We start from the raw sequence: 57,671 nt of genomic DNA on the forward strand, positions 1-57,671 counted from the left end.
ATTAAGCGTTTTTTTGTTCCACTTTCCTAAGAAAGAAGAACTATGTAAAAACAAGTTAATGTGAGTATTCACACAAATTGCATGATAACTAATTGTTAAAGAAGATATCGAGTAACTAAGTTAGTCGATATAGATGAGAGTCGCATTCGCTCTTCATCTGAGCAGGTTAAGTCTAACTTAATCTGCATTGCTCGTTGCTGTTGCCCCGAAGCAGGATGCGTATCATACGCTTCCGAGTTTTAATGTCAACATTTTATTTTGATTTTTTTAAAAGTTTTTGCAAACTCTTAAACACTTCATTACTTAAATCAAAAGTAAACGTTAAGTTAACTATTTAGCATTAAATGAAAGTAGATAACTTATTAAAACAGCCCGTTGATGATTCGTTTTGCCTGAACCCCTTGGAACTGGAGCGCATTGTAGAGATTTTATTTCTACCGTCAACTATTATTTATCAAAAAGTTCAATTATTTGTTTAAGTGCTCAACAATGATACAAAGCTTATTGATATTGCCGTTTAAACAAACAATACCTCTGCTCTTCATCAAATAATAAAACCTATACAAGAGCAGCTATTTATCTTCTTCAACCATTTTTTACTTCATTTATTAAGTTACCAATAGTTTTATGCTATTTTGCCTATAGCTTTTACTAAATTTTATTTAAGGTATTTTATGTCTACTGCTAATTTAAGAACATACAATGGGATATCCCCTACTCTAGGCCATACTAATTATATTGACTCTAGCTCAGTACTTGTTGGCGATATAACCTTAGGCGCTGATGTAAGTATTTGGCCATTAGTGGCTGCGCGTGGCGATGTAAACCGAATTACTATAGGCGCCAGAACTAATGTTCAAGATGGTAGCGTTCTGCATGTAACTCGTAAAAGCGAACATAACCCAAATGGAAATCCGCTCATAATTGGTGAAGATGTAACTATTGGCCATAAATGTATGTTGCATGGTTGTACTTTAGGCAATCGTATTTTAGTAGGTATGGGAGCTATCATTATGGATGGTGCTGTTGTGCAAGATGATGTATTTATTGGTGCCGGTAGTTTAGTGCCTCCGAATAAAACCTTAGTTAGTGGTTACCTATATATGGGGAACCCGATAAAGCAGGCAAGAAAATTAAAAGAAAGTGAAGCTGATTTTCTAAAAAAATCAGCTGAAAATTACGTCGAGTTGAAAAATGACTACTTAAATCAAAATAATTAGAGTTTGCTCAATGATTTGATGACTCACTATACTTATAAACAGCGTTTAATGAGTCATCATATTTTAATATGAATATCACTTCCCTCTAGTTCATTTTTCTCTAACCAGAGCTCAGCAACTTCTTCTAAGTCGTACTTTGTACAATCATCAATAGCTTTTAATTTTTCAAGTTCTGCAGAATGAAAATATATTGTCACTTTTTGCCCTGATGCCTGACCCGTAAAACACCATGCACACTCTTCTACACTAAAAGAGAAGTCATCATTAAATAATATTGCTTGGTTCAAAATTTACTCCTATGAAAAAGATGATTTTAATTTCACAATAACAGAATCAACATTTGGCTTTATCCCTCTCCAAATGTAAAAACTTTCCGCAGCTTGGCCTACAAGCATTCCTAATCCATCAATAACTTGCTTAGCCTTTAATTCTGTTGCTTTTTGCAAAAAAGGGGTAAGTTCCTTGCCATAAGTCATATCGTAGCAAACACTATTTTCAGTAATAAGTTTTTCAGCTATCGGCAACCCTGCCCCAGTTAAACCAGCAGACGTCGCATTAATAATGACATCAAACTCTTGTTCATTTGCTTCTTCAAAGGAGCAAGCAGAAAGAGGTTGATTTGTATATTGTTCAACAATCGCTTGAGCTTTAGAAACTGTTCTATTAGCAATAGTTAAACTTTTTGGAATTTGATTCAATAAGGGTAACACTACCCCTTTTGAAGCGCCGCCAGCACCGAGTAATAATATTCGACTATTTTTAAGACACACATTATGAGCTAGTAAGTCATTCACTAAACCAATACCGTCAGTAGTATCTCCATAAATCTTACCGTTTTTAAAGGTTAACGTATTAACCGCACCAGAGAATTTTGCATGCTCAGTTAACTCATCACACATCGCCATTGCTTGTTCTTTGAATGGTGCTGTCACATTAGCGCCCTTACCACCAAGAGCAATGAACTCAGTTACAGCTTGATGAAAACCATCTTGTTCAGCAAATTGAGTTTCATAATTCAGTACTTGGTTAGTTGCTTGTGCGAATGATTGATGAATGAAAGGTGAACGAGATTGTTTAATGGGATTACCAAAAACACGATATTGATCCATAATGTTAGCCCTATAAAAATAATATTCGTAGCCTAACCGAATTGTTATTTTAAGAACACAAAAAAGCAGTAATAAATTACTGCTTTTAAATTATATTCTATTACTAATATGATTAAAATTTATAACCAAGCATCACTGAATATACCATTGGGTTAATATCAACTGCTGCACTACCACTTCCTGATAATCCTGCATCTAATGGATCAGACAAATCAAACTTAGCATCTGTTTCAATATCGATATAGCGCGCTGAAATATTCAGCGACCAATTTTCATCAAGTTCGTAATCCATACCCACTTGAACTGACAAGCCAAAAGAGTTATCTAGTTCGAGTTCACTAAACCCTGCAGCTCTCGGTGTTGATGTGAATTTCTCATCAAAGAAAATAGTATAATTAATACCTGCACCAATATAAGGTTTAAAAGCAGTTCCTGTATCAAAATAATATAATGCACTTAACGTTGGTGGTAAATGAGTAACCTCAGCAAGAGTAGCACCATTAAGATCAATACCATAAACTGAACTTGTAACACCATCAGGATCTTGTAACTTAACATCATGAGTAAATGGTGTAGCCGCAAGTAGCTCAATTGCCCAGTTACTGTCAAAAAAGTAAACTAGGTTCAAACCAAGTTGAGTATTATCATCAACAGTAAGAGATAGTGGTGTAAGTGCGCCATCTAATGCTACACCAGCTGAACCAGAATCTGGAGAAACCATAGTTGCACCACCACGAACGATTATATCGCCAGCTTGGTTAGCTAAAGATGGTAAAGAAAGTGATAATAATGCGATTGCTAATATAGAATGTTTCATGTTTTTATGTCCTTAAATTAATTAGGGACATAATAATCCTACCGCCAACAAAAACCTTGATCTCAGACAATGTTTTTTAGTGAAAAAACAAAAGTGATTTTAAAGTTGATTTCGATCAAGTATTTACTCTAATTATGGCCATTATCTAGGCTAAAAGTTGCTCTTTTTCATTCATTATTAATACCGTTGCTTTTATTAACCTTATTAAATATGGCTTCATTATCAACTCAGGTTATAATACTTGAATATAGTGATATAAAACCTCTTACGTTATTACCCATCAATATGTTTAGTAAACTTAAAAGAATAATTTCCATGGTCACAAAATCAAACAATCATAATGTACAAGAAAATAGCTTATATCAACTTATTGGTGGAGAGTCGGGTACTCGTAATTTGGCTGAAGCATTCTATGATGAAATGGAAACTAATATTCATTTACAAGAATTATTAGCCATTCATAAACAACCGTTAGACAATATCAGACAGAAGTTTTTTGAATTCCTTTCTGGTTGGTTAGGTGGGCCTAGATTATTTGAACAAAAATATGGTCATCCACAGTTAAGAGCAAGACATATGCCTTTTCAGGTAACTAAAAAGCAACGTGATTTGTGGATGCTATGTATGAATAACGCAATGAAAAAAGTGATTGACGATAAAGAAATTGAGCAACACCTAAGACAAGCCTTTGATCAAATGGCGTCACATATGGTCAATTGCTAATAAAATTGTACAGTTCGTTTAATGTGATTATAGATGAAAGGCTACCCCTTTAAAAAATAGCCATAACCATTTAGTGCACTAAAAAAATTAAACACTCTCTCGAGTTCTAACAACTACGCTCTGAATGTTTCACCCGTTAACGCATCAATAATCGTTGACGGTTGTGTAAACCCTAACGTTTTACCTTTAATGATAAAATCTATTTTTGATGCTAATTCTGCATTTTTTTCTAACGCTTGCCACGTCATTGCGGGTTCACTTCCTGAAAGGTTTGCACTGGTTGAAATAATAGGTTTGTTCGTTTGCTTACATAATGCAACAACATCTGGTTGATCTGTCACTCTAACAGCGATGGTATTGAACTTTCCTGTTAGCCAAGTAGCTGTATTATTATTTTTAGGCACAACTTGTGTGATTCCATTAGGCCACCTAGATAAAACGGTATACCTTTTATCAGGAGGGATAAGATCATCATTAATATAAGGTAATAATTGCGAATAATTAGCCGCAAGTAAAATAAGGCCCTTCTCAACAGGTCTATTTTTCAACGCTAATAATTTTTCAACCGCCTGTTCATTGTCGGGATCACAACCCAAACCAAATACAGCTTCAGTTGGATAAGCAATAATACCTCCACTCAAAAACACATCTACAACAGATATTTCGTCCACAATACGCTCTTTCAATAAACTACTATGCTGCAATCTTAACAAAGTGAGCTATAGAACACCTAATAGCAATTTCAATAAATTGAGATTCGGTGTTCACATTATATTGATGAGTTGAGCATAATTAAAATTTGTATGGTGTTACAATAGAATTTGCAAAGAAAACTTCATTATTCCGTATTACGTGAAACAAGGTTATAATAAAAGGCTTCTTTATTAATCTTGTTCATTTAGCTAGAACATTATACTTTTTCAAAAGGCGCAAATTCATGACAGTGGGTATTATCATGGGGTCAAAATCAGATTGGCCAACAATGCAACATGCAGCAGAAATGCTTGATCTATTAGGTGTAAAATATGAAACCAAAGTGGTTTCAGCTCACCGTACTCCTCATTTGTTAGCTGAATACGCTGAAAGTGCTAAAGACAGAGGCATTAAAGTTATTATTGGTGGCGCTGGCGGCGCTGCTCACCTACCAGGCATGACGGCCGCATATACTTGCTTACCAGTGCTTGGAGTTCCAGTTCAATCTAAAGCGCTTAATGGGCAAGACTCATTATTATCTATTGTACAAATGCCTAAAGGTATAGCCGTAGGTACTTTAGCTATAGGTACCGCTGGTGCAGCCAACGCAGGTTTACTTGCAGCTCAAATAATTGGTACGTTTGATGAAAAAATTCAACAAAATATTGAAGAATTTAGAAAAAATCAAACACAAACTATTTTAAATAACCCAAACCCAGCAGAATAAGCATCCATAATGAAAAAAGTTCTTGTACTTGGTGCCGGCCAACTCGCTCGTATGATGGAGTTAGCAGGCACACCTTTAAATTTAGATGTGAAAGCATTTGATGTAAGAAGCCTTAAAGTCGTTCAACCTATTAGCCCCGAGCACATTTATGGAGATTTAGCACAAGGAATTACTAATGCTGAAGTTATCACCGCTGAATTTGAACATGTTGCACATGACACACTCGCTGAATGCGAGCGCTCAAATAAACTATTTCCAAGTAGCAATGCAATAAAAATAGGTGGTGATAGACGCTTAGAAAAAGCACTACTTGAGTCATGCAATGTTGCTAATGCAAAGCATTACTTTATTCAAACGAAAGAAGACTTTACTGCAGCTTTAGCATCATTAACGTTACCAGTTATTTTTAAAAGTGCTTTAGAAGGTTACGACGGTAAAGGTCAATGGCGCTTAAAATCAATAGAAGACGCAGATAATATCTGGCAAGACATGGAGAACTTTCTCAAGTCATCCACAACGTCTGTCAAACAAGGTATTGTTGCGGAACAAATGATCAGCTTTGACCGAGAAGTTTCTCTTATTGGAGTACGCAGCAGAAGTGGTGATGTTGCTGCTTACCCTTTAACGGAGAATCATCATACACAAGGTGTATTGAGTGTATCTGTTGCCGCGAAAGTTGATGAAACATTACAAAATCAAGCCGCGCAGGTTTTTAAAGCCATATCCGATGAACTAAATTATGTTGGTGTGCTAGCTATAGAATTTTTCCAAGTGGGTAATCAACTACTCGTGAATGAAATAGCGCCACGCGTTCATAACTCAGGACATTGGACTCAACAAGGTGCAGATACTTGTCAGTTTGAAAATCACTTAAGAGCAATTTGCGACTTACCATTAGGTAGCACAGCGTTAGTTCGACCAACGGCTATGGTTAACATCATTGGTGAAGATACTGTTTCTAACGAAGTATTATCGATTCCAAGCGTTACTATTCATTGGTATAACAAAGGTAAACGTGCTGGTCGTAAAATGGGTCATATTAACGTAAGTGGTGAGAATGAATTCGTGCTAGCGCAACGCTTAAGCGCGTTATCAAAGCTATTGTCGCCATCAGCATTCCCTGATCTAAATGACTTTTCGACTAGCTACCTTAATAAACATAGTTAAGCACTCATAATTAAACATCAGTATTATTAATGATGTTTAACTAAAAAAGACGCTAATTAGCGTCTTTTTTATGATGTTATCGTTTGCATTGCTGAGCACTTTTTACTAGCGCATTGATACTTGACGCCTGCAGCCATATTTCGTTTTAATAATAGAGGATATTCGCATTGCTGACATGTTCCTACTACTGGTTCAAAATTAACAATAAACTTGCATTTGGGATAAGCATCACACGAATAAAACTTTTTACCAAAGCGGCTCGTCTTTTCTTTAATTAAACCTTTTTTACAGCTAGGACAAGATATATCAGCTAATTCATTAGGTTCATCATGCTCGATATAATCACAATCAGGAAAGTTACTACAGCCGATAAACATGCCATATCGACCTTGTTTTACAGCTAAATTATGATTGCATTTAGGACATTCGCTACCTTGAAGAATTTTATCTTCAACACGTTCATTTTCAACAACGGGCCTAGTGTAAGCACAACTAGGATAATTAACACACCCCAAAAAAGGTCCACTTTTACCATGCTTAATAGAAAGTTCAGAGCCACATTCTGGGCACACTTGATATTCTTTCTCTAAAGCATGTTCGTGATGGGAGAATAAAGGATTATCTGACTTGGACATTGTCTGTTGATCTATAGCCGCTATTTACATAACAAGATAAGCTATTATGTCATAATTGTTGTTTAAACAATATGCCAACATTAACTGACTTAATAAATAAGCCAGTTAATAGTAATAGCATTTAATGTAAAGGGCCTTCCTGCTCTTCAAAAATCAGCTCTTCCATTTGTGAATAAGCATTTTCTTGACCAGGAACATTGAAAAGCACCATTAAAATAACCCATTTCAGATCATCGATAGAGAAATGATTAGTGTCGAGTTCCATAACTCTATCAATCACCATTTCACGTGTTGTAAAATCTAAAACATTTACTTGCTCTAAAAATAAAATAAAGCCTCGACTTTCTGTATCGAGAAATTGCATTTCATCTTCAGTATAAATACGAAAAGATTTATTACCGACACGTGTTAAGTAAGGATATGCATCAGAATCTTGTAAAGCGCTGAGTTTTTCTAACCAATTAAGCGCCTTGTATATCTCATCTTGATGAAAACCTGCTCGAGTCAATTCATCTGTCAATATGTCATGATCAACCATGACTTCGGCTTCACTATGTATATAATTTTCAAACAAATACATTAAAATATCGAACATAACTAGCCCCTTATTCCTTATGATTATTATTTATGTAATCTAAGGTAGCCTCCGGGTACTGCAGCTACCAGACCATTCAACTCTAATATTGTTAACCGAGTTAGCACTTCTTCAACAGGTAGCTTACTTCTTGAAACTACTTTGTCTACAGGCGTAATTTCAAATCCCACACTAGCCAACAATTCATCAACAAACAAGTCCTTATTTAAGCTTTTTCCATCTATTTCTTCATTTATATTTAATTGGGGTTTATGTTGTGGTTTCAATTGTAAATCAAAATTATTAATAAACGCTAACTCATCTATTATATCGGCCGATTCCTCTACAAGTTTAGCGCCTTGTTTAATTAACCAGTGACACCCTTTTGCTTGAGGGTTATTAATGCCACTAGGTATTGAAAAAATATCACGATTTTGCTCTAAAGCACAACGAGCGGTAATAAGTGAACCACTTTGTAAAGCTGCCTCTACAACTAGCACTCCCACACTTAAACCACTAATAATTCTATTTCGTTTGGGAAAGTGCCCAGGCTTAGGTAAAGTTCCTGGTAAAAATTCGCTAATGATAGCCCCATCTTTTTCAAGAATATTAGCAGCGAGATCTCGATGCCTTGAGGGGTAAATATTATCGAGCCCGGTAGCAACTACAGCAATAGTACTTGCACAATTTGTTAACGCGCCTTTATGCGCCGCAGCATCAATACCTAAAGCTAAGCCGCTAGTGATAACTATACCACTTTCAACCAATTGTCGTGCTATTTCAAAAGCCGTCTCTCGACCATTGATACTCGCAGAGCGACTACCAACAATAGCCAATTGAGTTTCGTTTAATAGTTTTGCATTACCTTGTACAAAAAGCACTAAAGGTGGATCGTAAATTTGTTTAAGCAACTGTGGATAGACAGGATCATCAAAGACTATTATTTCGCTGTGACAATTCTTGCTATTACGAATAATATCATCAATTTTGTGCCAATCAGGTTGATAAAACGAAGCGAGTTGCTTTGCTGTTAAACTATTGGCTGATGTGAAACTGGGATTTTTTTTTGCTGAAGATGAAAAAAGCGCAGTTAAACCATAAGATTCAACTAGCGCTAATTTTTTATGAATAGCTAATCGTGGTACCAGCTTTAAAGCTAACCAATAATGAATTTTGCTTTTTTGCATTTGTCTTCTCCCTAAGACACATACCTTTAATACAAAACTTTATAGTGCACCTTATTATGGCGCAGTAATGACATCATTCAAACGAGCTGGTTTTTCTGTTTTCAATATTAATGCCATACTTACTTGTTGATAAACTTTAAAAACCATCAACTCCCCTAAATACTCTTCAGGCATTTTATAGCTTGAACCATTAGGTGTTAACAAACGATCCCACAAAGGCGCTTCATCTGTATATTCAGGTCCTGATCTTGTTTTTACTACACTTGGACTTAAGCGCTTTATCGCCATAACGTCACCAATAGTGACGTTATGCTCAAAGCCACGATTAAGCATCACTACTTCTAACTTGCCAAACTCACGACCATTACTTGTCGCTTTAATAATAGATCCACGAAATGATTCATCAGCAGCTTTCATAGTAAAGACTGAAGGAAACATTTGCCCTTCATGTACCGGAACAACATAATCACCCGAGCGTATTTCACGTTTGGCAGTACTCACTTTAAGTGTTGCTGGCGTGTTATCTTCTATATTACCGCTATCAATTGCCTGGCCTGTAGCAACTAAGTCAACATAAAAGCCTAATAATTTATCAGTTTCAGGATCAATAATCTCTTCACCCTTATTATAAATAGCATATGTTTTTGATAAGGATAGATTTTTATTAACATATACATTAAAGCCATTAATACTTGATCGATAACCTTCATCACTGCCTATCACATAAGGAAATTGCGCTAGCTGCTCTGCACTAAATAAATGGTCATAGTTAATATATGGCGCTATTACTTTTAAAGGCAATAACTGGATAGCAGAGTCTTCTTTATTTATATGCCTGATTTTCGGCGACCATTTATAACTTGGTTTACTTTTATTTGTTTGAAGGAATAACTGCGGTTCACCATTTTCATCAAATATTAACGAGATTATGTCACCAGGATAAATTAAATGCGGATTTTTTATTTCAGGATTTAAACGCCAAAGTTTAGGCCAAAGCCATGGCTGATTGAGAAAAACAGATGAAATATCCCAAAGCGTATCACCCTTCTTTACGACATAAGTCGTTGGTGCATCATCATTAATCTTTAATTTTTCTGCGAGTGAAATAAAAGGACATGCAAACAACGTAAGTATTAACATTATTTTTTTTAGCATGTGACTCGTTCCTTTATTATGGTTTTTCATGCTTTTATAGAAATGCTGTATTATTAATTGCTATAATGTTAAACATAACACTCTAAAAGCATTATCGCTAATTCTTTTATCAAACATTTGTAAGCTTATGACTATTTTAACTGTATTACGTTTTCCAGATCCTCGTTTAAAAACAAAGGCTAAGCCTGTAAGTAAAATTACAGACGAAACTTTAACCATTATAGATAACATGTTAGAAACCATGTATGACGAAAAGGGAGTTGGCTTAGCAGCCACTCAAGTTGATATTCATCAACGTATCGTTGTAATGGATGTTTCTGAAAATGGTGACCAACCCATTGTATTAATAAACCCAGAAATCATCAGTAAAGGCGAAGAAACAATAGTAAATGAAGAGGGCTGCTTATCCGTCCCTGGCATTTATGCAAAAGTTAATCGCCATACAACTTGCACCGTGAAAGCTTTAAATCGCGATGGTGAAGAATTTACACTTGATGGTGAAGAATTATTAAGCATTTGTATTCAGCACGAACTTGATCATCTGAATGGTATTTTATTTGTCGATTATTTATCGCCACTCAAGCGTCAGCGTATCAAATCAAAGCTAGAAAAAGAAGAACGTTTAGATAAAGCCAACGCTTAACTTTTACCTTTAGGAAATACCTTTGTTAAAGCCATTAAATATCATCTTCGCTGGAACACCCGACTTTGCTGCGCAGCACTTAGCTGCTCTCATTAATAGTCCGCATAATGTTGTTGCCGTTTATTGCCCACCTGATAAACCGGCCGGTAGAGGTAAAAAATTAACTGCTTGTGCTACTAAGTTATTAGCTCTTGAAAATAACTTACCCATTGAGCAACCCGTTAATTTCAAAGAACTCAGTTCTCAACAACAATTAGCACAATATAATGCTGATGTTATGGTAGTGGTCGCATATGGCCTATTACTGCCTGAAATAATTCTAACAACACCACATTTAGGTTGTATTAATGTACACGGCTCATTACTACCTAAATGGCGAGGCGCTGCACCTATTCAACGTTCATTAGAGGCTGGCGATCCAAAAACGGGTGTTACCATTATGCAAATGGATAAAGGACTAGATACCGGTGATATGATCTTAACAGCTGAATGTACCATTGAAAATAATGATACCAGTGCGAGCCTTTATGAGAAATTAGCTCAACTTGGCCCAACTGCATTAATTGATACCTTAGCGTTAATGACTACAGGTACGCATAAAGCTATCACGCAAAATAATGCTCTAGCTACCTATGCACATAAATTAGATAAAAACGAAGCAGAAATAAACTGGAATTTAACAGCAGATGAATTAGATCGAAAGATTCGTGCTTATATTCCTTGGCCTGTAGCACAATTTACATTTACTGATAACTCTGAAAGTAACAAACAACATCGCATTCGAATTTGGCAAGCATCTGTTAAAGAAATGAAGGTAACACAACCAGCTGGTAGCATTATATCTGTAGATAAAGAAGGAATTGTTGTCGCCACAGCTAAAGGCGCCATTTGTTTAGAGGTTTTACAGTTACCAAATAAAAAAGCCTTGCCAATTAAAGATATATTAAACGGTCGAGCTGATTGGTTCACCGTAGGTGCTAAGATCAACGGTACTGATACTAACAGTGTTGTGCGCTAAATGACGACTACAGCCCCCAAACAACAGAATCAAAAGCCAGTTAACATTCGAGCATTGGCAGCTAAATGCTGTTATAGCGTTATTGATCAAGGACGTAGTTTAGGTGATGAACTCCCAAAACAGCAAGACAAAGCGTTAGCGAAAGATAAAGGCTTATTACAAGAAATTTGTTATGGCGTAATGCGCTACTTACCTGAGTTAGAAAATGATGTTCGTGGCTTAATGCAAAAACCCTTAACGGGAAAACAACGTGTATTTCATTTTCTATTATTAGTTGGTGTATATCAGATAAAATATATGCGTATTCCCGATCATGCGGCTGTAAGTGAAACTGTAGCAGCAACAGGTACGCTTAAAAATCGTCATATGAAAGCATTAGTAAATGCTGTTTTACGTAATTTTGTTCGTGCTACAGAAAAAAGCACAGCAACTGAATCTACAATACCTGATTCAACACTTCCTATTTCAATACAATACAACCACCCAAGCTGGTTTATTAAAAAAGTACAAAAAGCTTATCCTGATAAGTGGCAACAAATACTTACCTCAAACCAGCAAAAGCCGCCGATGTGGTTGAGAGCAAATCAGCGCTGTCACGATAGTGCAAGTTATCAAAAACTATTAGCCGAGGAAGAAATATCAATTAATTCTGTTGAGCCATTAAGCCAAGGTATCGAACTTACACACCCTATTGATGTGTTAAAGCTACCAGGCTTTGAACAAGGTTGGATATCAGTACAAGATGGCGCGGCTCAGCAAGCTGCACGTTTATTAGACTGTAAACCAGGTGATGTAGTACTCGACTCTTGTGCAGCACCCGGTGGGAAAACTTGCCATATATTAGAGCAATATCCTGAAATAGCGTCAATGACCGCAATTGACATAGAAGCTAGCCGTTTAGTCAGAGTACAAGAAAACCTTGCACGTTTAAACTTAGAAGCGACAGTTATTGCTGCCGATGCTGCCGATGCAAAAACATGGTGGCAAGGACAATATTTTGACCGTATTTTATTAGATGTACCTTGTTCGGCAACAGGTGTAATTCGTCGCCACCCTGATATAAAGTGGTTACGCAAGGCAAGTGACATTGACGCGTTAGTTATTTTACAGCAGCAAATTTTAAAAGAAACATGGTCTTTACTGAAACCTGGTGGTACTTTACTTTATGCTACTTGTAGTATTTTACCGCAAGAAAATAACGAACAGATAGAACACTTTATTAAAAATAATACTGATGCAAAATTAATTCCTATTGATTGTGAGCAAAATCAAGCTAAAGGAACTATCGGTTGGCAATTATTGCCTGGTGAAAATAATATGGATGGTTTTTATTACGCTAAACTATTAAAAGTAGAAGCTTAATAAAATTATTCTATATTTAAAACACACAAGCTAATTTGAGAAAAACAACAATAAATGAAAATAATAATAGTCGGTGCAGGCCAAGTAGGTGGAACTTTAGCGGAAAACCTTGTTGGCGAAAATAACGATATATCTGTTGTTGATGTTGACGGAGAAAAGCTTCGTGAGCTACAAGACAGAATGGATCTTAAAGTTGTCACTGGCCAAGGCTGTCATCCCGACGTATTAAGAAACGCAGGTGCTGAAGATGCTGACATGGTTATCGCTGTTACTTCAGACGATGCCACGAATATGATCACTTGCCAAATTTGTTCTTCTTTATTTAATACTCATAAAAAAATAGCCCGTATTCGCTCAAACCAAATATTAAAACATTCAAAGCAATTATTTCATAAGCTACACATTCCTATTGATCATGTTATTGCACCTGAAGAATTAGTTACCCGTGATATAGCTCGCTTAATTGATTATCCAGGTGCATTACAAGTATTAGAGTTTGCTAGTGGTCGTGTTAGCTTAGTAGCCGTAAAAGCCTATTATGGCGGTTTACTTGTTGGCCATGCACTATCAACATTAAGAGATCATATTCCCAATGTTGATACCCGTGTTGCTGCCATTTATCGAGATGGCAAGCCCATCCGCCCTTTAGGCACTACAGTTATTGAAGCCGATGATGAGGTTTTTTTCATTGCCGCAAGTATTCACATACGCGCCGTAATGAATGAGCTACAAAAGCTAGAGCCCGCCTATAAGCGAATCATGATTGTTGGTGGCGGTAATATAGGTGCTGGCTTAGCCAGTATTTTGGAAGATAATCATCAAGTTAAATTAATAGAGCGCTCTGCAATAAGGGCTGCAGAGCTAACTTCTGAACTTAATAACACCCTAGTATTTCAAGGCGACTCTTCAGATATAGAGTTATTAACAGAAGAAAATATAGACCAATTCGATGTATTTATTGCTGTAACTAATGATGATGAAGCTAATATCATGTCTTCATTACTTGCTAAAAAGCTTGGCGTTCGAAAAACAATGGTACTTATTCAGCGTGATGCCTATGTTGAGTTGGTCCATGGTGGCGCTATTGATATAGCTATTTCACCACAACAAGCTACAATTTCTGCGTTACTCACTCATGTAAGACGAGGTACTATTGATAATGTGTATAGCTTACGTGGTGGTGCAGCTGAAGCGATTGAAATTGTTGCTAAAGGAGATGAGAAGTCTTCAAAAGTAGTTGGCCGAGCAGTTCGTAATATCAAGTTACCACCGGGTACAACTATTGGTGCAATTGTTAGAGGTATAGAAGTGTTAATAGCTCACTCTAATACACTAATAGAAGAAGAAGACCATGTTATCCTCTTCCTCGTTAATAAACGTTACATTGGTGATGTGGAAAGGTTATTCCAAGTTAGTGCAACCTACTTCTAACCCAGCAATTTATTTAACTACTCTGAACTCAGTTGAATATATTTTTAATTGCTTCAAAGAATAGCAATATTATATATACCATACTCTAACGCCAATTAACGCTATTCCTCAACTGATGAATAGCGTTATGTGCGCCAAAATCCAGGAGTAAACAACACTAATAAAGTAAACACTTCTAAGCGGCCAAATAGCATTGCCATAATTAACACCCACTTGCTTGCATCCCCAATACCTGAGAAGTTAGCGGCAACCTCCCCTAATCCTGGACCAAGGTTATTAATGGCAGCAGCAACAGCTGTAAATGCGGTAATGTCATCCATACCGGTTGCTAATAGTAATAACATACAAATAACAAACACTGCGGCATAGGCAGAAAAGAAGCCCCAGACAGCTTCGACAACACGATCTGGCAATACCTTTTTACCCATTTTAATCTTAAAAATAGCCCTAGGATGTACTAACTTATTTAGCTCACGTAAACCTTGTAAATACAGTAGTAAGACCCTCACTACCTTCATACCGCCAGCAGTACTCGCTGCACAACCACCAATAAAACTCGAAAAAATCAGTAACAAAGGTAAAAGTGTTGGCCAATCGGCAAATGAAGTGGTTGAAAAGCCTGCTGTTGTGCTAATTGATACAGATTGAAACAAAGCCTGATCAAATGCTTTATCTGCATCTTGGTAAGTGCCAGAGGTCATTAATACTGTAAAACAAATAAGAGTTAGTACAACTTGTATAGCAAGAAACGCTTTAAATTCTGGATCTGCAAAATAATTTCTAAGGGATTTACTTTGAACTACAGCGTAATGTAGGGCGAAATTTACACTGGCAATAATTAAGAAGAAAACACAAACCAAATTAATCGTTGGGCTGTTAAAATATCCCATGCTGGCATCGTGAGTAGAAAACCCTCCAATGGCAACAGTGGAAAATGAATGACAAATAGCGTCAAATACTGACATACCCGCCAACCAATACGCTGCTGCACAAGCAACTGTTAATGATAAATAAATATACCATAAATGCTTTGCTGTATCGGCTATTCTTGGTGTCATCTTTGAATCTTTTACCGGCCCAGGAATCTCTGCTCGGTATAGCTGCATACCACCAATACCTAACATAGGTAATACTGCAACAGCTAATACAATAATCCCCATACCACCTAACCACTGTAACTGCTGGCGATACCACAACACGGCATGAGGTAAACCATCAATACGATTTAAAATGGTCGCCCCTGTCGTCGTTAAACCTGAGAATGATTCAAAAAATGCATCAGTCACTGACAATGATGGCTGATCTAATAAGATAAGAGGAATAGCGGAGAAGCTAGCAAGTACTAACCAAAATAACACCACAATCAAGAAACCTTCTCGAGATTTTAGATCGGTTTTTTCCCCTCTAAAAGGATACCAAGCTAAAAAACCGGTAAACAGGCAACATAAAAAGCCCATTAAAAAAGGTACACCGCCACCATCACGATAGATCATAGACACCATGGCAGGCGGAAGCATAGTGACACTGAGTAGTGCGACTAACAAACCTAAAATTCTAATAATATTTTTATATTGCACGTTTTGTTTTTTGCATCATTATTTTATTTAATGTTGGTATACAGCCCAACCTACAAGGTATCAGAAGAGTATAATTTTAATTGACCTGCCGACAGTGTTTGCAATTTATGTTCAACCAAAGCTAATTCAGCTTGTGGTAACAAGAGTTTAAACTGCACTGTTTGTAAATATTCTTGCTCAATAACCTGACCTTCTACTTGGCTAATTATATGCAATACATCATCAACTTGGCTATATTGACACGCTAAAGTTTTTGCCGCCATCGCTATTTTAGTTTTCGATTGTAAAAACACAAGCGCTTGGCGAACACTATCACCATAAGCTCGTTGTAAACCACCAGTACCTAGTTTAGTGCCACCAAAATATCGTACAACTACAGCACAAACTTGCCCAATACCACCACCTTGTAAAACCGCCAGCATAGGTTTACCAGCGGTGCCACTTGGTTCGCCATCATCAGAATAACCATAACCTAAGCTATCATCTGCTGCTTTGGTTAAAAAAGCATAGCAATGATGGCTAGCTTGAGGGTGTTCAAATTGCCTTTGCTTAACTTGCGCCTTAGCTTCTTCAATACTAGTACAAGGAGCCAAATAGCAAATAAAGCGACTACGATTAACAAATATTTCATGCTCAACATTGTTAACCGCTATTTGGTAAGGGCTTTTCATAGCTCTAACATCCAAGAAAATTTAGCAAAAGACTAATTTAAACCTAAATCACGGGTCATATTTTCATTATGCGATTGATGAACAATGATGTTATCTTCAATCCGAATTCCGCCAAAATCACGCATACTATCAACTTTTCCCCAGTTCACTTGATCACTATTTTTTGAATCTTTTAAGGTACCCAGTAAAGAATCAATAAAATACAGCCCTGGTTCTATTGTAAAAACCTGCCCAGCTTCAATAACTCTTGAAGTACGTAGAAATGGATGATTATCAGGAGAGTTAATATGAGTACCACGTTCATCAGCCATAAAGCCACCCACATCGTGTACTTGTAAGCCTAAATGATGCCCTAATCCATGAGGGAAGAAAGTACCTACAATACCTGACTCAACAGCGGTATCAGCACTTACTTTAATAAAATCGAACTCGACTAACACCTGGGCAATTTCTCTATAGGTGGCAATATGTAAATCCACATAACTAACACCAGGTTTTAAGCCTTCAACAGCACTAAGCATTAATTGATCCATACGCGCTATTAACTCAGCAAATTTATCTTGCTTGAAAGCATAAGTACGGGTTATATCGGCAGCGTAACCATGAAAGTTAGCGCCAGCATCAATGAGAAATGATTTATGTATTTGCGGTGCTACTTTATCTAACGCCATATAATGTAAAACTGAACAATTTTTATTTAGTGCAACAATGTTGCCATAAGGCGTTTCATTAGTCGTGTAACCTATTGCGCTAAGATAAGCTTGTTGAATTTCATACTCTGTAGCGCCACTAAAAAATGCTTTTTTAGCCGCATTATGTGCTGTTACAGCCAAGCTATTAGACTGACGCAAGCACACTAGTTCATATGATGTTTTATAAGCACGGTAATAATGAAAATAGTTTAATAAAGGCTCTGGATTAATCTCTTCAAATCCTAACGCTTTTGCCACTTCAATATGGCTACCAACATAAGCAAAATCTTTCTTATCATAAGGCAGTAACTTATCTACATCACTTGCTTTAGTCAGCACTTTAATATGAAAAAACTCTCCCCAATAACTTTCAGCTAACGGGACCACTTTATGCCAAAAGTCGACAGGCTGATAATAAATCAGCGTAGGCTTATCTTCGCCATTAACAATAAGCCAGCAATTAGGCACATCAATCAAAGGTAACCAATGTTTAAAATGAGGATTTACTCTAAATGGGTAAGCATTATCATCAAGAAAAGCTTTAATCTCTTGACCTGAATGAATCACCACACCTTCAATTTTTTCACATAACAACGCTTGTTTGGTACGTTGTTGTAAACAGTCAATATGTGCTGAATATTCTTCTTTTAACTTGTTGGTTAATGTACTCATAAACCCTCCCTTAAATTTTTCGGTATAATACCATACCCTTTTATTTTCAAGCTATAACACGACAATAGATCTTCTTTAAATTTGTGCAGCTTATTGTACATTTCGCTAGGTTTAACGCTCTTTTACTTTATTAACAACGAAAGGAGTTAGCCACCTATGGTCATGTTAATCACTTTTTCAAAAAGCTCACTGACTTGTCCTGGTTTATGCTGATATATTTCCTGATAGGCTAAAACACTTTTTACATAGTTACGCGTTTCTTTATAAGGTATGGTTTCAATCCAAATATCAGCAGGAATAGATTTGATGTTATTCACCCAAGTACTTACTCTGTATGGCCCTGCATTATAAGAAGCGGTTGCAAGCAACTGATTACCATTGTTTTTACCCAAAAGAATTTTTAAATATTTGGTGCCTAACTGAATATTGTTTTCAGCATTCAACAAATAACTATTATTGACCCTGCCTTTTTTAAGACTTTTTGCCGTATTAGGCATTAACTGCATTAACCCTTTAGCCCCCACTGGTGAATGAGCATCCTTCATAAAAGAGCTTTCTCTTCTTGCGATTGCAAAAGCCCACGAAGGCGCTATTTTTTCTTCTTTCGCATAAAAATTAATTTCTTTATCAAACGCTTTCGGAAAACGTAAATCAACATCATCTAGGTAGCCAGCATTAACTAAAGTAAAAATTGTTCTATCAAACCATTGGTTTTCATTCGCTATTTTTGCTGCGACTAACTTTTCTCTATTATTTAATTTTTTAAGTAAGTAATTCCATTCTGAACGTGCTTGATGATGACGCCCTAAGGAATGAAACTCAAAAGCGCGCTTAGCAGCAGGATAATTAATTAGCTGTTTCTTTTCTGCTAAAGAAAACTGAAGTGGTTTGTTTTGCAAGTTCACCGGTTTTTTTAAATAACTTGCGGCAAGAAATCCATAATAATGACGTTCATTAGCTAGCTCTTGCAATAAAAGAATGCCTGGTTCATTTGCATTTGTTGCAATTAATGCCCGTGCATACCAATATTTCCACTTCAAATCATTCTTATGTTTTTTAGGTAATTGCGCTAAATCTATAATCAGTTGATCCCAATCATTTTTCTTTAATGCCTGCGATAAGCGTCGCTGCAGAATACTATCACTCAGTACATTAACATCAAGTTTATCAAGCCAAGTTTGTGCTGCACGGTGGTTTTTAGATGATAAGGCTACTGCAAACCTTTCGGTTATTTGCTGCTGTTGATCTTGTGTAAAAGTAAATTTCACCCTTGCCTTATTATAACTACGAATTGCTACATCGGGTGAATGCCATATTAGTCGCTTAAGACCGTATGTTAGTATTTCTACTTCACGTGTTGATTTATTTGGAAAGTTCTTAAACTTACTTGCTATAGAAGGGTCACGTCTAACTTTATGCCATAAGCGTCCTAAATATTGCTGTTTTGGCGGTAGCAACTTAGTTAAATAAGGAATAAGTGTGTGCTTTCCACCATCAGCAGCCAAACCAATACGTTGCCAAATAATATCGTTGGTACGATACCCTGCTTTTTGCCAACGTTCAAATAAAGGATCACACGCCTTATCTTGTGACTTACCAACCACCCACAATTTAGTAACTTTAGGAAGTATCTCACTTTCTGGCACACCTGCCTGTAAACTGAAATCTAACTGATGGCATACTAATTTGGCATTTGAAGTCGGCTTATAATCTTTTAAATACAAAGCACCTTGTTTTTTATTCGCGAGATAAGTTAACCACTTTTTTCGCAAAGGCCAATCAAGAGGTGTACCCTGATACTCTTCTAAAAATGTTGAGATTTCTTGTGCATCTGACAAACTAATTTTATTCATTAAGCGACTTTGATCTAAATAAGGCTGTAATGAATAATAATGAAGTTGGTTATAGAGTAATTGATATTGAGCAGAATCACTTTTACTGACAAGCTTCTCTGCTTTAATAAAGTTTTTTTGCTGTATTTTATCTACTGTTATTTTAAATGGCTCACTCGCCTGTAGGCTAAAGCTATAACTAACTATAGCCAGTGTTAACAATATTTTCGACACTACACGGGTTAGCATTAACTTCTCTTTTCCCAAAACATATCAGATATCTGATGAAAGTATATACCTAAACGGCCTAGACATGCGAGTTGATATATATTTAGTTGGTTGAACTATATACGAGACAGCTCAAATAGAAATGAAGTAGAATAGTAACACTCGATAAATTTAACTACCCAATATCATTTATGCTAAACGAAACATTTAACAAAACAGATCATTCCCTTGATGCTATTGGTCTACGCTGTCCAGAGCCAGTAATGATGGTTCGATTAAAGATAAGAAAAATGGCAAGTAGTGAAACTCTATTAATCACTTGCGATGACCCCTCAACGACACGTGATATACCTAGCTTTTGTCGGTTTATGGAGCATGAGCTTATTGCCAAAAAAGTTGACGAAAAGCCTTACTTATTTGTAATTAAAAAGGGCTAACCTTTATTATTTCAAACAAGTAAGATTAACCCTATTATGACGCTTATTATTTAGCTATGCTGGTAATTCCACTTTTTGAAGCATAACAAACAGTTCGTCTTTTAGTTTTAAACGTACTTTCTTTTTCTTCTCTAAATAGTCATCACTAGTATTCTCTATCCCCTGCTCTATATGACGTATTTCTTGGTCAATTTCATGGTATTCATTAAACAAACGAGTAAAGTGGTTGTCGTTCATTTTTAAATAATGAATTTCCTCATTAAAATCTGGAAATTCGTGATGAAGGTCATGTTTTTCTAACGTCATAATTTTCTCCTACGTTGTTATATTTTAATAATGTACTCTAACTAACACACTACGCTTTTAATTATTTACGTCATTGATCTAACTCAAACTCTAATGATTTTATTTTGTATCACAGCCTTACTAGTAAAGTTGTAAACATATGTGTATTCGCCGAACCTTTTTATTAAAACTATCTCTAACCCAAACTACTACTATGAGGTGAAATATAATGACTTACTTACAAAAATTTCTAAAAGATAACAAACTATTTATACTCTTTGTTTTATTAATGTCCGTATTTAGAAGTGCCGTTGCTGATTGGTACACGGTACCAACAGGCTCAATGCAGCCAACGATTAAAGAGGGCGATAGAATTATTGTTAATAAAATGGCTTATGATTTAAGACTACCTTTTAGCCAACTATCTCTACTATCAACCGGAGAGCCTAAGCGTGGAGAAATAGTTGTGTTTGAATCTAAAACAGCTGATAAACGTTTAATAAAACGTATGGTTGGCTTACCTGGCGATAGAATTTCAATGAAAGAAGAAACGCTTTATATTAATGGTCAAGCTATGCCATATAAAATAACCAAAGAAAACCCTCAGCAACTTGTCGCTATAGAGCAGCTTGGTGCTATTAATCACTCTATTCGTATCGATAAAGAAAGGAGTAATCAACGTAGTACTTTTTCGCCATTAACCGTTCCTGATGGTTATTACTTTGTGTTAGGTGATAACCGTCGTAACAGCGCCGATTCACGAGTTTATGGTTTAGTCCCTCGTCATGAACTTAAAGGTAAAGCTAGTTCAATTGCATTTTCTGTTAACTATGATAATTACTATTTACCAAGAGCAAATCGATTTTTTAAAGACATCTATTCTATTTAACCTGAACTCGGTTTAAGCTGTTTTTAATCAATTGGAATACTTAGGAGTATTGCCTTTACTTTACTCTAGCTTGATAGTTTTTGATTTTAACTCAGAAAAATAGCGGCTAAAGGAATATTTATTAAACCAAGCGCTAGTTATTAAACACAAACTTCACGCACAAAAAAGGGCATATCACTATGCCCTTTTAGTTAATTAACCGAGTTTTCTAACGATACATTGCTACAGTAGTGAAATATCGGCAATAGCAAAGAAACTATTACGAATTTCATTAAGTAATGTTAAGCGGTTAGTTTTAATCGCTTCATCATCGCTCATCACCATTACATTATCAAAGAAAGTATCAATTGGCGCTTTTAATTGTGCTAATTCACTTAAAGCCGCTTGGTAGTTTTTATCCGCCATCAATGGTGCAACTTTTAGACTGATTGCTTGATAAACATCAGCTAAATCACGTTCGGCTTGCTCTGTTGCTAAATCAACATTAAAAGCTTGATAAAGCTCACCATCAAACTTAGCTAAAATATTTCCAACTCGTTTATTTGCAGCAGCTAAGGTCGCAGCTTCTGGTAAGTCACCAAAGAAAGTAACCGCTTTAATGCGTTTATCAAAATCCAATGGTGCACTAGGCTTTTTAGCCAACACTGCTTGAATAACATCAACACTGATCCCTTGCTCTTGATAGAAAGCACGGAAACGACCCATAATGAAATCTAAGACATCATTAGCAGTATTTTCATTAATCAACTTATCACCAAACAACTCGATACTTTTGTTAATAAGCTCTGACAGGTCTAAATTAAGCTGTTTTTCAATAATTATACGAATACTACCAATGGCAGCTCTTCGAAGCGCAAATGGGTCTTTATCACCCTTAGGTGCTTGTTTAATACCAAAGATACCAACTAAGGTATCAATCTTATCACTAATAGCAACAGCACAACCTATATTTGCTTCCGGTAAGCTATCACCAGAAAAACGTGGGCGATATTGATCTTCTAATGCCTGGGCAATATTTTCATTTTCACCATCATGTAAAGCATAGTATTTACCCATAGTGCCCTGCACTTGTGGAAATTCTAATACCATTTCAGACATTAAGTCTGTTTTACTGAGTAAGCCAGCACGGTATGCATCGTCTGCATTTTCATTTAACTGCTGTGCAATAAATTGGCTCAGCTGTGCGATACGTTCTGATTTCGCTTTTAGTGTGCCTAACTGTTTTTGAAACAACACAGACTCAAGACTTGTTAAACGTGACTCTAAACTTTGCTTTTTATCTGTTTTAAAGAAAAACTCAGCATCCGCTAAACGTGGACGAATTACTTTTTCATTACCAAAAATAACTGCTTCAGGATCTTTTGACTCAATATTAGAAACAAAAATAAATTTGTTAACTAATTGACCATTTTTATCTGTAACAGGGAAATACTTTTGATGGTCTTTCATTGAATAAATTAATGGTTCAGCAGGCACATTCAAGAATTCTTTATCAAACGTTCCTACCAATGTTACTGGCCATTCAACTAATGCAGTTACTTCGTTAAGTAAATCTTCATCAATTAATGCTACTGCATCAATATTATTCGCCGCTTGTTTTATTTGCTCAACAATTTTATTTTGTCGCTCTGCAAAGTCTACTTCAACATAAGCTTTAGCAAGTTCCGCTTGATAATCATTTGCATGATTAATGGTAACTAAGCCTTGATGATGAAAACGATGACCTTGTACTTGATTACCTGAAGTAACACCAAGCGCTTCGCCAGCAATTAACTCACTACCAAATAACATCGTTAGTGTATGTACAGGACGAATAAATTGAGTACGCTCTGCGCCCCAACGCATTGGTTTAGCGATAGGTAATTTCTTTAACGCTATATTTACCATGTCAGGAATTAATTCAGTGGTGGCTAAGCCAGTTACTGTTGCAGTATGAAGCAACCATTCACCTTTATCAGTTACCAAGCGTTCAGCTTGTTCAACTGTTATACCGTTTGATTTTGCCCAACCTTGAGCAGCTTTACTAGCATTACCCGCTTCATCAAACGCAACATTCACTGCCGGGCCACGTTTTTCTACTGTTTTATCTTGTTGTTTATCAACTAAATCAAAAACTTGTACAGCCATACGGCGAGGTGTAGCAAACCACTTTATATCGTTATATGCTAAATCATGGCTATCAAGTTGACTTTTTATACTATCAAAAAAAGCTGTTGCTAATGTTTTCAATGCTTTAGGTGGTAACTCTTCAGTACCCAATTCAATAAGGAGTGTTTCAGTAGTCATTATTTATCTCCTTTGTTTGAAGCGTCATTTTGATTATTTTTACATAACGGGAAGCCTAGTTCTTCACGCTTTTGGTAATACGCTTCAGCAACCGCTTTTGATAAAGTACGTACACGTAAAATATAACGTTGACGTTCTGTTACTGATATAGCATGACGTGCATCGAGTAAATTGAAAGCATGAGACGCTTTCATCACTTGCTCGTATGCCGGTAATGGTAAATTAGCTTCAATTAGTTTTTGGCTATCTTTTTCGCATTGATCAAACTGCTTAAATAACGCATCAACATCAGCATGTTCAAAGTTATAAGTAGACTGCTCAACTTCATTTTGGTGGAAAACATCACCGTAATATACAGTACCCATTGGACCATCAGCCCAAACAAGATCATAAATGCTATCGACATTTTGAATGTACATTGCCAGACGTTCTAAGCCATAAGTAATTTCACCTGTAACAGGTGTACACTCTAAGCCGCCGACTTGTTGGAAATAAGTAAATTGAGTGATTTCCATACCGTTAAGCCATATTTCCCAGCCTAAGCCCCATGCACCTAACGTTGGTGACTCCCAGTTATCTTCAACAAAACGAATATCATGAACAAGTGGATCAATACCTAGCTCTTTTAATGAATTCAGGTATAGCTCTTGAATGTTCTTTGGAGAAGGCTTTAACATCACTTGAAATTGATAATAATGTTGCAAGCGATTAGGGTTTTCACCGTAGCGACCATCAGTTGGTCGTCGACATGGCTGAACATAAGCGCTGCTAATAGGCTCTGGCCCTATAGATCGTAGAAAGGTCATTGGGTGGAAGGTACCAGCCCCTACTTCTAAGTCTAACGGTTGTACTATTACACAGCCTTGTCTTGACCAATAATCTTGCAACTGCAAGATTAGACCTTGAAACGTTTTACAATTGAAACTAGTCATGTTTTGTCAAATTCACTCTAAGTTATAAATTTACACGCTATACATTCATCAAAAAACATAACGTGCTGTTTTTAAAATAGAAATGCTCAGTTATGATGACCGAGCATATAATATTTATCGATGAAATTCTAAATTTCATCCCTACTGCCTATGTAAAAATATTATTTACATAGGTCATAACACTTAAAAATCTAAGTTTGAAACTTTTAAGGCATTTTCTTCTATAAACTTCCTACGCGGCTCTACATGATCACCCATTAAGGTATTAAACAGTTGATCTGCTGCAATCGCATCATCAATCGTAACTTGTAACATACGACGTGTTTCAGGATCCATGGTAGTTTCCCACAATTGATCAGGGTTCATCTCACCCAATCCTTTATAACGTTGAATATATTGACCACGTTTAGATTCAGCCATTAACCAACTAAGTGCTTCTTCAAAGGTGTCAACAGGTTTAACCTTCTCACCTCGTTTAACATAAGCACCTTCTTCCATTAAATTATTAATCGCATCGTTTAATGAAATAATCGCTGCAAACTCATTAGACTGAGTAAACTCATAGTTACAACTGTAAACCTTATCAATACCATGCTTACGAACAATAAATTCTGGGTAATAAATATTACGCTCAGTATTGTACTCTACAGTCACGGTATATAGAGAGCCGTTACCATCTTGATCATCAAGTTGAGTAATTAAATCTTTAGCCCATGCATCAACTTTATCTTTATCTGCAAAATCTTCTTTCGCGATATTCGTGCTATATACCATTTTTTCTAGGATATCTGCAGGAATTTGTCTAGAGATACGCTTAATAGTTTCCATGGTAGTACGGAATTGATTAACTAACTGTTCTAGTGCTAAACCAGTAATAGCAGGTGCATCTTCATTAACATGAATAGAAGCACTGTCTAATGCTAAAGTAGTGAGGTATTCTGTTAAACCATCATCATCTTTTATGTAACGCTCTTGCTTACCTTTTTTCACTTTATATAACGGTGGTTGTGCAATAAAGATATGGCCACGTTCCATAATTTCAGGCATTTGACGATAAAAGAATGTTAATAACAATGTACGGATATGCGATCCATCAACATCCGCATCCGTCATAATGATAATACTATGATATCTCAATTTTTCTGGGTTGTACTCATCACGACCAATACCACAGCCTAATGCTGTAATGAGTGTACCAACTTCTTGAGAAGAGATCATTTTATCAAAACGTGCTTTCTCTACGTTTAATATTTTACCTTTCAACGGTAAAATAGCTTGGTTTTTACGGTTACGTCCCTGCTTGGCTGAACCGCCAGCAGAGTCCCCTTCCACAATATATAATTCAGATAGTGCAGGATCTTTTTCCTGACAATCAGCTAACTTACCTGGTAAGCCAGCAATATCTAATGCACCTTTACGTCGAGTCATTTCACGTGCTTTACGCGCAGCTTCACGAGCTCTCGCAGCATCAACAATTTTCATAATAATAGTACGAGCAACAGCAGGTTTTTCTAATAAGTACTCACCTAACTTTTCACCCATTGCTTGTTCAACTGCCGTTTTCACTTCAGAAGAAACTAGTTTATCTTTAGTTTGAGAAGAGAATTTAGGATCTGGTACTTTAACCGAAATTACAGCAGTTAAGCCTTCACGTGCATCATCACCTGAAGCGTTCGTTTCTGTACTACCACCTTTTTTGGTCTTATTAAGACCTTCTTTCACCATATAACTATTCAATGTACGAGTTAATGCTGTACGGAAACCACTTAAATGAGTACCACCATCACGCTGTGGAATATTATTAGTAAAACAGTGAATACTTTCTTGGAAACCATCATTCCATTGCATCGCCACTTCAACAACAATGCCATCGTCACGTGCTAAATCAAAATAGAAAATCTCTTCATTTACAGGTGTCTTGTTTGTATTTAAATAATCAACAAACGCTTGAATACCACCATCAAAATGGAAATGATCTTCTTTACCTTCTTCACGTTCATCAATTAAACGAATTGAGACACCTGAGTTTAAGAATGACAATTCACGAATACGTTTAACTAACAATTCATAATGAAATAAAACGTCTGTAAAAGTATCAGTGCTTGGCCAAAAACGTACCTCGGTACCTGTTTTATCACTTTCTCCAACAACAGCCAGAGGTGCTTGTGGTATGCCTATATGGTAATACTGTTCAAATAATTGCCCATCTCTACGAATATTCAACTTTAGTTTACTACTTAAAGCATTTACTACAGAAATACCAACACCATGAAGTCCACCTGAAACTTTGTAACCTGAGTCATCTCCACCAAACTTACCACCAGCATGTAATACTGTCATGATAACTTCAGCTGCAGAAACCCCCTCTTCAGGATGTAATTCTGTTGGTATACCACGGCCATCATCTTTTACAGAAACAGAACCATCTAAATGAATAGTGACGACAATATCTTTACAATGTCCTGCCAAAGCTTCATCAATTGAGTTATCTAACACCTCAAAAACCATGTGGTGTAAACCAGTACCATCATCAGTGTCACCGATGTACATACCGGGTCTTTTTCGTACTGCATCAAGTCCTTTTAGTACTTTAATACTGGCCGAGTCATATTCATTTTCTACAGTCATAGTTTTAGCCTATTCAATTGCTGTTTCTGTTTTTAAGTCAGAATCGTTTGGAGACATCGCTGATATTTCGCCATGTTTCACGTGAAACACTTTATAATTTTCTATTGTTGTAATTGTTTTTTCATTTTCAGAGCAAACATTATTACAAATACCATCATTAAAGCGCTCAAAAAAAGGAGTTAAAACATCATTGCTAATTGCAGTAATTACCACTTGGCAATCTAATATTTCTAACGCCTTTGATAGCGCTTTACGAGAATTAATATCTAATTCTGCACCAATATCATCTATTAATAAAATTGGTTTTACTCGTTCAACTCTAGCTATTAATTTAGCTTGGGTAAAAGTTAACGCGAGTAAAAACAACTTTTGTTGACCTCTAGATAGTTGAGTCTCTAAAGGCTGTTTATCAAGGAGAAATTTTACATCAAATTTATGAGCACCATATAAACTATATCCATATTTAGCTTCACGTTCTTGATTACTAAAAAGTACTTCTTCTAATTCTCTTTTTTGTGGCCATCCTCGTAAGTATTGTACCGTTACTCTGCTCTTCAAACTTGGCAGTAGCAGTGTTAGCCAACCATCTAATTCATTAATCAAGGTTAAGCTATACTCTTCCCTTACACTAGCAACTTCAGCAGACATTTGACAGAACTGCTCAGTCCAATATGACAGCATAGCGTTAGATGCACTTGAATGATGATTTAATCTAATACAAGCATTTCTTTGTTTTAAAACTCGATTAAAGTTTTTCCATTGCTGTGCAAATGAATGTTTCACGTGAAACATGCCTAAATCGACAAACCTTCTGCGTTCCCTAGGTCCACCAAAAAAAAGTTTAAAGCTCTCTGGCGTAACAATTTGTATTGCAATATTTTTAGCTAACACTGATAAGCGATTCTGAAATTCACCATCAATTTTAATAGTTGTTGAGCCTGTACTAATATCACGACTTAATCCTAGTTGGCGATTATTTCCATCTCTAACACTAACAACAAAGTTAGTTGTCTCGTGACAAGCTAGTGCATCAAGTTTACTTGTTCTAAAAGATTTACCATGTCCTAGAAAAAAAAGTGCCTCTAATAAACTACTTTTTCCGCTACCATTATCCCCAACAAAAAAGTTTAATTGTGAGTGAAAATCAATTGTAGCATCATTTAAGTTACGAAAATTTTTGGTAACTAATTTAATAACACTCATTTAGTTAATTTCAATGGTAAACAAACTATAAGCGCATTGGCATAACAACATAAAGCGCTTCACCAGAATCTGCACCTTCAATAACAACGCTTGAATTAGCATCAGCTAAAGTAAACTTAACTTTTTCATCTTTAATCGCATTTAGTACATCAAGTACATAACTAACATTGAAACCTATTTCGAGTTCATCATATGGAAAATCTATTTCTAACTCTTCTTCTGCTTGCTCTTGCTCTGGGTTATTAGCTGTAATTTTTAATAAAGAATTTAAAAAATTTAAACGAACACCTTTAAATTTTTCATTCGATAAAATAGATGCCCGTGACAATACTTGACGTAATTTTTCTTTATCAGTAACAAATATTTTATCACCATTACGAGGTAAAACTCGACGGTAATCAGGAAAACGTCCATCAACTAATTTACTTGTAAACGAAAATTCTGAATCAATAATACGAATATGATTAGAGCCAAGATAAACTTGCACCGCTTCATCAACAGGAGCAAGCAAACGAATTATTTCTAAAATACCTTTTCGAGGAACAATAACTTGTCTTGCTGGTAGTGTTAAAGATTCATTTGAAATTTTACAAATAGCTAATCGGTGACCGTCTGTAGCAACAGATCTAATTTCATTACCTTCACTTTCGATCGACATACCATTTAAGTAATAACGAACATCTTGGTTAGCCATTGAGAAATGCGTACTTTCAATTAAGCGCAATAATTCTGATTTTAATAATTTAAACTCAACATCGCCCTTCCATTCTTCAATATTTGGAAAGTCATCAGCTGATAATGTTGATAGCGAATAGCGACTTCTGCCTGACGTTAATTTAACGCTATCATTTTCAGCATTAAAACTTATCATTGAGTTTTCAGGTAAACTTTTACAAATATCAAGTAATTTACGTGCAGGTATTGTTATTTTTCCATCTTCACCCTGATTATCTATTTCAGCATGAGCTACCATTTCAAGTTCTAAATCGGTAGCAGTCAAGGTTAACAAATGCCCTTTAACATCAAAAAGAATATTTCCTAAAATGGGTAAAGTACTTTTGCGTTCAACTGCACCAGAAACTAACAATAATGGCTTAAGTAATAATTCTCTATTAAGTGAAAATTTCATTTATCATCCTGCATTTGAGCAAATTTCTTATTATTAAATTTTAGTTGGTAAAATAATTCTATAACACTAGTGGAAAACATTAAATATTAAGACGATAAGGTTCTAATCAAATTAGAATAATCTTCTTTAATATCATGCAGTTCCTCTCTAAGAGACTTCACCTTACGACAAGCATGTAACACTGTAGTATGATCTCTTCCACCAAAAGCATCACCTATTTCTGGCAAGCTATGGTTCGTTAATTCTTTAGATAATGCCATTGCTAGCTGTCTAGGTCTAGCGACAGATCTGTTTCTTCGCTTCGAGAGCAAATCCGCTACTTTAATCTTGTAATATTCAGCCACAGTGCGTTGGATATTATCAATAGTAACAAGCTTATCTTGCAAAGCTAATAAATCTCGTAAAGCTTCTCTAACAAAATCTATAGTAATCGCTCTACCCGTGAAATTTGCATTAGCAATAACACGATTAAGCGCTCCCTCTAATTCACGTACATTTGAACGTAAACGTTTAGCAATGAAAAAAGCAACTTCATCCGCTAAGTTGATATTACTTTCTTGTCCCTTTCTTTTTAAGATAGCGACACGTGTTTCTAATTCTGGCGGTTCAATCGCAATAGTTAAGCCCCAACCGAAACGAGATTTTAATCGATCTTCAACGGCAACTTCTTTAGGGTAACGGTCACTAGTTAAGATAATTTGTTGATTGCCTTCAAGTAGCGCATTAAAAGTATGAAAAAACTCTTCTTGAGTTCTATCTTTACCAGCAAAGAATTGAATATCATCAATTAATAAAGCGTCAACACTACGATAATATTGCTTAAACTTTTCCATGGAATTATTTTGCAACGCTTTTACCATATCTTGCACAAAACGTTCTGAGTGCATATAAGCGATTTTAGCATTGGGATTATTTTGTAAAATGCCATTACCAACTGCATGTAATAAATGCGTTTTACCTAAACCAGTACCACCATAAATAAATAATGGATTATAAGCTGCACCGGGATTATCAGCAACTTGTGAAGCGGCGGCTCTTGCTAACTGGTTCGATTTACCTTCAACAAAGTTATCAAAAGTATATTTAACACGAACATTAGCCTTTTTTGGTAAATTTGTTTCCGCTTCAGCAGTGGGAGCTGATTTACTATTTGGACTAAAATTGGCGCCGGCAGAAGTCGCTGCATTTTTTTGTACAGCAGGACTTAGTGGTTTACTACCCACATCAAAACGTAAAAGGTATGAATCCCCACCATCTGTCATTGTTATTAGTTCATTGATTCTATTAACATATTTATCGCGAACCCAATCTAAAACAAAACGATTAGGTGCATATAGTGTTAATATATTATCCGTAACAACACACTGTAGTGGACGAATCCACATACTAAATTGCTGTGCTGGCAATTCTTCTTGAAGAACAGAAAGGCATCGCTGCCAAAGAGAGTGTTCCAACCAAAACTCCAAAGGAAAATATTTCATCCGCTTGTTGTTATTATCTATTTATTAAAAAAGAAGCATTAGAAAATAAACAATAAGATCGTTACTTAAAAGACAAGAAATTTTACGACTTGAAAAAGTAAAACAAACGAAAGTTTTTTATTATGTACTACCATTATCTCTATACTTATCCACAAGTGCAATATTGACAGACAACTATTCGTAATTATTTTTACAATAAACAGCTAAAGACTAGTTTAATTGGCTTATTAGTAAGGTTTTATATTAAAATTACTCAAAAATGGATTACTTACTTTTATTGCTTATACAAATAAAAAAGCAATGAATCAGTAAAAAAATACCATTTAACATCAAACCTGTGGATATTTTTACCCCGTTCGGTGAATAACATTAAAATGCAAGTCACCACAACAGCTAAGATCCTAACGATCATCAAAGGATCTTTTAATAAATATTCAAGATAAAACATTGACAGTGAGCTGAATTAGATTTAGAATTCGGCCTCTTTTTTTAGACCTGTGTGCTCAAATGGCTTTTTTGTCAGGGCAACAACAACCGACGGATTAGCGTAATGAAAAGAACATTTCAACCTAGCGTATTAAAGCGTAAGCGTAACCACGGATTCCGTGCTCGTATGGCAACTAAAAATGGCCGTGCTGTTATAGCTCGTCGCCGTGCCAAAGGCCGTGCAAGCCTTAGTGCTTAATCTTAATTTTATTTCTAAGTTAGAAACTGAATTAAGATGGTAACCAATAAGGTTACTTATGAATTTAATCGGGAGTCACGTCTGTTGACTCCCGGTCACTTTCAATCTGTGTTTAAAAAACCTATCAGATTTGGCTCTCGCCATTTTACTATACTTATTACCCCTACTAATTTATCTGATGATTCATGTAAAAAAAATCGTCTCGGCTTAGCTATTGCTAAAAAACGTGTGAAACTTGCCGTACAACGAAATCGCATGAAAAGAATTATTAGAGAAAGCTTTCGTTTAAATCAACATGATTTACCTGCTATCGACATGGTAGTTATGGTAAAGTCCGGTATTGATCAACTCGACAATAACGAAATCAACCAAGAATTAGAAAAAATATGGCGAAAAATAATTCAGCGCCACAAAAACTAGCAATAGCTTGTATAAAAGGCTATCAGCGTTTTATTAGTCCATTATTGGGCTCTAATTGTCGATTTCAACCAACCTGCTCTACTTATGCAAACCAGGCTATAGAACGCTTTGGTGTAATAAAAGGATGTTGGTTAGCAAGCAAACGAATATTAAAATGTCACCCGTTGAATGAAGGTGGTGAAGATCCAGTTCCCCCCTTAAAAAAAGAAAAATAATATTCCTGCCTTAAAAAGCAGAACAAATTATATACGCTAATACTAAAAGAGTGTTGGTTTGCAGTTAAACCTAGTCTAAAATGCCTTGCTATAAATTACATGCGGGAGGATATAACCTCGTGCCAACCCAAAAACAAGAGAATTAAATCTTATGGAATCTCAACGCAGTCTGCTTTTTATTGCGCTTATGGTTGTTACTTACTTACTTTTTAGTCAGTGGCAAGCAGAAAATTCACCAGCAGTTGAACAACCAACTATTAGTCAAAATGCGAATAATGAACTTGCTGCAGATGCAGAATTTGTTCCTGAATCAACTGACTCATCAGCACCAATGACAAGAGATACAGCTTCAAATGCAAAATTAATTAGTATCGCTACAGATACCTTGCTAGTAAAAATTAATACGCAAGGTGGTGATATTGTTGATGCGAAGCTACTCGATTTTAATACCGAACAAGGTAATAATATTCCATACACCGTAATGCAAAACGGTAATCAAAAATATGTTGCACAATCGGGCTTAACGGGTGCTAACGGCGTAGATAGAGTTATTAAAGGCCGACCTATTTATAGTACGGTTCAAAGTAACTATGAATTAGTTGGTGACAATTTAACTGTAGATCTAACTTTTCAAGATAACAATGGTCTAAGCGTAACAAAACGCTTTTCATTTGTTGCTGGCAGTTACAGTATTGGTGTTGAATACATAATTAATAACAGCACAGCTAACAGTGTTTCAGTTCAAATGTACGGTCAACTTAAACAATCTACATTAAAAGACACTTCATCAGGTATGTTACCTACTTATCGTGGCGCTGCATTCTCTACAAGTGAAGATCGCTATGAAAAATATGATTTTGATGATATTGCAGAAACAAACTTAAATAAAACAACACCTGGTGGTTGGGTTGCAATGCTAGAGCATTACTTTGTTTCAGCTTGGGTACCAAATGCTGAAGATAACAACCAACTGTATACTAACTACAGCAACAACCAGGAAGCTGTTATTGGTTTTAAAGCACCGCCAGTAACAATAGATGCAGGCCAACAAGGCAATACCTCAGCTATTTTTTATGTTGGTCCTAAAGATCAAGCGGTACTAGAGAAAATTGCACCTAACTTAGATTTAACCATTGATTACGGTTTTTTATGGATGATTAGTCAACCATTATTCTGGTTACTATTAACAATTCAAAGCTTTGTAACAAACTGGGGTGTAGCAATTATTATCATCACTTTAATTGTTAAAGGTGGTATGTATCCGTTAACAAAAGCGCAATATACCTCAATGGCTAAAATGCGTGAATTAGCGCCGAAAATGGCACAGCTTAAAGAACGTTTTGGTGATGACAGACAAAAAATGTCTCAAGCTACCATGGAAATGTATCGTAAAGAGAAAGTAAACCCTGCTGGCGGTTGTTTACCATTATTACTACAAATGCCTATTTTCCTTGCGCTTTACTGGGTATTTTTAGAAAGTGTTGAATTACGACATGCACCGTTTGTTTTTTGGATTCAAGATTTGTCAGCAATGGACCCATACTATGTATTGCCAGTATTAATGGGTATTAGTATGTTTGTAATGCAAAAAATGCAACCAATGACTATTCAAGATCCAATGCAACAGAAAATAATGCAATACATGCCTGTTGTTTTCTCAATATTTATGGCTTGGTTCCCATCAGGATTAGTACTTTACTGGTTCGTAAGTAACATGATTTCAATTGCCCAAATGAAAGTCATTTTCAGCGGCATTGAGAAGAAGAAATTAGAAAAAGCAAGTTAACACTTCTTTGTTATAATTTTTAACTTAAGTTCATATTAATAATATAAAAGCGGTTTCTGATAAAGAAATCGCTTTTTTGTTAGTTAAAGATAAATAACGTAAAATAGCTATTATTCAAGCTCTCTATTTTTATAGGTTTAAATCAATGTCATTATTACCTAGTGGTAAATCAACTATTGCAGCACAAGCTACCGCACCTGGCCGTGGTGGTGTTGGTATTATTCGTGTATCTGGGCCTGAAGCAAAAAATGTTGCTCAAGCTATTTTGGGTAAATTGCCTGAAATTAGAAAAGCTGAATACTTACCTTTTTCAAATGCACAAAACGAAATATTAGATCAAGGTATAGCTTTATTTTTTAAAGCCCCTAATTCATTTACGGGTGAAGATGTTATAGAGTTTCAAGGTCACGGTGGTCCTGTTCTTTTAGATATGCTACTTAAAGCTATTCTAGCCTTACCTAATGTTGTTATGGCTAAACCAGGTGAGTTTAGTGAACAAGCTTTTTTAAATGACAAACTTGATTTAACCCAAGCTGAAGCAATTGCAGATTTAATCAATTCAAGTTCAGAACAAGCTGCACGCTCTGCCCTGCACTCACTTCAAGGTAATTTTTCTAAATTAGTTAACGAAATGGTAGAAAGCATTATTCATCTACGTATGTATGTTGAAGCCTCTATCGACTTTCCAGAAGAAGAAATTGACTTTCTTGCTGATAAAAAAATAGTTAACGATCTTAAAGCTATTATCAGCAAAGTTGAAAGCGTAAGAAAACAGGCACAACAAGGCAGTATTATTCGTGAAGGTATGCGTGTCGTTATAGCAGGTAGGCCTAATGCCGGAAAATCAAGTTTACTCAATGCATTGAGCGGTAAAGAAAGTGCCATTGTTACCGATATTGCTGGTACTACACGTGATGTATTAACAGAACAAATTCATATCGATGGTATGCCATTACATATTATAGACACTGCAGGTTTACGTGACAGTGATGATAGAGTTGAACAAATTGGAATTGAACGCGCTTGGCAAGAAATAAAACAAGCTGATCGCGTATTGTTAATGGTTGATGCGAGTACCAACCATAATCTTTTAGAAAGTGAACAAGATATTAAAGATTATTATCCTGAGTTTTTCGAAAAGCTACCTAATAACATCGGCCTGACCTTAGTAAGAAATAAAGCCGATTTAAACCAAGCAATTCTTGAAGATAATATTGGCTTAGCTGAATTTACAGATAAAAATAATAAAAACCATACTTCGGTAACCTTATCAGCAAAAACTGGCGCAGGCGTTGACAGCTTAAAAGAGCACTTAAAAGCGATTATGGGCTACCAAGGTAGTACCGAAGGTGGATTTATGGCTAGAAGACGTCATTTAACCGCTTTAGATAACACTCATCAGCATTTAATTACTGGTTTAGACCAATTAGAGTCTTATGTAGCTGGAGAAATTTTAGCTGAAGAATTAAGAATTTGTCAGTTAGAGCTTGATCAAATCACCGGTGAATTCACCAGTGATGACCTATTAACTAAAATATTTAGCTCTTTCTGTATTGGAAAATAGGTATATAAATAAACGTTTATACGCCATCGATATAACTTAAAAATAGCCCCTATATTAATATTTTCTCTCCCCTACAAGCATATTACCACCTTTTAACTAAGAAGGTTAAAAGGTGGCAATATGCTTGCCGTAGAAATTTCATCACGAAAACCAGCCGTTATTGGGGTTTTGTGCCCATCCCCTCGAAATGAACCTTAAGGTTATTTATTGGCCATTCATAAGTTATGATGGTGTAAAATAACTATAAAGGTCAATTATCATCACTAACCCAACCACTAAACGTATTCAAATACTTACATCGTCTGAAATAAACGAACTTTACGCTCTTCCTAACTTTAATCATACAGACAGAGAAGACTATTTTTCATTGGATAGTGAAACCCAAAAACTGGTTAATGAGCTAAGACGATTAGAAACCAGAGTATATTTTATTCTGCTATTAGGCTACTTTAGATCGCGGCCTATCATTTTTAATTTTTCATTTGAAGACGTTGTTGTTGATCTTGATTATGTCAGAACTAAATACTTTAATGGTAAAGATATGATGTTGACTGACTTACCTCGAACAACAAAAACAAAGTTGTTCAAAAAGTTACTTAGCTATACTGGCTTTTCAAATTATCATAGTAAAGTAGATAAAGAACTACTTCTTAAAAGACTCAATGATGTCGTAAAAATAAACTTAGAGCCTAGGTATGTTTTCGATGAGTGTATTGCTTATTTTGGTCAAAACAGAATAGCGCTTGCTGGTTATACAACACTACAAGACACTATCTCAACCGTTTTATCAAATGAACGAAGCCGTATTGAGCATATTCTCACTGAAAATTTAACTCAATCCACAAAAGCCATATTACTTAAATTACTTGAATCAAATAGTACCTTTACTGACCTAGCCAAATTGAAAAGAATGGCTAAAGATTTTTCGGCTAGTCAAATAGCACAAGAGTTGAAGACACATAAAACTATACGTTTACTTTACCCTGAAATTAAAGTGCTTATTGCTGAACTCAAATTATCCCCTAAAAACCTTGAATACTATGCGTCATTAGTTAAACACAAGACAGTTTATAAACTCAGAAGACACGATGACAGCCAAACTATTTTATATCTTGTTTGTTACTTATTTTTTAGGTACCGAGAAACCAATGACAATTTAGTTTCTGCTTTTATCTATATGATCAGAAAGTTAACAGAATCAGCCAAGGGCTATGCAAAACAACGTATTGTAGAAGATGTAAACATTGTTAGAACTAAATTAAAATCTGCGGGCAGTTTATTGAAGTATTTTATTGATGCTGAAATGGACGATGGTCTTAGTTTTGGTGATGTGCGTAAGAAAGCTTTTAAACTAATTCCTGCCGATAGCATTAAGCTATTAAGTGATCATTTAGATAATAATGACTTTGATGGCCGTCAGTACGAATGGCAATTCATCGATAAACAATCCAGTAAAATTAAAAAGCTTATCCGATCACTTTTTATGTCTATTGATATTGAATTCATTCATCTTAAAGACGAATTGCGTGAACAATACATCAAGGCTCACGAAGAATTAACCGCATTCAAAACAATAAAAACAATTAATCTCGATGTGGTATCTAAAAGTGAACGTGAATATATTGACCTAGTGGTAATTGACCAATCAATTGACACTGCCACTCCCACTGGTCGTTTAATGTTTAACATGCTAGCGGCAATCGCAGAGTTTGAAACAGATTTACGCTCAGAAAGACAATTAGAAGGTATTGCTAAAGCGAAAGAGCACGGAGTTAAGTTTGGTCGGCCAACAAAAAGAACAGCAGAAAGAGATTTAGAAATTTATAATAAAAGGGAAAAAGGCATATCAATTGGTTTTTTAGCAAAAGAGTACGACTTGGGTTCCGCTACTATTTATAGAATATTGAATGATGTTCTTGAAAAAGTATCAACTGAAGCAACAAAATTATCTAGCTAGGCTAGGTCTCATTCATTCGAGATTTAAATGAATACTTAATTATCCTTTATTTAATCGGCAATAGTTTGCCGCTGTAAAAACATACTCCCCCCATTTGCCGTTTTATTGGCTAATATAACTGACATTTCTACCTCAAGGCGTGTTTTCATGTCTGATACTTTAAAAAACCTGTTACAAATAACAGGTACTGATTTATTGGTCTGCTACTTGCTTTAAAATCAGGGTAAGTATTGATGTTGATACACTCATAAAAAATGTAGTTTTTTTAGTAAAAAAAATTAAGGATAATGACATGATAAATTCTATTGGTTCACAGAACTATGCTGTGCAACAAACTTCCGAGGTTAAAAATTCAGTTGTACCTCCAACTGCACAGGAAACGAAAAGTTCAGGATATGTACGACATGGTTGGGATAATTTCATTCCAGATGTCGAATCAGATCCTTTATTCGCTAAAGAAATGGCTGAAGCCGTTGCATTTATACCTGATAAGTTGATGATAAATTTAAATGATGCCCCCCCACTTTCTGATCCTGCAGCGTACAAGAATTGGGCGGATATGTCTGAAGAGTTTGATAAAATCGCATCAAAAGTGACGGGGCAACGAATTGAGTTGTTCAATGAAATGAAATCAAAAGGTTCATCAGATCAAGAAATTTTTAAAGAGTTATTGTCGTTTAATCATTCACTACCAATGGATTATCAAGTTAAGTCCGGAATGACAAAAGTCGACACCTATGCTTAAAGGTTAAGCAGTAAGGTCTTCTATTGAGAAGACCTTAGAAATAGTTAATTGTAATTTACAATAACTTGATTTGTCTGCCCATAAGCGAATGGTGAAATTACACTGCCGCTTCCAGGTACTGCAAAAGCATAAATGAATTTCTTATTCGCATCTAAACCCGAAAAAGCTGTTAAACTTCCTGTTTTACTTGAGCTCACGTCCATACATGACGATGTTGTATCCCAACAAAGATAAACGACAAGACCAGAGGGAATATATGATAGATTCCAAGAGTAATTTACTACGGTAATTTGTGAACCAAAAGGTACAGAACCTACGACAGGTAGATTCAGCGTATATAGAAGGCCTGTATTAGTCAGAGATGGTCCAGTGCCGCTCTTAGCCCAAGCTCCCGAAGCAGCTATGAAGGAACTTCCGACGTTATTGGATGATATTTCATCTGTTGAAACTGATATTGTTGGCGAAGTTATATCATTTCCTCCTTCTGATTTTACAGCTTGTGAAGATTCCAGTTGATCTACAGCCATTGCATTCATAGTGAAAGCACTAGTGATCACAGCTAAAGCTAATAACGTTTTATTCATTTTCATAACAAATATCCTTATATCCATGTTAAATTTTTCCCCTAATTAATTAAGAGAAAATGTATTGAGACACTAATTTTACATCTCAATTTCTAGGGCATGATTTAACGCCCTTGATTTGTATTAAAGCAGATAAGTGTTTTCGCTAATACTGATATTTACAACAGGTATATAGAGGTAACTAGATAATATTTAGCTGAATAGCTTTGACAGCAGCAGCGGTTTTATTTGTTACATTAAGTTTATTTATCGCATTGGCAATATGAAAATTGACAGTACGCTTTGTTAAATTAAGTATTATTGCAATTTCATCAGATGTCTTGCCATCAGCACACCATTTTAACATTTCGGTTTCTCTAGCGGTAAGTGCTAAGTATGTCTCTTTAAGTATGTTTGGTAGTATTATTTCAGCGTATGAGCTTTTAAATACATTATTTAACCATATTAAAAGTGTTTGATTACATGGTGTTTTTTCTAAATATCTATCTTCATTTTCCCGTGCAACAGTGAGCATGCCAATTGAACTAGGGGTTAAAAAAGAAGATTGTGCCCATCCATACTTCAAACCATGTGCAGATGCCTCTTCCCAAAACTCAGGTTGTTCTTGTATTTGTTTATTACCCCAAACAATAGGACGAGTGGAAATCAACCCATGCTTTACCGTGGGATCTATTGCAATATAATTTTTGTCAGCATAGCGTGACTGCCATTTATTGGTGTAATTATTATGGCTTTGTAATGGGTGAGGCTATACGAACACCGTAAGCATAATAATCAAACTCTAATGCCCTAACAGCGATTAAAAGTAAGTTAAATAACTCTCGCTCGTTTGAACAATAGAGCATACTTTGCATTGTTTTCTCAAATAAATCAGGTACGTTTATTTTCATTAATCATCCTTAAGTTTAACAATCCTTTAGCTTCTTCTACAGCCAGTCGCTTGATCACTAAATCATATCACTAGCAACTGTTATATATAACAGGCTTTTATTTGATTTTTTAGCGTAAAAAGATCCCTCATTTCAAAATATGGGTTATTTTTATGATAAATTTTACTAATGTGCTTGGTCGTCTATTACCAGAAAATCAGAAAAAAGAGTTATTTCAATATAGGTACAAAGTATTTATTGAACAGCTAGGATGGGAGCTTAAAACTAAAGACAATATCGAAATAGATGAATTTGATAATGAACACACTTGTTATGTCATAGCAAAAAATAGTGAGGGTAACATCACAGGTTGCTCAAGGCTTTTACCAACAACACAACCTTACTTACTCGAATGTATTTTCCCCATGCTTTTAGAGGGTACTTCCCCACCAAAAAGCAAAGATATTTGGGAGTTATCACGTTTCACTAGCATGAATGTTAATGGCTTAAAGGACAATAACAATGGTCAAATGACAGGTGAATTGACACAGCGCTTACTTTGGGAGTCATTTGATATTGCTAAACAAAATGGAGCTAGAGGTATCGTAAGTGTATCTCCTTTAGGTATTGAGCGTTTATTGAAATCTATGGGGATCGAAGGACAAAGATTGGGTAAACCAATGAAAGTAAATGGATATAAGCTTTTTGCGTGTTACGTAGATTTTAGAAATATAGAAAACTTTCTAATTTAATGCGTTTGATTGTGGTTAATTTAAGGAAAATTAACCACAACTTGAATAAATCATATGTAACTAACAAAACCATGTGTTGGTTATAAAATAGGCTTAAGGTTCATTTCGAGGGGATGGGCACAAAACCCCTTATTCGTAATACATTTTCAGCTTTTGTTTTTTCTGAAACTAAAGAACTAGCAGTAATGATTGATAAACCAGAATTGAGTTTTAAGAACAGTAAGAAATATATTTTGATAGGTAATAAACACAGATATGAAGAGCGGTCAGGTTTATCTTATGAAATTAAAGCCGCTTAAGTTATTTTAGATCTTTATCTATACTTTATCGCGGCAATATAACTAATTTTTCTGAGGTAAGTTTCTGTTAAAACGAACTATTGTGCAACTTTTACACGAATTCTGTTTTTAGCAACTCTTGTTTCATGAAGAGCCGAAAGTGCCAATTTTGCTTCTTTCTCATCTGGCATTACCACAAAAGCAAAACCTTTTGACTTACCTGTTTCTTGATCTAAAACTAAACTACATTCAGTGACAGAGCCATGAGCAGAAAATAAAATACGAAGTTCTTGCTCTGTGGTTGAACGTGAAAGGTTACGAACTAAAAGTTTCATAATGAACCTTATGACTTGATTAAAATATTGCGTAAGTAATTGTCGCACATATTGCCCGTAGTAAGTAATGATAAATAAAAATATTAAACGGCATATTATTACACTCAGTACCTATTAGCGCTTACTTCACTACTCGCTGTTGGTAGTTTTAGACCTCATGCTACCAGCCGTTATTACATCTAGAATAAGTATATTTTCAATATCTATAAAAATATGGATAAAATTAATAGTGAATACTTACTATATAAATATATTTATAAAAATTATCTCTAACACTACTTATTTATCAATTAGCTTACTCATTACTAACAAACTTTAATAAAACTTAGCCAGTTAAAGTACCTATAAAGAAGCGATCTAAACTTTTGTACTTTGTTATTTGGATCTACTTAAGTAAGTAGTAGATCTTATTCCGGATCAAAACAACCATAAAAGACGATCCTCACAAACGGCAGTTAATTAAAATAGCCGGCCTCAATAAGTTTATCATTTAAGCTAACTCGTTCACCTTGAGCTGGTTTACGTATAAGAATACAATCATTTCATTCTTAATCATTAGATCACCTAACTATGAGCTCATTTCAAATAATTGTTGGCAGTATGCTTGGCGGCACAGAATATGTTGCTGAAGCATGTGAAGAACAGCTAAACAAACTTAACCATGACGTAAATTTACACTTAAATCCTAATTTTAATTCGATCCTTGGATCAACTTTTTCACAAGATCCTGCTAAAAAAACAACTTGGCTCGTTTGTACCTCCACTCATGGAGCTGGTGACTTTCCTGACAATATCCAAGCATTTGTTGAAGATCTTAAAAATTGTGTACAAGATCTATCCTCAATAAATTTAATTGTTATCGCTATTGGTGATTCAAATTATGATACTTTTTGCAAAGCAGGCTTTGAATTAAATAAACTATTAATATCAAAGGGTTGTAATAGTTTGTTAGATGTTAAAACTCTTGATATGAGTGAAGATATTGATCCAGAAGATCTTGCACAGCAATGGTTAAGTGAAAACAAGGATCTTTTATAAGCTACTTACACATAAGTTATCAACAAAACTTAGTGTAAAAAACGCATATTGTGGACAATTCAATGGATAAGCGGTTAATTTCATATTATTATTCCGTGTATATCTTTATGGTTTAATTACTCTGTGGATAACTAGTCCTTTTGATCACCGCTTATATGAGACTTGATCAATGTTTGATCACAAGCTTGTCATTCTCTTAACCATATAAAATAATTGAGAAAAAAACACTTACCCACAGAAAACTCGATCCTTAATAAGTAATAGTAATAAGATCTCTATAAAGATCTTATATATATTAGAGAGATCGAGTTACGATCTTTTTACGCATTTGATCGTTTCACTATTGGAAAAAAAACGGTAAAATACGTCTCCTAATTTCAGTTAAAGAAAATTTCTTTAACAACAGTTTTTTAAGGTTCAAATTTATGTGGTATCAAGAGTCGTATGATGTAATCGTTGTTGGTGGTGGCCATGCAGGCACTGAGGCTGCGCTTGCATCTGCCCGAATGGGATGTAAAACACTTTTGTTAACCCATAACATCGATACTTTAGGACAAATGTCCTGTAATCCAGCCATCGGTGGTATTGGAAAAGGACATTTAGTAAAAGAAATTGATGCTTTAGGTGGTTTAATGGCAACAGCCATTGATCATAGTGCTATTCAATTTAGAACCTTAAATGCAAGCAAAGGCCCAGCAGTAAGAGCAACTAGAGCTCAAGCAGATCGAGCGTTATACCGAACTTTCGTCCGTCAATTCTTAGAAAACCAAGAAAACTTAACTATTTTTCAACAACCTTGTGACGATCTGATCTTAGAAAATGATCGTGTTGCTGGTGTTTCAACTCAAATGGGATTGAAATTTAAAGGAAAAACAGTTGTATTAACCGTAGGAACTTTCCTTGCAGGACAGATTCATATTGGTTTAAACAATTATCAAGGCGGACGTGCAGGAGATCCTGCAAGCGTAAATTTAGCATCAAAAATGCGTGATATGCCTTTTAGAATGGATCGTTTGAAAACAGGTACTCCACCTCGTCTAGATGCAAGATCATTAGATTTTTCAGTTATGGAAGAACAACCTGGAGATTCACCACGCCCAGTGTTTTCATTTATGGGATCTGAAAAGGATCATCCAGAGCAAGTTTCTTGTTTTATTACTCATACAAATGAAAAAACACATCAATATATTCGTGAAGGTTTAGATAGATCGCCAATGTATACTGGTGTTATTGAAGGTATTGGTCCACGCTACTGCCCTTCTATTGAAGATAAAATTACTCGTTTTGCTGATAAAACTTCACATCAAATATTTGTTGAACCTGAAGGGTTAACTACTCATGAAATTTATCCAAATGGTATTTCAACGAGTTTACCTTTTGATGTACAAATGAATTTAGTACGTTCAATTAAAGGTTTTGAGAATGCTTTTATCACACGTCCAGGCTATGCCATTGAATATGATTACTTTGATCCTCGAGATTTAAAACAATCACTAGAAAGTAAGTTTATTGAAAATTTATATTTTGCTGGACAAATAAATGGTACGACAGGATATGAAGAAGCTGGTGCTCAAGGTTTAATTGCAGCAACAAATGCTGCTAATAGAGTAAAAGGTCGTGATGAATTTACCCTAGGTCGAGACCAAGCTTATATGGGCGTATTGATAGATGATTTAGCAACCTTAGGTACAAAAGAACCTTACCGTATGTTTACTTCACGTGCTGAATATCGTTTATTGTTACGTGAAGACAATGCCGATATTCGTTTAACTGAAAAAGGCCGTGAGGTTGGTTTAGTTGATGATCTTCGTTGGAAACGTTTTAACGATAAAATGGAAAATATTGAATTAGAGCGTCAACGTTTAAAAGATACATGGGTACAAAAAGATCAAAGTAATATAGACCAAGTAAATGCATTACTAAAATCGCCAATGAGTAAAGAAGCAAGTCTTGAAGATCTTATTCGTCGTCCTGAAGTACGTTATAGCGATTTAATGAAAATAGAAGGTTTAGGCCCTGCTATTGCAGATACACAAGCAGCAGAGCAAATAGAAATTCAAACTAAATATGCAGGTTATATTGATAGACAACTTGATGAAATAGCCAAGAAAAAACGTAATGAAGATACTGTTATACCTCTTGATTTTGACTATACGCAATTATCAGGATTATCAAACGAAGTTGTCGCTAAATTAAAAGATGCTCGTCCAGAAACCATTGGTAAAGCATCTAGAATTTCTGGTATTACTCCAGCAGCTATTTCGTTATTATTAGTTTACTTAAAAAAACATGGTTTACTTAGTAAAAAAATAGCGTAAGCCAATTAAAAAGTATCATTAAAAAATATGACATTAACTTCAAAACTCGAAAACTTGCTTAGTCAAACAACTTTGCAAGTTTCTCCGCAACAAGTAAACTTACTTATTCAATATGTAGAGCTTTTACATAAATGGAATAAAGCTTACAACTTAACATCAGTAAGAGATCCACAAGAAATGCTAGTTAAGCATATAATGGATAGTTTAATGGTAGGTGAAGTGTTGCATGGCAAAAACTTTATCGATGTTGGCACAGGTCCTGGTTTACCAGGTATTCCTTTAGCTATATTATTTCCTGAGAAAAATTTTGTATTATTAGATAGTTTAGGAAAAAGGATCACTTTTCTTAGACAAGTTGTATTTCAATTAAAATTGACTAATGTTCAACCGGTTAAGTCTCGTGTTGAAGATTATTCTGGTGAAACACCTTTTGATGGTGTATTAAGTAGAGCCTTTTCATCACTTAATGATATGGTGACTTGGTGTTCACATTTAGTGACTAAAGAACAAGGACAATTTTTTGCCTTAAAAGGTCAATATCCCAGTGATGAACTGACTAATTTACCTGAAAATATTAGTTTAGTTGCTAGTCATGAAATAAAGGTACCTGAACTTGTAGGCGAACGGCATGTACTTGTTTTAAAAAAGAACTAAAAAGTGTTAAAAACATTGTTTAAATAATAAATTAAATATAATAGAGGCGCTTGTGGGAAAAATAATAGCTGTTGCAAATCAAAAAGGTGGTGTTGGTAAAACAACAACTGCTGTTAATTTGGCTGCGTCTTTAGCTGCTACTAAGCGAAAAATATTATTAATCGACCTTGATCCTCAAGGCAATGCAACAATGGCCAGCGGTATTAATAAGTATGAAGTACCAGCTACTTGTTACGAATTACTTATTGAAGAAAAATCGGTTGAAGAAGTTGCACAAAAGGAAACAACTGGTTTATATGATTTAATTGCGGCTAATACCGATGTTACTGCAGCTGAAATAAAGTTAATGGAAGTATACTCTCGAGAGCATCGACTAAGAATGGCACTTGAGCCAGTAAAAGATCATTATGATTTTATTATTATTGACTGTCCACCATCATTAAATATGCTGACAGTAAATGCGATGACAGCAGCAGATTCTGTTTTAGTACCAATGCAATGTGAATATTATGCTTTAGAAGGGTTAACAGCGTTAATGGATACCATTTCAAAATTAACTTCTGTTGTTAATGATAAGCTTCATATTGAAGGTATTTTACGTACTATGTATGATCCTCGTAATCGATTAGCAAATGATGTATCTGAACAATTAAAGCGTCACTTTGGTGATAAAGTGTACCGCAGTGTTATTCCACGTAATGTACGTTTAGCCGAGGCACCAAGTTTTGGCTCACCTGTAATGTATTACGATAAGTCATCAACAGGTGCAAAAGCTTATTTAGCTTTAGCTGGTGAAGTACTACGTAAAAATAGTACGGTAAAAAATAATTCAACAAAAGCACCAAATAGCGAGCAAGTGGCTAGCTAGAGTCAAGATACTGCAGAGTAATTTCAAGGAATATTATGAGCCCAACAAAGAAAAGAGGTTTAGGCAGAGGCCTTGACGCATTACTTACGCCACAAGTAAGGCCTTCGGAACAAGAAAATAGCAGTAAAAAAAGTGACAAAAATGATGATACTATACTTAAAGATGGTGATTTAAGTAAAATAGCCATTAATAAGTTATCACCTGGTAAGTATCAGCCACGTAAGGATATGTCCGATTCTGCACTTGAAGAACTTTCATTATCCATTAAATCTCAAGGAATTATCCAACCAATTGTTGTTAGACTTATTAATACCGACAATAATGGTGACCGGTTTTACGAAATAATTGCAGGTGAGCGTCGTTGGCGTGCAGCTAAATTAGCAAAATTGACTGAAGTTCCTTGTTTAATAAAAGATGTACCTGATGAATCAGCGGTTGCAATTGCTTTAATTGAAAACATTCAACGAGAAGATTTAAATGCAATGGAAGAAGCTGTTGCCTTAGATCGTTTATTAACTGAATTTGATTTAACTCATCAAGAAGTGGCTTTAGCCGTAGGTAAATCTAGAACGGCAGTAACAAATCTTTTACGCTTAAATAATTTAAATGATGCTGTAAAAACTTTCTTAGAAAATGGTGATATTGAAATGGGTCATGCTCGTGCATTGTTAGCCCTTGATGATACATTACAAGCTGAAGCAGCAAGAACAGTAGCAACAAAAGAATTAACAGTTAGAGAAACAGAAGCACTAATTAAAAGAATTCAAAACCCGAGTGAAGAAAAGCCTGCGAAAGAAAAAGATCAAAATAGCACTAATATAGAGCAAAACTTAGCAGAAAAAATAGGTTTGAATGTTGCCGTTAGTCATAATAAAAAAGGAAAAGGTAAACTCGTTATCTCATATGCTAATTTAGCTGAATTGAATGACTTTATTTCTAAAATAAAATAATGCTAACGACTATTAACTACGACCATAAAATCTAGCAGATAAAATACTAGCGAATTAAATAATTTAAGCTTGGCTTAATAAGTTTTTCGCTAGTAACTATATTCCCCTTCATTTAAAACTAGCCACTCCAGGCGATATTCTCTAAAAACTCAACCAGATAAATTACACTAAACTTTTCCTCCAAAATAAACATAGAGTAATAGTTTGCTCTTCAAATAGTATTGTAATATTCAGTAACATAAATTTTAATTACACCCCCTTAATATTCAATAAAACTCATCCGAGCAGTGATGGTGTTAAATAGGCTATTTCATCCTTTAGAATCCTTTAGTTAACTATAATTTAGTACTTTAGTTGTATTTCTCAAATCTATATTAATTATTAGCACAAATAAGGGGCGTTCATTGCCCTATTTTCTTGCAATAAAAGACAATTTAAGTATACTTGCGCAAACTTTTTAACATTAAAGTTTTTACTTTAAAAAACTCGTTGGACTACGACTATATTCGTAATGTAACAGAGATTATTGTTGATGATTTTTTAGATGAGTTTTATTAGTATATATGAGTAATAGCTTAACAAAAGCAGGGCGAAAAGTAGCTCGAACACAAATATTATTCACTATTGCTTTAATGTTAATAACAACAGTAATAATTTATTTTATATGGGGAACTGCCCATGCCAAATCAGCGTTAGTTGGTGGTGCAGTCGCAATTATACCCAATATTATTTTTGCCTTGAAAGCATTTAAATATGCAGGGGCACAGTCGTCTAGGAAAGTAGTAGAGTCTTTCTATAGCGGCGTAAAATTAAAAATGCTTTATACCGCGCTATTATTTGCGTTGGTTTTTAAATTTATGGTAATAGTACCGTCAGCATTTTTAAGTACATATTGTGTAGTAGTGTTTTTTCCACTACTACAGCCTCTGTTTTTAACAAAGCGTTGAAACAGAAGCAAAAAAATTTATAAACTTTAACTTTTGGGATAATAAAATGGCAGAAGAAGTTACTCTCTCAGGCCATATTCAGCATCATTTAACTAATGCGAAAATGTGTACAACCGATAGTGGTTTGGCATTTAATAAAGCATGTAGTGACAGTGGTTTCTGGACATGGCATATAGATACCCTAGCTTGGTCAATTGGTTTAGGGATACTGTTTTTATGGATTTTCCGTAGAGCAGCAAACAAAGCAACCACAGGTGTACCTGATAAATTTCAATGTTTCATTGAAATGGTTATTGATTTTGTTGGTGACAACGTATCTAAAACCTTCCAAGGTAAAAGTGCACTGATTGCGCCATTAGCCCTAACGATATTTGTTTGGGTCTTTTTGATGAACTTAATGGATTTAATTCCTGTTGATTTCTTACCTGCATTAGCTGGGTTTGTTGGTGAAACAGCATTCGGTATGGATTCTCATGATGTATACATGAAAATTGTACCAACAACAGATATTAATCTTACTGCGGCATTAGCTGTGGGCGTATTCTTGTTGATGATAGCTTATTCTATAAGAATCAAAGGTGTTGGTGGTTTTATTAAAGAACTTACTTTGCACCCTTTTAGTACAAATAACAAACTTGCAATGGTATTTTTAATCCCTTGTAATTTATTACTGGAAACAATCGCATTAGTCGCTAAGCCATTCTCGTTAGCACTGCGTTTATTCGGTAACTTATATGCTGGTGAGTTGATATTCATCTTAATCGGCGCTGTAGGTTTAATGCAACTTCCGTTGCACTTTGTGTGGGCTGTATTCCATATACTAGTAATTGTATTACAAGCATTCGTATTTATGATGCTAACAATCGTTTACTTAAGCATGGCAAGCTCGGACAATCATTAATTTTTAACTTTAACTTTAACTTTAATTTTTATAATTAAAAACCCTGGAGAAAAAAAATGGAACAACTATTAACAATGCCTGAAGCAATTAAGTTCATCGCTGTTGCTTTACTTATCGGTTTTGGTGCTATTGGTACTGCTATCGGTTTTGGTAACATGGGCGGAAAATTCTTAGAAGCGTGTGCACGCCAACCAGAATTAGCTCCGTCATTACAAGTTAAAATGTTCATTTTAGCTGGTTTAATCGATGCTGTAGCAATGATCGGTGTTGGTATCGCGATGGTATTATTGTTTGTACTTTAATTCCATTCTTTGAACAGCTTACTATTAAGGAGGAGCGGTTGTGAATTTAAACGCCACTCTAATTGGTGAATTAATAGCATTTATCGTTTTTGTTTGGTTCTGCATGAAATATGTATGGCCACCACTAAACAATGCTATTGAAGCTCGCCAGAAAATAATCATAGATGGTTTAGCTGCTTCAGACCGTGCTGAAAAAGACTTGGAATTAGCCCAAGAAAAAGCAACGGCCCAACTAAAAGAAGCGAAGGCGCAAGCTGCTGAAATTATTGAAGTAGCCAAAAAGCGTGAAACGCAGATAGTTGAAGAAGCTGCTGTGAAAGCAGAAGCTGAGAAATTAAAAATCTTAGCTGCTGGTCACACAGAAATTGAAACTGAACGTAACCGTGTAAAAGAAGAATTGCGTAAACAAGTCGCTATTCTAGCTGTTGCCGGTGCCGAGAAAATTCTTGAACGTTCTATCGATGCCGCAGCACATAGCGACATCTTAGATAAATTCGTCGCTGAACTTTAAGAGGATAGAGCTATGTCTGAATTGACAACCATTGCTCGTCCTTACGCTAAAGCAGCGTTTGATTTTGCTGTTGAAGCTAAAGCAATTGATAGCTGGGCAACCCAGCTAGCTTTTGCTGCTGAAGTTGCTAAAGATAAAACTATTGAAGGTTATTTATCTGGCGGGGCTTCAGTTGAGCAAGCACAAACTTTATTTTTAAATGTTTGTGGTGAGCAAGTAAACAGTGAAGGTCAGAACTTTATAAAAGTTATGGCTGAAAACAAACGTTTGTTGGTGCTACCACTGGTTCTTGAACACTTTTTAGCGTTAAAAGCTGAATTTGAACAAGAAATCACAGTAGATGTAACCTCGGCAGTAGAAATTACCGCAGAGCAAAAAACAACACTTAGCGCCGCGCTTGAAAAGCGCTTGGCACGTAAAGTAAAGCTTAATTGTAATATTGATGTAAACATCGTTTCCGGCTTAATTATTAAAGCGGGTGACACAGTTATTGATGGCTCTATCCAAGGTAAACTGAGCCGTTTATCAACAACATTACAATCTTAGATAAGGGAACAGAGCATGCAACTGAATTCCACTGAAATCGCTGAACTGATCAAAAATCGTATTGAACAGTTCAACGTTGTCAGCGAAGCTCGTAACGAAGGTACAATCGTTTCTGTAACAGACGGTATCATTCGTATCCATGGCCTTGCCGATGTAATGCAAGGTGAAATGATCGAACTTCCTGGTAGCCGTTATGCTATCGCCTTAAACCTTGACCGTGATTCGGTAGGTGCGGTAGTTATGGGACCTTATGCTGATTTAGCAGAAGGACAGAAAGTTAAAGGTACTGGCCGTATTTTGGAAGTACCTGTAGGTCGTGGTCTTTTAGGCCGCGTAGTAAATACACTTGGTGAACCAATTGATGGCAAAGGCCCAATTGAAAATGATGGCTTCTCTCCTGTAGAAGTTGTTGCTCCTGGTGTTATTGAACGTAAATCAGTTGACCAACCAGTACAAACTGGTATTAAGTCAATTGATGCTATGATTCCAATTGGTCGTGGTCAACGTGAATTAATCATTGGTGACCGTCAAATCGGTAAATCAGCGATTGCACTTGACGCTATCATTAACCAAAAGAACACTGGTATCAAAAGTATTTATGTAGCTATTGGCCAAAAAGCGTCAACAGTTGCTAATGTTGTACGTAGCTTAGAAGAGCACGGCGCATTATCAAATACTATTGTTGTTGTTGCATCAGCTTCTGAAGCAGCAGCTTTACAATACCTTGCACCATACTCTGGTTGTTCAATGGGTGAATACTTCCGTGACCGCGGTGAAGATGCGTTGATCGTATATGATGATTTGTCTAAGCAAGCTGTTGCTTACCGTCAAATTTCATTACTACTTCGTCGTCCGCCAGGTCGTGAAGCATACCCAGGTGATGTTTTCTATCTTCATAGTCGTTTATTAGAACGTGCTGCTCGTGTAAACGAAGCGTATGTTGAAAAATTCACTAACGGTGAAGTAAAAGGTAAAACAGGTTCTTTAACTGCATTACCAATTATTGAAACACAAGCGGGTGATGTATCTGCTTTCGTACCAACTAACGTAATTTCGATTACAGATGGTCAAATATTCTTAGAGTCTGATTTATTCAACTCTGGTATTCGTCCTGCGGTAAATGCTGGTTTATCAGTATCTCGTGTTGGTGGTGCAGCGCAAACGAAAATCATCAAAAAACTTGGTGGTGGTATCCGTTTAGCACTAGCTCAATACCGTGAATTAGCAGCATTTGCTCAATTTGCATCAGATTTAGATGACGCGACTCGTGCTCAATTAGAGCATGGACAACGTGTAACTGAATTAATGAAGCAAAAGCAATACAGCCCATTATCGGTTGCTGAAACTGCTGTTTCTTTATTTGCTGCAGAAAAAGGCTTTTTGAACGACGTTGCTATTAACAAAATCAATGATTTTGAAGACGCGTTACAAAGCTACATGAACAGTGAAGCATCTGAGCTTATGGCTACTATCAACGATTCAGGTAACTACGATAAAGACATTGAAGCTGGTTTGACTAAAGCACTTGAAACTTTCAAGTCTACCCAAACTTGGTAAGACGTTTTTAATTAAGTAATCTTTTCGGAGAGAGAGTCATGGCCGTTGGTAAAGAAATAAAAACCAAAATTGCGAGTGTGAAAAACACTCAAAAGATCACAAACGCTATGGAAATGGTTGCCGCTTCTAAAATGCGTAGAGCGCAAGAAAGCATGGCAGCTTCTCGTCCATATGCGACAAATATACGTAACGTGATCGGTCATATTGCGCTTGGTAACTTAGAATATCGCCATCCTTATATGGAAGAGCGTGAAGTTAAGCGTGTTGGCTATATTGTTGTATCAACAGACCGTGGTTTGTGTGGTGGTTTAAATATTAATTTATTTAAAGAAGTGCTAGCTGACGCTGCTAAATGGCAGGGTCAAGAAGCTGAAGTTGAATTTGCGGTTGTAGGCTCAAAAGCTACTTCGTTTTTCAATAACATGGGCTCTAAAGTAACCGCACAAATATCTGGCTTAGGCGATAACCCGTCACTTACCGACTTAGTCGGTAGTGTTCAGGTTATGCTAAATGCTTATAATAACGGCGAAATTGATAAGTTGTTTATAGTGTATAACAAGTTCGTTAATACTATGACACAAGCACCAACAGTTGATCAGTTATTGCCTTTACCTAAGTCTGACGATGTAGATATTGAACATCGTTGGGATTACATATACGAACCTGATGCTAACGTGTTGTTAGATCAACTATTAGTTCGTTATGTAGAATCGCAAGTGTACCAAGGCGTGGTTGAAAACCTAGCCTGTGAACAAGCTGCCCGTATGGTAGCCATGAAAGCTGCTACAGATAATGCTGGCGACTTGATTGATGATTTACAACTGGTATACAACAAAGCGCGTCAAGCATCGATTACTCAAGAATTGGGTGAAATCGTTGCAGGTGCAGCTGCGGTTGGTTAAAGAGTAATTAACATATAACGTTTTCGTAATTTAACGACAAGCTAGCTGCGCAAAGCGTTGGTTGGCTTAAATTAAGAGGAATTAACATGAGTACAGGTAAAGTCGTCCAAATAATTGGCGCAGTTGTGGATGTTGAATTTCCACAAGATGCCGTACCTCAGGTATATCACGCAGTAAAAGTAACCGAAGGTGACCTTGCAGGTTTAGTACTTGAAGTTCAACAGCAGCTTGGTGGCGGTGTTGTACGTACTATTGCAATGGGTAGCTCAGACGGTTTGCGTCGTGGCCTGAATGTAGAAAACACAGGTGATGGTATCCAAGTACCTGTTGGTGTTGAGACTTTAGGTCGCATCATGAACGTATTAGGTGAACCTATTGATGAAGCAGGTCCAATCGGCGAGAAAGATCGTTGGGCTATCCATCGTGAAGCGCCTGCATACGCAGATCAAGCCATGTCTAACGAATTGTTAGAAACAGGTATCAAAGTAATCGATTTAGTTTGTCCATTCGCTAAGGGTGGTAAAGTTGGTCTTTTCGGTGGTGCTGGTGTTGGTAAAACAGTAAACATGATGGAACTTATCCGTAACATCGCTATTGAACACAGTGGTTACTCAGTATTTGCTGGTGTTGGTGAGCGTACACGTGAAGGTAACGATTTCTATCACGAAATGAACGATTCTAACGTACTTGATAAAGTATCATTAGTTTACGGTCAGATGAACGAGCCTCCTGGAAACCGTTTACGTGTTGCCATGACTGGTTTAACTATGGCAGAAAAATTCCGTGACGAAGGTCGTGACGTATTATTCTTCGTAGATAACATCTATCGTTATACTCTTGCGGGTACTGAAGTATCAGCGTTACTTGGTCGTATGCCATCAGCGGTTGGTTACCAACCAACACTTGCTGAAGAAATGGGTGTATTACAAGAACGTATCACTTCAACGAATAAAGGCTCTATTACGTCAATTCAAGCGGTATACGTACCTGCGGATGATTTAACGGATCCAAGTCCTGCAACTACCTTTGCTCATTTAGATGCAACAGTTGTACTTTCTCGTTCTATTGCTGAGCTAGGTATTTACCCAGCGATTGACCCACTAGATTCAACTTCTCGTCAACTTGATCCATTAGTAGTTGGTGCAGAACATTATGAAGTTGCTCGTGGTGTTCAAACAGTATTACAACGTTATAAAGAACTAAAAGATATCATCGCTATCTTAGGTATGGATGAGTTATCAGAAGAAGATAAGCAAACTGTGCATCGTGCACGTAAGATTCAACGTTTCTTATCTCAACCGTTCTTTGTTGCTGAAGTATTTACCGGTTCTCCAGGTAAATATGTATCATTAAAAGACACCATTGCAGGATTCAAAGGAATTTTAGCTGGTGAATATGATGATATGCCTGAGCAAGCGTTCTACATGGTTGGTTCTATTGACGAAGCTGTAGAGAAAGCTAATAAGATGTAATCATCTGATAAGCACTTAGGGATAACTTAAGTGCTTATTAATATAGAGGTCGAGTCAAATGGCATTATTAACTGTTAATCTGGATGTAGTAAGCGCACAGGAAAGTTTATTTTCTGGCAGTATTAAATCATTACAGATCACAGGTAGTGAAGGTGAGTTGGGTATTTTACCTGGTCACGCACCTTTACTGACCTCACTAAAACCTGGAATGGCACTTATCACTAAAAAAGATGGTAGCGAAGAAGTTATTTATCTTTCAGGTGGTATGTTAGAAGTTCAACCTAATCACATTACAGTACTTGCTGATGTTGCAACACGTGCTGGTGATTTAGATGAACAAGCAGCCATAGAAGCTAAAAAGCGTGCAGAAGAAAATATGAATGCCACTGGTATTGATGTTGATTATGCTGCAGTAGCTGCTGAATTAGCACGCGCAGTAGCGCAATTACGTGTTATTCAGGTGACTAATAAAAGAAGTTAAGCTTAACTTCCTAATTAACGTCGTAAGCTAAGGTTTAGTGAATTAAATTATAAATGCTCTGTTGCTGTAAAGTAACAGAGCATTTTTTATGTTTGTTATTTTTGAAAAACCTAAATTTTTGACAAAAAAAAGCGTCTATTAAGAAAGACGCAATAAAAACATGAAACACTAAGGGAAATAAAACTTACAACTATTAAGAGTAGTAAAATCATGAAAAGTTCCCATAAGTTAATTAATATATTTAAATCATGCATAATCTACATCTTATTTAAAACCATGGTTGATTAACATTGCTAAACTCACAACAATTACTTCCTACAGAAAGTACTGTTTATTTGTTACGACACGGTGAAATTGATACACCGGGGATTCTGGCTGGAAAAACGGATGTAGCACTTTCAGCATTTGGTTATGAACAACTATCTCTCGCTACTGACTCACTAAAATTTGTTGATCGGTGTATTAGTTCTCCTTTGGTTCGTTGTTATCAATATGCAGACTTATTTTGCCAGCAGCAAAATCTATCATTAGAAGTTGAAAGTAAACTGCAAGAAATGAATTTTGGTGATTGGGATGGTAAAAGCTATCAGTCATTATGGCAAAGAAGCGATCGCGTAGAAACTTGTACAATCGGTGATTTTTGGCAAAACCCTTGGCAGAATCAACCGCCAAATGGTGAAAGCATGACTAGTTTTACTGGGCGTATTGATCATTGGTGGGATAGTTTTTGTAATAAAAATGAGTCAAAAAATACGCTTGTTTTGACACATGCTGGTGTGATCAAACATATACTCGCTCGCGTTTTAAATTTACCTATCCCAGGAAACTCGCATATGGACTCAATAGAGGTACCTTATGCTAGCTTGATAAAAATATCTTTATATCGAGATGAAAGAGGAAAGGTTTGGTCAAAGCTTGTGTTATAAAGAATAAAACAACCTTATTTCATCTTTTCACCAAATTTGTTATTTACAATAATAGTTTACCGTTAAAACTATAAATATACTTATTGAGACTATTATGACATTTACAATTGAACCTATTACTCACCAATTTGATAATAAAATTCAAGCAATAGTTGATGGTAAAACTAAGCCATTAGGTGCGCTGGGCCAGCTCGAAACAACAGCAAAAGCAATCGCACGAGTACAATTAGCACAGTTTGAACAGCTTGAACTATTAGTTATTAACAAGCCAGCTCTTATTATTTTCGCAGGTGACCATGGGGTGGCAGCGGAAGGGGTTTCTATAGCGCCAAGTGAAGTTACCGGTCAAATGGTTGCTAACTTTGCAACTGGTGGAGCAGCGATAAGTGTTTTTTGTCGTCAACTGGGTTGGGATTTGAGTGTCGTTGATGCAGGTATCTTGCATAAACCGTCCCCAGAATTAAATGTTATTGATCAACGTCTAGGCAATATTACACAGCCTTTGCATTTGCAAGCCGCTATGACAGTAGAAACTGTGAAAGAAGGCTTTAGTAAAGCTAAATCGCTGATCAGTAAAACCAAGAAAAATGGCTGCAATTTAATTGCTTTTGGTGAGATGGGCATTGGCAATACGACATCGTCATCTGCAATCATGGCAGCTGTTATGAATATCTCTGCAGTAGAAACGGTCGGAAAGGGTACTGGCGTATCTGACGACGTTGTTAAAAAGAAACAGCAAGTAGTTGAACAAGCACTTAAATTACATGCGGATAAATTATCAGATCCTATACAATTATTAGCGTGTTTAGGTGGCTTCGAAATAGTGCAAATTACAGGAGCAATGTTAGCTGCAGCAGAAGATAATATGCATGTAGTCGTTGATGGGTTCACTTGTACTGCCGCAGCAATGGTTGCCATACAAATAAACCCTGCAGTAAAAGACTATATGATATTTGCTCATTGCTCAGGTGAGCAAGGACATCAGAAAATGCTCACTTGGCTTACTGTAGAGCCTTTATTAAGCCTTGAATTACGTTTAGGTGAAGGTACAGGAGCAGCGTTAGCTTTACCGCTTATTCAAGCTTCTGTGGCTTTTTACAATGATATGGCTAGTTTTGAACAAGCCTCAGTAACAAAGGTAGTTTAGCGTTTATCGCATAAGCTCGAGCATAAAATGACTCAAAATTTACAACAGAAAATAAAACCTCAATTAACGCTATTGTTATTGGCCGTTAGTTTTTTCACGCGCATACCTGTTCGATTACCTGCTGAAATTAGTGCAGAGCAACTTAATCAATCTAGTCGCTATTTTGCCGTAGTTGGTCTTTTGGTTGGTATCCTTTGTTCGTTAATTTATGCTATTTCCGTTGAATATTTACCAAAAGAAATTGCCGTGCTTATTGCTATGGCTGCAAGTTTATTAGTAACTGGCGCTTTTCATGAAGATGGCTGGGCAGATGTTTGGGATGGCTTTGGTGGTGGTTGGAGCATTGAGCAAAAACTGAATATTATGAAAGATAGTCGCTTAGGAACTTATGGTGCCGCAGCGTTATTTATTATTTTATTTCTAAAATATCAAAGTTTAATTTCGCTTGCATCGCCTGTTATTGCGCTTATTTTAGCAAATACCTTAAGTCGCGTAGTTGCCACCAGTTTAATTTATGATATGTCTTATGTCTCCCTTGATGCTACATCAAAAGTTAAA

General features: G+C 35.9%; 59 protein-coding genes (1 of these 59 running past the window's edge). 36 read left to right on the forward strand and 23 right to left on the reverse strand.

What is annotated here, in order from left to right; all coding sequences use genetic code 11:
• Window positions 1-674 precede the first annotated feature (674 nt).
• A complete protein-coding gene (locus tag KO509_RS01950) occupies window positions 675-1,220 on the forward strand; it encodes a gamma carbonic anhydrase family protein (protein WP_215971608.1) in 546 nt (181 codons plus the stop codon).
• A 56-nt stretch (window positions 1,221-1,276) separates the two neighbouring features.
• Here the strand turns inward: KO509_RS01950 and KO509_RS01955 are convergent, their stop codons facing one another.
• The 3 genes from KO509_RS01955 to KO509_RS01965 form a co-directional block, all read right to left on the reverse strand.
• The gene (locus KO509_RS01955; protein ID WP_215971609.1) at window positions 1,277-1,507 is read right to left on the reverse strand and encodes a hypothetical protein; all 231 of its coding nucleotides are present in this window, start codon (window positions 1,505-1,507) and stop codon (window positions 1,277-1,279) included.
• A 9-nt stretch (window positions 1,508-1,516) separates the two neighbouring features.
• Window positions 1,517-2,329: a shikimate dehydrogenase gene (aroE, locus tag KO509_RS01960; RefSeq protein WP_215971610.1), complete on the reverse strand. Its 813-nt coding sequence runs from the start codon at window positions 2,327-2,329 to the stop codon at window positions 1,517-1,519.
• Between the two features lie 112 nt (window positions 2,330-2,441).
• Entirely contained in the window at window positions 2,442-3,146 is a 705-nt protein-coding gene (locus KO509_RS01965; RefSeq protein ID WP_215971611.1) for an OmpW family outer membrane protein, read from the reverse strand.
• Window positions 3,147-3,461: 315 nt separating this feature from the next.
• Here KO509_RS01965 and KO509_RS01970 point away from each other — a divergent pair, with 315 nt between their 5' ends.
• Entirely contained in the window at window positions 3,462-3,869 is a 408-nt protein-coding gene (locus KO509_RS01970) for a group II truncated hemoglobin (RefSeq protein WP_215971612.1), read from the forward strand.
• Window positions 3,870-3,982: 113 nt separating this feature from the next.
• Here the strand turns inward: KO509_RS01970 and KO509_RS01975 are convergent, their stop codons facing one another.
• A complete protein-coding gene (locus KO509_RS01975) occupies window positions 3,983-4,540 on the reverse strand; it encodes a Sua5/YciO/YrdC/YwlC family protein (protein ID WP_215971613.1) in 558 nt (185 codons plus the stop codon).
• Between the two features lie 266 nt (window positions 4,541-4,806).
• Here KO509_RS01975 and purE point away from each other — a divergent pair, with 266 nt between their 5' ends.
• Window positions 4,807-5,289 (forward strand): 5-(carboxyamino)imidazole ribonucleotide mutase, encoded by a 483-nt coding sequence (gene purE, locus KO509_RS01980; protein WP_215971614.1) that lies wholly within the window; start codon window positions 4,807-4,809, stop codon window positions 5,287-5,289.
• A 9-nt stretch (window positions 5,290-5,298) separates the two neighbouring features.
• Window positions 5,299-6,456, forward strand: coding sequence for a 5-(carboxyamino)imidazole ribonucleotide synthase (locus KO509_RS01985; protein WP_215971615.1), 1,158 nt, complete (start codon window positions 5,299-5,301; stop codon window positions 6,454-6,456).
• Between the two features lie 68 nt (window positions 6,457-6,524).
• Here the strand turns inward: KO509_RS01985 and KO509_RS01990 are convergent, their stop codons facing one another.
• From KO509_RS01990 to KO509_RS02005, 4 genes are all read right to left on the reverse strand, one after another.
• Complete coding sequence (locus KO509_RS01990) at window positions 6,525-7,091, reverse strand: type I DNA topoisomerase (protein WP_215971616.1); 567 nt, start codon at window positions 7,089-7,091, stop codon at window positions 6,525-6,527.
• A 121-nt stretch (window positions 7,092-7,212) separates the two neighbouring features.
• Complete coding sequence (locus tag KO509_RS01995; RefSeq protein WP_215971617.1) at window positions 7,213-7,686, reverse strand: DUF494 family protein; 474 nt, start codon at window positions 7,684-7,686, stop codon at window positions 7,213-7,215.
• Between the two features lie 26 nt (window positions 7,687-7,712).
• Window positions 7,713-8,852: a DNA-processing protein DprA gene (dprA, locus tag KO509_RS02000; protein WP_215971618.1), complete on the reverse strand. Its 1,140-nt coding sequence runs from the start codon at window positions 8,850-8,852 to the stop codon at window positions 7,713-7,715.
• 54 nt (window positions 8,853-8,906) lie between these two features.
• The gene (locus tag KO509_RS02005; protein WP_215971619.1) at window positions 8,907-10,007 is read right to left on the reverse strand and encodes a LysM peptidoglycan-binding domain-containing protein; all 1,101 of its coding nucleotides are present in this window, start codon (window positions 10,005-10,007) and stop codon (window positions 8,907-8,909) included.
• A gap of 127 nt (window positions 10,008-10,134) precedes the next feature.
• Between KO509_RS02005 and def the strand changes: the two genes are divergently transcribed.
• Genes def through trkA form a run of 4 tightly spaced genes read left to right on the forward strand, consistent with a single transcriptional unit; the run spans window position 10,135 to window position 14,461 of the window.
• Window positions 10,135-10,650 carry a peptide deformylase gene (gene def, locus KO509_RS02010; protein WP_215971620.1) on the forward strand — a complete coding sequence of 172 codons (516 nt, stop codon included), beginning with the start codon at window positions 10,135-10,137 and terminating at the stop codon, window positions 10,648-10,650.
• 22 nt (window positions 10,651-10,672) lie between these two features.
• A complete protein-coding gene (gene fmt / locus KO509_RS02015) occupies window positions 10,673-11,668 on the forward strand; it encodes a methionyl-tRNA formyltransferase (protein WP_215971621.1) in 996 nt (331 codons plus the stop codon).
• A complete protein-coding gene (rsmB, locus tag KO509_RS02020; protein WP_215971622.1) occupies window positions 11,669-13,030 on the forward strand; it encodes a 16S rRNA (cytosine(967)-C(5))-methyltransferase RsmB in 1,362 nt (453 codons plus the stop codon).
• 54 nt (window positions 13,031-13,084) lie between these two features.
• On the forward strand, window positions 13,085-14,461 hold the full coding sequence (gene trkA / locus KO509_RS02025) for a Trk system potassium transporter TrkA (RefSeq protein WP_215971623.1): 1,377 nt from the start codon (window positions 13,085-13,087) through the stop codon (window positions 14,459-14,461).
• Window positions 14,462-14,586: 125 nt separating this feature from the next.
• On the opposite strand, the gene KO509_RS02030 is transcribed toward trkA, so the two are convergent.
• The 4 genes from KO509_RS02030 to KO509_RS02045 all read right to left on the reverse strand — a co-directional run bounded on the left by KO509_RS02030 (window position 14,587) and on the right by KO509_RS02045 (window position 20,154).
• Window positions 14,587-16,038, reverse strand: coding sequence for a TrkH family potassium uptake protein (locus tag KO509_RS02030; protein ID WP_215971624.1), 1,452 nt, complete (start codon window positions 16,036-16,038; stop codon window positions 14,587-14,589).
• A 50-nt stretch (window positions 16,039-16,088) separates the two neighbouring features.
• Complete coding sequence (locus tag KO509_RS02035) at window positions 16,089-16,709, reverse strand: YigZ family protein (protein ID WP_215971625.1); 621 nt, start codon at window positions 16,707-16,709, stop codon at window positions 16,089-16,091.
• 32 nt (window positions 16,710-16,741) lie between these two features.
• A complete protein-coding gene (gene pepQ, locus KO509_RS02040) occupies window positions 16,742-18,073 on the reverse strand; it encodes a Xaa-Pro dipeptidase (protein ID WP_215971626.1) in 1,332 nt (443 codons plus the stop codon).
• Between the two features lie 146 nt (window positions 18,074-18,219).
• Window positions 18,220-20,154: a transglycosylase SLT domain-containing protein gene (locus KO509_RS02045; protein WP_215971627.1), complete on the reverse strand. Its 1,935-nt coding sequence runs from the start codon at window positions 20,152-20,154 to the stop codon at window positions 18,220-18,222.
• Window positions 20,155-20,324: 170 nt separating this feature from the next.
• Here KO509_RS02045 and tusA point away from each other — a divergent pair, with 170 nt between their 5' ends.
• On the forward strand, window positions 20,325-20,570 hold the full coding sequence (gene tusA, locus KO509_RS02050; RefSeq protein ID WP_215971628.1) for a sulfurtransferase TusA: 246 nt from the start codon (window positions 20,325-20,327) through the stop codon (window positions 20,568-20,570).
• 54 nt (window positions 20,571-20,624) lie between these two features.
• Here the strand turns inward: tusA and KO509_RS02055 are convergent, their stop codons facing one another.
• Entirely contained in the window at window positions 20,625-20,876 is a 252-nt protein-coding gene (locus tag KO509_RS02055; RefSeq protein WP_215971629.1) for a DUF465 domain-containing protein, read from the reverse strand.
• A gap of 208 nt (window positions 20,877-21,084) precedes the next feature.
• Between KO509_RS02055 and lepB the strand changes: the two genes are divergently transcribed.
• Window positions 21,085-21,744, forward strand: a complete 660-nt coding sequence (lepB, locus tag KO509_RS02060; protein ID WP_215971630.1) for a signal peptidase I — start codon at window positions 21,085-21,087, stop codon at window positions 21,742-21,744.
• A gap of 222 nt (window positions 21,745-21,966) precedes the next feature.
• Here the strand turns inward: lepB and glyS are convergent, their stop codons facing one another.
• The 6 genes from glyS to dnaA form a co-directional block, all read right to left on the reverse strand.
• Window positions 21,967-24,030: a glycine--tRNA ligase subunit beta gene (gene glyS, locus KO509_RS02065; protein ID WP_215971631.1), complete on the reverse strand. Its 2,064-nt coding sequence runs from the start codon at window positions 24,028-24,030 to the stop codon at window positions 21,967-21,969.
• Complete coding sequence (gene glyQ / locus KO509_RS02070) at window positions 24,030-24,962, reverse strand: glycine--tRNA ligase subunit alpha (protein ID WP_215971632.1); 933 nt, start codon at window positions 24,960-24,962, stop codon at window positions 24,030-24,032. The genes glyS and glyQ overlap by 1 nt, the downstream gene beginning before the upstream one ends.
• Before the next feature lie 183 nt (window positions 24,963-25,145).
• Window positions 25,146-27,590, reverse strand: coding sequence for a DNA topoisomerase (ATP-hydrolyzing) subunit B (gene gyrB, locus KO509_RS02075; protein WP_215971633.1), 2,445 nt, complete (start codon window positions 27,588-27,590; stop codon window positions 25,146-25,148).
• A 9-nt stretch (window positions 27,591-27,599) separates the two neighbouring features.
• Window positions 27,600-28,793: a DNA replication/repair protein RecF gene (gene recF, locus KO509_RS02080; RefSeq protein WP_215971634.1), complete on the reverse strand. Its 1,194-nt coding sequence runs from the start codon at window positions 28,791-28,793 to the stop codon at window positions 27,600-27,602.
• Window positions 28,794-28,818: 25 nt separating this feature from the next.
• A complete protein-coding gene (gene dnaN / locus KO509_RS02085) occupies window positions 28,819-29,922 on the reverse strand; it encodes a DNA polymerase III subunit beta (RefSeq protein ID WP_215971635.1) in 1,104 nt (367 codons plus the stop codon).
• An 86-nt stretch (window positions 29,923-30,008) separates the two neighbouring features.
• Window positions 30,009-31,376: a chromosomal replication initiator protein DnaA gene (gene dnaA / locus KO509_RS02090; protein WP_215971636.1), complete on the reverse strand. Its 1,368-nt coding sequence runs from the start codon at window positions 31,374-31,376 to the stop codon at window positions 30,009-30,011.
• 577 nt (window positions 31,377-31,953) lie between these two features.
• Between dnaA and rpmH the strand changes: the two genes are divergently transcribed.
• The 7 genes from rpmH to KO509_RS02130 all read left to right on the forward strand — a co-directional run bounded on the left by rpmH (window position 31,954) and on the right by KO509_RS02130 (window position 38,775).
• The gene (gene rpmH / locus KO509_RS02095) at window positions 31,954-32,088 is read left to right on the forward strand and encodes a 50S ribosomal protein L34 (RefSeq protein WP_033080930.1); all 135 of its coding nucleotides are present in this window, start codon (window positions 31,954-31,956) and stop codon (window positions 32,086-32,088) included.
• Between the two features lie 84 nt (window positions 32,089-32,172).
• A complete protein-coding gene (gene rnpA / locus KO509_RS02100) occupies window positions 32,173-32,508 on the forward strand; it encodes a ribonuclease P protein component (protein ID WP_252727341.1) in 336 nt (111 codons plus the stop codon).
• Complete coding sequence (gene yidD, locus KO509_RS02105) at window positions 32,475-32,723, forward strand: membrane protein insertion efficiency factor YidD (RefSeq protein ID WP_215971638.1); 249 nt, start codon at window positions 32,475-32,477, stop codon at window positions 32,721-32,723. Before rnpA ends, yidD begins: the two co-directional genes overlap by 34 nt.
• A 151-nt stretch (window positions 32,724-32,874) precedes the next feature.
• The gene (yidC, locus tag KO509_RS02110) at window positions 32,875-34,509 is read left to right on the forward strand and encodes a membrane protein insertase YidC (RefSeq protein ID WP_215971639.1); all 1,635 of its coding nucleotides are present in this window, start codon (window positions 32,875-32,877) and stop codon (window positions 34,507-34,509) included.
• A 145-nt stretch (window positions 34,510-34,654) separates the two neighbouring features.
• Complete coding sequence (gene mnmE, locus KO509_RS02115; protein ID WP_215971640.1) at window positions 34,655-36,073, forward strand: tRNA uridine-5-carboxymethylaminomethyl(34) synthesis GTPase MnmE; 1,419 nt, start codon at window positions 34,655-34,657, stop codon at window positions 36,071-36,073.
• A 289-nt stretch (window positions 36,074-36,362) separates the two neighbouring features.
• A complete protein-coding gene (locus KO509_RS18250) occupies window positions 36,363-38,030 on the forward strand; it encodes a DUF4158 domain-containing protein (RefSeq protein ID WP_303495600.1) in 1,668 nt (555 codons plus the stop codon).
• A 325-nt stretch (window positions 38,031-38,355) separates the two neighbouring features.
• Window positions 38,356-38,775, forward strand: coding sequence for a hypothetical protein (locus KO509_RS02130; RefSeq protein ID WP_215971641.1), 420 nt, complete (start codon window positions 38,356-38,358; stop codon window positions 38,773-38,775).
• 44 nt (window positions 38,776-38,819) lie between these two features.
• Here the strand turns inward: KO509_RS02130 and KO509_RS02135 are convergent, their stop codons facing one another.
• The 3 genes from KO509_RS02135 to KO509_RS02145 form a co-directional block, all read right to left on the reverse strand.
• Window positions 38,820-39,365: a flagellar protein FlhE gene (locus tag KO509_RS02135; RefSeq protein ID WP_215971642.1), complete on the reverse strand. Its 546-nt coding sequence runs from the start codon at window positions 39,363-39,365 to the stop codon at window positions 38,820-38,822.
• Between the two features lie 175 nt (window positions 39,366-39,540).
• Window positions 39,541-40,038 carry a LuxR C-terminal-related transcriptional regulator gene (locus KO509_RS18170; protein WP_303495598.1) on the reverse strand — a complete coding sequence of 166 codons (498 nt, stop codon included), beginning with the start codon at window positions 40,036-40,038 and terminating at the stop codon, window positions 39,541-39,543.
• 46 nt (window positions 40,039-40,084) lie between these two features.
• A complete protein-coding gene (locus KO509_RS02145) occupies window positions 40,085-40,249 on the reverse strand; it encodes an autoinducer binding domain-containing protein (protein ID WP_215971644.1) in 165 nt (54 codons plus the stop codon).
• Window positions 40,250-40,401: 152 nt separating this feature from the next.
• Between KO509_RS02145 and KO509_RS02150 the strand changes: the two genes are divergently transcribed.
• Together KO509_RS02150 and KO509_RS02155 are read left to right on the forward strand one after the other, a co-directional pair.
• Window positions 40,402-40,980 carry an acyl-homoserine-lactone synthase gene (locus KO509_RS02150; protein ID WP_215971645.1) on the forward strand — a complete coding sequence of 193 codons (579 nt, stop codon included), beginning with the start codon at window positions 40,402-40,404 and terminating at the stop codon, window positions 40,978-40,980.
• A gap of 113 nt (window positions 40,981-41,093) precedes the next feature.
• The gene (locus KO509_RS02155; protein ID WP_215971646.1) at window positions 41,094-41,279 is read left to right on the forward strand and encodes a hypothetical protein; all 186 of its coding nucleotides are present in this window, start codon (window positions 41,094-41,096) and stop codon (window positions 41,277-41,279) included.
• A gap of 77 nt (window positions 41,280-41,356) precedes the next feature.
• Here KO509_RS02155 and KO509_RS02160 read toward each other — a convergent pair whose 3' ends face one another.
• The gene (locus KO509_RS02160) at window positions 41,357-41,593 is read right to left on the reverse strand and encodes an RNA-binding protein (protein WP_215971647.1); all 237 of its coding nucleotides are present in this window, start codon (window positions 41,591-41,593) and stop codon (window positions 41,357-41,359) included.
• A gap of 570 nt (window positions 41,594-42,163) precedes the next feature.
• On the opposite strand from KO509_RS02160, the gene KO509_RS02165 reads away from it, so the two are divergent.
• The 17 genes from KO509_RS02165 to KO509_RS02245 all read left to right on the forward strand — a co-directional run.
• Window positions 42,164-42,631 (forward strand): flavodoxin domain-containing protein, encoded by a 468-nt coding sequence (locus KO509_RS02165; RefSeq protein WP_215971648.1) that lies wholly within the window; start codon window positions 42,164-42,166, stop codon window positions 42,629-42,631.
• Window positions 42,632-43,056: 425 nt separating this feature from the next.
• Window positions 43,057-44,949 (forward strand): tRNA uridine-5-carboxymethylaminomethyl(34) synthesis enzyme MnmG, encoded by a 1,893-nt coding sequence (mnmG, locus tag KO509_RS02170; protein ID WP_215971649.1) that lies wholly within the window; start codon window positions 43,057-43,059, stop codon window positions 44,947-44,949.
• Between the two features lie 27 nt (window positions 44,950-44,976).
• On the forward strand, window positions 44,977-45,603 hold the full coding sequence (gene rsmG, locus KO509_RS02175) for a 16S rRNA (guanine(527)-N(7))-methyltransferase RsmG (protein ID WP_215971650.1): 627 nt from the start codon (window positions 44,977-44,979) through the stop codon (window positions 45,601-45,603).
• A gap of 52 nt (window positions 45,604-45,655) precedes the next feature.
• Window positions 45,656-46,471 (forward strand): ParA family protein, encoded by an 816-nt coding sequence (locus KO509_RS02180; protein ID WP_215971651.1) that lies wholly within the window; start codon window positions 45,656-45,658, stop codon window positions 46,469-46,471.
• Window positions 46,472-46,506: 35 nt separating this feature from the next.
• A complete protein-coding gene (locus tag KO509_RS02185; protein WP_215971652.1) occupies window positions 46,507-47,421 on the forward strand; it encodes a ParB/RepB/Spo0J family partition protein in 915 nt (304 codons plus the stop codon).
• Window positions 47,422-47,984: 563 nt separating this feature from the next.
• Window positions 47,985-48,368, forward strand: a complete 384-nt coding sequence (locus tag KO509_RS02190; protein WP_215971653.1) for an ATP synthase subunit I — start codon at window positions 47,985-47,987, stop codon at window positions 48,366-48,368.
• A 46-nt stretch (window positions 48,369-48,414) separates the two neighbouring features.
• Window positions 48,415-49,269, forward strand: coding sequence for a F0F1 ATP synthase subunit A (gene atpB, locus KO509_RS02195; RefSeq protein ID WP_215971654.1), 855 nt, complete (start codon window positions 48,415-48,417; stop codon window positions 49,267-49,269).
• A 74-nt stretch (window positions 49,270-49,343) separates the two neighbouring features.
• Window positions 49,344-49,571, forward strand: a complete 228-nt coding sequence (atpE, locus tag KO509_RS02200) for a F0F1 ATP synthase subunit C (RefSeq protein WP_086745850.1) — start codon at window positions 49,344-49,346, stop codon at window positions 49,569-49,571.
• Between the two features lie 40 nt (window positions 49,572-49,611).
• Window positions 49,612-50,082 carry a F0F1 ATP synthase subunit B gene (gene atpF, locus KO509_RS02205; RefSeq protein ID WP_215971655.1) on the forward strand — a complete coding sequence of 157 codons (471 nt, stop codon included), beginning with the start codon at window positions 49,612-49,614 and terminating at the stop codon, window positions 50,080-50,082.
• A 12-nt stretch (window positions 50,083-50,094) separates the two neighbouring features.
• Entirely contained in the window at window positions 50,095-50,628 is a 534-nt protein-coding gene (atpH, locus tag KO509_RS02210) for a F0F1 ATP synthase subunit delta (protein WP_215971656.1), read from the forward strand.
• A gap of 15 nt (window positions 50,629-50,643) precedes the next feature.
• Window positions 50,644-52,185: a F0F1 ATP synthase subunit alpha gene (gene atpA / locus KO509_RS02215; RefSeq protein ID WP_215971657.1), complete on the forward strand. Its 1,542-nt coding sequence runs from the start codon at window positions 50,644-50,646 to the stop codon at window positions 52,183-52,185.
• Window positions 52,186-52,223: 38 nt separating this feature from the next.
• A complete protein-coding gene (gene atpG / locus KO509_RS02220) occupies window positions 52,224-53,087 on the forward strand; it encodes a F0F1 ATP synthase subunit gamma (protein WP_215971658.1) in 864 nt (287 codons plus the stop codon).
• Window positions 53,088-53,173: 86 nt separating this feature from the next.
• Window positions 53,174-54,559 (forward strand): F0F1 ATP synthase subunit beta, encoded by a 1,386-nt coding sequence (gene atpD / locus KO509_RS02225; RefSeq protein ID WP_215971659.1) that lies wholly within the window; start codon window positions 53,174-53,176, stop codon window positions 54,557-54,559.
• A 58-nt stretch (window positions 54,560-54,617) separates the two neighbouring features.
• Window positions 54,618-55,040 (forward strand): F0F1 ATP synthase subunit epsilon, encoded by a 423-nt coding sequence (locus KO509_RS02230; protein ID WP_215971660.1) that lies wholly within the window; start codon window positions 54,618-54,620, stop codon window positions 55,038-55,040.
• Between the two features lie 290 nt (window positions 55,041-55,330).
• Window positions 55,331-55,966, forward strand: a complete 636-nt coding sequence (locus tag KO509_RS02235) for a histidine phosphatase family protein (protein WP_215971661.1) — start codon at window positions 55,331-55,333, stop codon at window positions 55,964-55,966.
• 94 nt (window positions 55,967-56,060) lie between these two features.
• A complete protein-coding gene (cobT, locus tag KO509_RS02240) occupies window positions 56,061-57,113 on the forward strand; it encodes a nicotinate-nucleotide--dimethylbenzimidazole phosphoribosyltransferase (protein ID WP_215971662.1) in 1,053 nt (350 codons plus the stop codon).
• A gap of 27 nt (window positions 57,114-57,140) precedes the next feature.
• Window positions 57,141-57,671, forward strand: the 5' portion of a protein-coding gene (locus KO509_RS02245) for an adenosylcobinamide-GDP ribazoletransferase (RefSeq protein WP_215971663.1). Its footprint extends 285 nt past the window's final position; only the first 531 of its 816 coding nucleotides appear in the window; the start codon lies at window positions 57,141-57,143; its stop codon lies beyond the right edge, outside the window.

Source organism: Colwellia sp. C2M11 (genome assembly GCF_018860915.1).
Taxonomy (GTDB): Bacteria; Pseudomonadota; Gammaproteobacteria; order Enterobacterales; family Alteromonadaceae; genus Colwellia.

Coding starts and splice junctions, on each gene's coding strand:
- KO509_RS01950 (WP_215971608.1), top strand. CDS start 675: ATGTCTACTGCTAATTTAAGAACATACAATGGGATATCCCCTACTCTA.
- aroE (WP_215971610.1), bottom strand. CDS start 2,329: ATGGATCAATATCGTGTTTTTGGTAATCCCATTAAACAATCTCGTTCA.
- KO509_RS01965 (WP_215971611.1), bottom strand. CDS start 3,146: ATGAAACATTCTATATTAGCAATCGCATTATTATCACTTTCTTTACCA.
- KO509_RS01970 (WP_215971612.1), top strand. CDS start 3,462: ATGGTCACAAAATCAAACAATCATAATGTACAAGAAAATAGCTTATAT.
- purE (WP_215971614.1), top strand. CDS start 4,807: ATGACAGTGGGTATTATCATGGGGTCAAAATCAGATTGGCCAACAATG.
- KO509_RS01985 (WP_215971615.1), top strand. CDS start 5,299: ATGAAAAAAGTTCTTGTACTTGGTGCCGGCCAACTCGCTCGTATGATG.
- KO509_RS01990 (WP_215971616.1), bottom strand. CDS start 7,091: ATGTCCAAGTCAGATAATCCTTTATTCTCCCATCACGAACATGCTTTA.
- KO509_RS01995 (WP_215971617.1), bottom strand. CDS start 7,686: ATGTTCGATATTTTAATGTATTTGTTTGAAAATTATATACATAGTGAA.
- dprA (WP_215971618.1), bottom strand. CDS start 8,852: ATGCAAAAAAGCAAAATTCATTATTGGTTAGCTTTAAAGCTGGTACCA.
- KO509_RS02005 (WP_215971619.1), bottom strand. CDS start 10,007: ATGCTAAAAAAAATAATGTTAATACTTACGTTGTTTGCATGTCCTTTT.
- def (WP_215971620.1), top strand. CDS start 10,135: ATGACTATTTTAACTGTATTACGTTTTCCAGATCCTCGTTTAAAAACA.
- rsmB (WP_215971622.1), top strand. CDS start 11,669: ATGACGACTACAGCCCCCAAACAACAGAATCAAAAGCCAGTTAACATT.
- trkA (WP_215971623.1), top strand. CDS start 13,085: ATGAAAATAATAATAGTCGGTGCAGGCCAAGTAGGTGGAACTTTAGCG.
- KO509_RS02035 (WP_215971625.1), bottom strand. CDS start 16,709: ATGAAAAGCCCTTACCAAATAGCGGTTAACAATGTTGAGCATGAAATA.
- pepQ (WP_215971626.1), bottom strand. CDS start 18,073: ATGAGTACATTAACCAACAAGTTAAAAGAAGAATATTCAGCACATATT.
- KO509_RS02045 (WP_215971627.1), bottom strand. CDS start 20,154: ATGCTAACCCGTGTAGTGTCGAAAATATTGTTAACACTGGCTATAGTT.
- tusA (WP_215971628.1), top strand. CDS start 20,325: ATGCTAAACGAAACATTTAACAAAACAGATCATTCCCTTGATGCTATT.
- KO509_RS02055 (WP_215971629.1), bottom strand. CDS start 20,876: ATGACGTTAGAAAAACATGACCTTCATCACGAATTTCCAGATTTTAAT.
- lepB (WP_215971630.1), top strand. CDS start 21,085: ATGACTTACTTACAAAAATTTCTAAAAGATAACAAACTATTTATACTC.
- glyS (WP_215971631.1), bottom strand. CDS start 24,030: ATGACTACTGAAACACTCCTTATTGAATTGGGTACTGAAGAGTTACCA.
- glyQ (WP_215971632.1), bottom strand. CDS start 24,962: ATGACTAGTTTCAATTGTAAAACGTTTCAAGGTCTAATCTTGCAGTTG.
- gyrB (WP_215971633.1), bottom strand. CDS start 27,590: ATGACTGTAGAAAATGAATATGACTCGGCCAGTATTAAAGTACTAAAA.
- recF (WP_215971634.1), bottom strand. CDS start 28,793: ATGAGTGTTATTAAATTAGTTACCAAAAATTTTCGTAACTTAAATGAT.
- dnaN (WP_215971635.1), bottom strand. CDS start 29,922: ATGAAATTTTCACTTAATAGAGAATTATTACTTAAGCCATTATTGTTA.
- rpmH (WP_033080930.1), top strand. CDS start 31,954: ATGAAAAGAACATTTCAACCTAGCGTATTAAAGCGTAAGCGTAACCAC.
- yidD (WP_215971638.1), top strand. CDS start 32,475: ATGGCGAAAAATAATTCAGCGCCACAAAAACTAGCAATAGCTTGTATA.
- yidC (WP_215971639.1), top strand. CDS start 32,875: ATGGAATCTCAACGCAGTCTGCTTTTTATTGCGCTTATGGTTGTTACT.
- mnmE (WP_215971640.1), top strand. CDS start 34,655: ATGTCATTATTACCTAGTGGTAAATCAACTATTGCAGCACAAGCTACC.
- KO509_RS02135 (WP_215971642.1), bottom strand. CDS start 39,365: ATGAAAATGAATAAAACGTTATTAGCTTTAGCTGTGATCACTAGTGCT.
- KO509_RS02145 (WP_215971644.1), bottom strand. CDS start 40,249: ATGAAAATAAACGTACCTGATTTATTTGAGAAAACAATGCAAAGTATG.
- KO509_RS02150 (WP_215971645.1), top strand. CDS start 40,402: ATGATAAATTTTACTAATGTGCTTGGTCGTCTATTACCAGAAAATCAG.
- KO509_RS02155 (WP_215971646.1), top strand. CDS start 41,094: ATGGGCACAAAACCCCTTATTCGTAATACATTTTCAGCTTTTGTTTTT.
- KO509_RS02160 (WP_215971647.1), bottom strand. CDS start 41,593: ATGAAACTTTTAGTTCGTAACCTTTCACGTTCAACCACAGAGCAAGAA.
- KO509_RS02165 (WP_215971648.1), top strand. CDS start 42,164: ATGAGCTCATTTCAAATAATTGTTGGCAGTATGCTTGGCGGCACAGAA.
- mnmG (WP_215971649.1), top strand. CDS start 43,057: ATGTGGTATCAAGAGTCGTATGATGTAATCGTTGTTGGTGGTGGCCAT.
- rsmG (WP_215971650.1), top strand. CDS start 44,977: ATGACATTAACTTCAAAACTCGAAAACTTGCTTAGTCAAACAACTTTG.
- KO509_RS02185 (WP_215971652.1), top strand. CDS start 46,507: ATGAGCCCAACAAAGAAAAGAGGTTTAGGCAGAGGCCTTGACGCATTA.
- KO509_RS02190 (WP_215971653.1), top strand. CDS start 47,985: ATGAGTAATAGCTTAACAAAAGCAGGGCGAAAAGTAGCTCGAACACAA.
- atpB (WP_215971654.1), top strand. CDS start 48,415: ATGGCAGAAGAAGTTACTCTCTCAGGCCATATTCAGCATCATTTAACT.
- atpE (WP_086745850.1), top strand. CDS start 49,344: ATGCCTGAAGCAATTAAGTTCATCGCTGTTGCTTTACTTATCGGTTTT.
- atpH (WP_215971656.1), top strand. CDS start 50,095: ATGTCTGAATTGACAACCATTGCTCGTCCTTACGCTAAAGCAGCGTTT.
- atpA (WP_215971657.1), top strand. CDS start 50,644: ATGCAACTGAATTCCACTGAAATCGCTGAACTGATCAAAAATCGTATT.
- atpG (WP_215971658.1), top strand. CDS start 52,224: ATGGCCGTTGGTAAAGAAATAAAAACCAAAATTGCGAGTGTGAAAAAC.
- atpD (WP_215971659.1), top strand. CDS start 53,174: ATGAGTACAGGTAAAGTCGTCCAAATAATTGGCGCAGTTGTGGATGTT.
- KO509_RS02230 (WP_215971660.1), top strand. CDS start 54,618: ATGGCATTATTAACTGTTAATCTGGATGTAGTAAGCGCACAGGAAAGT.
- cobT (WP_215971662.1), top strand. CDS start 56,061: ATGACATTTACAATTGAACCTATTACTCACCAATTTGATAATAAAATT.